The sequence below is a fragment of the Pseudomonas sp. CVAP#3 genome (assembly GCF_018986375.1).
Taxonomy (GTDB): domain Bacteria; phylum Pseudomonadota; class Gammaproteobacteria; order Pseudomonadales; family Pseudomonadaceae; genus Aquipseudomonas; species Aquipseudomonas helvetica.
On the sequence record NZ_JAHMSC010000004.1, the window covers coordinates 402,340 to 458,754 of the forward strand.

A 56,415-nucleotide genomic window follows, 5' to 3' on the forward strand; every position below is an offset into this window, starting at 1 on the left:
GCTCAGGTAAACGCCGCCATCGACGCCGCTCGTGCTGCATTCCCGGCCTGGTCGACCTCAGGCATTCAGGCACGCAGCGATGCGCTGGATAAAGTCGGCATCGAAATCCTCGCGCGTCGCGAAGAACTCGGCACCTTGCTGGCACGGGAGGAGGGCAAGACCCTGCCTGAAGCCATCGGCGAAGTGTCTCGCGCCGGCAACATCTTCAAGTTCTTCGCGGGCGAATGCCTGCGCTTGTCCGGTGATTACCTGCCGTCAGTGCGTCCTGGCGTCAACGTCGAAGTCACCCGCGAAGCCCTTGGCGTGGTGGGTTTGATCACGCCGTGGAACTTCCCGATTGCGATTCCCGCGTGGAAAATCGCCCCAGCGTTGGCCTACGGCAACTGCGTGGTGCTAAAGCCGGCGGAACTGGTGCCCGGTTGCGCCTGGACCCTGGCTGAAATCATTTCCCGTGCCGGCTTTCCGGCCGGGGTGTTCAACCTGGTGATGGGCAGCGGTCGAGTGATCGGCGACGCCATGGTCAACAGCCCGAAAGTCGATGGCATCAGCTTCACCGGTTCGGTGGGCGTAGGCCGGCAGATCGCGGTCAACTGTGTGTCGCGTCAGGCCAAGGTTCAGTTGGAAATGGGCGGCAAGAACCCGCAGGTCATTCTCGACGATGCCGACCTCAAGCAGGCTGTCGAGCTGTCGGTGCAGAGTGCGTTTTACTCCACTGGCCAGCGTTGCACGGCCTCGAGCCGCTTGATCGTCACCGCCGGGATTCACGACAAATTCGTTGAGGCCATGGCTGAGCGGATGAAGTCGATCAAGGTCGGGCATGCCCTGAAAAGCGGCACTGATATCGGCCCGGTGGTTTCCCAGGCACAACTGGAACAGGACCTGAAGTACATCGACATCGGCCAGAGCGAAGGTGCGCGACTGGTCAGCGGCGGTGGCTTGGTGACCTGCGACACCGAAGGCTATTACCTTGCGCCAACGCTGTTTGCCGACAGTGAGGCTGCCATGCGTATCAGCCGCGAAGAGATCTTCGGCCCGGTGGCGAACATCGTTCGGGTGGCCGATTACGACGCAGCGCTGGCGATGGCCAATGACACCGAGTTCGGTTTGTCGGCGGGCATCGCCACCACGTCGCTGAAGTACGCCAACCACTTCAAGCGCCACTCCCAGGCGGGGATGGTGATGGTCAATCTGCCGACCGCCGGCGTCGATTACCACGTGCCCTTTGGTGGCCGAAAAGGTTCATCCTATGGATCGCGGGAGCAAGGTCGCTACGCGCAGGAGTTCTACACCGTGGTGAAGACTTCCTATATCGGTTCGTAACACGCAACACCGCTCTCTGTGGAAGCGAGCAAGCTCGCTCCCACAGAAAGCAAAAAATAAAATGATTACCCGCAAAAAAAATAATTAGTGGGAGTACATCTACATGCAAGCGACCAAGCCGACCCACGTCCGCTATTTAATCCTGCTCATGCTGTTTCTGGTGACCACGATCAACTACGCCGACCGTGCCACCATCGCCATTGCCGGCTCCAGCCTGCAAAAAGACCTGGGCATCGACGCCGTCACCCTTGGCTACATTTTCTCTGCATTCGGTTGGGCCTACGTCGCCGGTCAGATCCCCGGCGGCTGGCTGCTCGACCGCTTCGGTTCGAAAAAAGTCTATGCCCTGAGCATCTTCACCTGGTCGCTGTTCACCGTGCTGCAAGGCTATGTCGGTGAGTTTGGTGTCTCCACCGCCATCGTCGCGCTGTTCATGTTGCGCTTTCTGGTGGGCCTGGCCGAAGCGCCATCCTTCCCCGGTAATGCACGCATCGTTGCGGCCTGGTTTCCAACCGCCGAACGCGGCACCGCCTCGGCGATCTTCAACTCGGCGCAATACTTCGCCACAGTGATCTTCGCGCCGCTGATGGGCTGGATCGTCTACAGCTTTGGCTGGCAGCACGTGTTTATGGTGATGGGCGGGATCGGCATCGTGTTCTCGCTGATCTGGTTGAAAATTATCCACAGCCCGCGCCAGCACCCGATGATCAACGAGGCCGAGTTCAAGCATATTGCTGACAACGGCGGTCTGGTCGACATGGATCAGGACCAGGGCAAACGCAGCGACGGGCCGAAGTGGGATTACGTGCGCCAACTGCTGAGCAACCGCATGATGCTGGGTGTGTACCTGGGCCAGTACTGCATCAATGGCATCACCTATTTCTTCCTGACCTGGTTCCCGGTGTACCTGGTGCAGGAGCGCGGCATGACCATTCTCAAGGCCGGTTTCATTGCCTCGCTGCCGGCCATCTGCGGGTTTATCGGTGGGGTGCTGGGCGGGCTCATTTCCGATTATCTGCTGCGCAAGGGCCACTCGCTGACCTTCGCCCGCAAGGCGCCGATCATCGGTGGGTTGTTGCTGTCGACCAGTATCGTGGCCTGTAACTACGTGGACATCGAATGGATCGTCGTGGGCTTCATGGCCCTGGCCTTCTTCGGCAAAGGCGTGGGCGCATTGGGTTGGGCGGTGGTTTCCGACACGTCGCCAAAACAGATCGCAGGCTTGAGTGGCGGGCTGTTCAACATGTTCGGCAACATCGCCTCGATCACCACACCAATCGTAATTGGCTACATCATCAGTACCACCGGCTCCTTCAAATGGGCGCTGGTGTTTGTCGGCTGCAACGCGCTGGTCGCGGTGTTCAGCTACCTGGTGATCGTCGGGCCGATCAAACGCGTGGTACTCAAAGAGCCACCCGCCAATGGCTCCGAACTGACTAACAAATTGTCTCAAGCGCATTCCTGAGGAGCGGCGTCATGCAGTTGATTGAACATTCCGACTCGCCGCGCTACATCCGGCTGCACGAGCGCGACAATGTGGTGATCGTGGTCAATGACCAGGGCGTACCGGCCGGCACTGAATTCCCGGACGGCTTGGTGACGTTGGAGTTCGTGCCGCAGAGCCACAAGGTGACGCTGGAGGATATCCCCGAGGGCGGCCAGGTGATCCGTTACGGCCAGACCATCGGTTACGCTTTGCAGCCGATCCCGCGTGGCAGTTGGGTCAAGGAAGATCAACTGCGCATGCCCACCGCACCGCCGCTGGACAGCCTGCCGCTGTCCACCGAGGTGCCGGCCGCACAAGCGCCACTGGAAGGTTTCACCTTCGAGGGTTATCGCAATGCTGACGGCACCGTCGGTACGCGCAACATTCTCGGGATCACCACCACCGTGCAATGCGTGACCGGGGTGCTCGACCATGCGGTCAAGCGCATCAAGGACGAGTTGCTGCCCAAGTACCCGCACGTCGATGACGTGATCGCGTTGACCCACAGTTACGGCTGCGGCGTGGCCATTACCGCCACCGACGCCTACATCCCGATCCGCACCGTGCGCAACCTGGCGCGCAACCCGAACCTGGGGGGCGAAGCGTTGGTGATCAGTCTGGGCTGCGAGAAGTTGCAGGCCGGGCAGGTGATGCACGAGAACGACAGCTCGGTGGACCTCAGCGAGCCGTGGTTGTATCGCTTGCAGGACTCCAGTCACGGTTTCGGCGAGATGATCGAGCAAATCATGGCGCTGGCCGAAGTCCGTCTGAAGAAACTCGACCTGCGTCGCCGCGAAACCGTACCGGCGTCCGAGTTGATCCTCGGCATGCAGTGCGGTGGCAGTGATGCATTCTCCGGGATCACCGCCAACCCGGCCTTGGGTTATGCCTCGGACCTGTTGCTCCGGGCCGGGGCGACGGTGATGTTTTCCGAAGTCACTGAAGTGCGCGATGCGATCTACCTGCTGACTTCGCGGGCAGAAACCAGGGAGGTCGCCCAGGAACTGGTGCGTGAAATGGACTGGTACGACCGTTACCTGGCCAAGGGCGAAGCGGATCGCAGCGCCAACACCACGCCGGGTAACAAGAAGGGCGGGTTGTCGAACATTGTCGAGAAATCCCTGGGCTCGATCGTCAAGTCCGGCAACAGCGCGATCAACGGCGTGCTCGGCCCGGGCGAACGGTTCAAGCGCAAAGGGCTGATTTTCTGCGCAACCCCAGCCAGTGATTTTGTCTGCGGCACTTTGCAACTGGCGGCCGGGATGAACCTGCACGTGTTCACCACTGGGCGCGGCACGCCTTATGGCCTGGCGATGGCGCCGGTGGTCAAGGTCTCGACCCGAACCGAGCTGGCCCAGCGTTGGCCGGATCTGATCGACATTGATGCGGGGCGGATTGCCACGGGGCGTGCATCCATCGAGGAGTTGGGCTGGGAGTTGTTCCACTTCTACCTGGACGTGGCCAGCGGCAGGAAGCAGACGTGGGCGGAGCAGCACAAACTGCACAACGACATTACCTTGTTCAACCCGGCGCCTATTACCTGAGACCGAGTCGCCTCAATCGCGGGCAAGCCTTGCTCCTACAATATTTTTGCCGGGCACAAAACGCGTGCACGCTACAAAACCTGTAGGAGCAAGGCTTGCCCGCGATGGCGGTCTAACAGACGCCAGCGTCCCCAGTGGCTTATCATTAGCCCCCTAACGACGCCCCTCAAGGTTCACCCGGCATGCTGGCAATTTTTCTCGAAACGCTGACCATCACCGCGCCAGTCTTTGCCATGTTGTTCTTGGGCGTTCTGCTCAAGCGCATCAACTGGATCAACGACGACTTTATCCACACCGCCTCGGCATTGGTGTTCAACGTCACCATGCCGGCACTGCTGTTTCTCGGGATCGTGCACGCCGACCTGCACGCGGCCTTGAAGCCGGCGCTGCTGATCTATTTCGCCCTGGCGACCCTGGCGTGTTTCGCCATTGCCTGGGGCTGGGCGATCTGGCGTTGCCCGCGCGAGGATCGCGGGATCTACACCCAAGGCGCGTTTCGCGGCAATAACGGGGTCATCGGCCTGGCGCTGGCGGCGAGCATGTACGGCGACTACGGGATTTCCCTCGGGGCGATTCTCGCCGCGCTGGTGATCCTGTTTTACAACACGCTGTCGACCATTGTGCTGGCGGTGTACAGCCCGGTGATCAAGTCCGATCCATGGAGCATCTGCAAAAGCGTGCTCAGCAATCCGTTGATCATCAGTGTGATATCCGCCGCGCCGTTCGCCTATTTCAAAATCGGCTTGCCTGGCTGGCTGGAAACGTCCGGCAACTACCTGGCGCAGATGACCTTGCCGCTGGCGTTGATCTGCATTGGCGGCACGCTGTCGCTGGCGGCGTTGCGCAAGAGCGGTGACCTGGCGTTGAGTTCAAGTCTGGTGAAGATGATCGGCTTGCCGATTTTGGCCACGCTGGGGGCCTGGCTCTGGGGTTTTCGCGGTCCCGAGTTGGGGATTTTGTTCCTGTACTTCGGCAGTCCGACGGCCGCCGCCAGTTTTGTCATGGCCCGGGCGGCCAATGGCAACCATGAACTGGCGGCGGCGATCATCGTCATCACCACGTTGATGGCGGCGGTCACCACCAACCTCGGGATCTTTGTGTTGCAGTGGGGCGGGTGGATTTAGCCGGCTTGCTGATACGCGTCGATCACTTCCTGTGCCGCACGAAACGCTTCCATCGCTGCTGGCACGCCGGCGTAGACCGCGCAGTGCATCAGCGTTTCGCGGATCTCGTCGACCGTGCAGCCGTTGTTCAGCGCGCCACGCACGTGGCCTTTGAGTTCTTGCGGGCACTTGAGCGAGGTCAGGGCCGCGAGGGTGATCAGGCTGCGGGTCTTCAATTCCAGACCACCGCGGTTCCATACCGCGCCCCAGGCGTGTTCGTTGACGAACTCCTGAAACGGTCGGGTCAGCTCGGTGGCATTGCCCATGGAACGGTCAACGAAGGCATCGCCCATGACCTGGCGACGTACTTCAATGCCGGTCGGTTTGCTGGAGCCGGGTTTGTCGGTCATGGCGATTCCCTCTTGTTGTGTTGGCGGTGCCAGGCGCGCAGTGACGTAAACAGCAAAAACGCCACCAGCGCCGGCAGGACGAAAAACAGCATCAGGTGTTCAAGCTTGCCGGCCAGTGGCATGCCCGTGGTAAACGACACGACATGCAGCCCATACGCCAGGTACAAGGCCAGAAACAGTAGGCCTTCGGCGCGGGTGATTCGATAGCCTGAATAGAACATAGGTAAACACAGCACGCTGACCGCCAGCAGCACCGGCAAGTCGAAATCCAGTGCATTGGGCGATACCGACAGCGGTGTCGGCGCGATCAATGCGGTGACGCCCAGCACGCCCAGCAGGTTGAACAGATTGCTGCCGATCACGTTGCCCACGGCGATGTCGCGCTGACCACGCAAGGCGGCGATCAGCGAGGTGGCCAGTTCCGGCAGCGACGTGCTGACGGCAATGATGGTCAAACCGATAATGCGTTCTGACAGGCCGAGGTCGGTCGCCACCTCGACCGCTGCGCTGAGCAACAGATGCCCGGCAAACACCAGCAACGCCAGCCCCGTAAGCATCAGCAGCAGGCTGCTCAACCACGGCGCGCCGGATGTGTTGTCGCCGTCCGCCGGAGTGGTGTGCGGGCGCACCGAGTGCCGTGACTGATGCAGCAACAACCCGAGGTACAGCACCAGCGCGGCTAACAGAATCGTGCCGTCGAGCGGTGTCAGTCGTTCATTCCAGGCGAGAGCGAACACCAGCAGGCTGGCGCCGATCATCACCGGGATATCCAGGCGCACCAATTGCCGGGAGACCCGCAACGGGATGATCAGCGCCGAGAGTCCGAGGGTGACCAGGATGTTGAAGATGTTGCTGCCAATCACGCTACCGACGGCGATGTCGGTGTTTTGCATCAGGGTCGCTTGCAGGCTGATCGCCATTTGCGGCGCGCTGCTGCCGAGGGCTACGACGCTCAGGCCGATGATCAGCGGTCGCACCTTCAAGCGTGCGGCCAGGCGCACGGCGGCGCGGACCAGTAACTCGGCGCCGGCGATCAGCAGTACCAGGCCACTGAACAGTTGCAGCACGCTGAGCAGTGGTAAATCGGCAAGTCCGAAAATGGCCTGGGCTCCGTCTGTCAGTTGTCGAGGGATTGCACGCGAACCTGCGCAGTGCCACTGCCCAGCATGCCTAACCGCTGGGCCGCTTCGCGAGACAGATCGATCAGGCGCCCACGGGTGTGCGGTCCGCGATCGTTGATACGCACGACACAGGATTTATCGTTATTGAGGTTGGTGACCTTCACCCGGGTACCAAAGGGTAATTGGCGATGGGCAGCGGTCATGGAATTGGCGTTGAAACGCTCGCCACTGGCGGTGCGCTTACCCTGGTGTTTGGCGCCGTAGTACGAGGCCACGCCGGTCTTGTCGTAGCCGTGTGGATCGATGACATCCGTGCTGGCGCAACCGGCCAGCAGAGAGAGCAGGGCGCATGCGCCAAGTAGACGTTTCATAAACGGTGTCCCCAAAACAAATGTGGGAGCGAGCCTGTTGTGGCGAGCGGGCTTGCCCGCGCTGGGTTGCGAAGCAGCCCCAAAACCTGGATTCCGGTTGTATCTGATAAACCGCGCCACCAAGTTTTGGGACTGCTGTGCAGTCCAACGGGGGCAAGCCCCCTCGCCACAACAAGCCCGCTCCCACAGGGATTTGAGCCAGTTTTGACTGCTGGCTCCATTGCAATCAGCCTTCGAGCTTGCTTTTCAGCAGTTCGTTGACTTGTTGCGGGTTGGCTTTGCCTTTGGAGGCTTTCATCGCCTGGCCGACGAAGAAGCCGAACATCTTGCCGCGTTTGGCTTCGTCTGCCGCGCGGTACTGTTCAACCTGTTCGGCATTGGCTGCGAGCATTTCATCGAGTACGGCCGAGATTGCGCCGCTGTCGGTGACCTGCTTCAAGCCGCGCTTGTCGATGATCTCGTCGGCGCTGCCTTCGCCGTTGGCCATGGCTTCGAACACGGTCTTGGCGATTTTGCCGGAGATGGTGTTGTCCTTGATGCGCAACAGCATGCCGCCCAACTGCTCGGCCGAGACCGGTGCTTCGTCGATTTCCAGGCCTTGCTTGTTCAGCAGGCTGCCCAGTTCGACCATGACCCAGTTGGCCGCCAGTTTGGCGTCACCGGCGATACTCACGACTTTTTCGAAGTAGTCCGCTTGCTCGCGGCTCGAGGCCAATACGCTGGCATCGTAGACCGACAGGCCGAACTGCTCCTGGAAGCGCTCGCGTTTTTGCGGTGGCAGTTCCGGCAGGGTGGCGCGGATGTCATCGAGGAACGAGTCTTCGATGACCACTGGCAACAGGTCTGGATCGGGGAAGTAACGGTAGTCGTTGGCTTCCTCTTTGCTGCGCATGGCGCGGGTTTCGTCTTTGTTCGGGTCGTACAGGCGAGTCTGCTGGATCACCTTGCCGCCGTCTTCGATGAGTTCGATCTGACGACGCACTTCGGTGTTGATCGCTTTCTCGATGAAACGGAACGAGTTGACGTTCTTGATCTCGCAGCGCGTGCCGAACTCGACCTGGCCTTTTGGACGGATCGACACGTTGCAGTCGCAACGCAGCGAACCTTCGGCCATGTTGCCGTCGCAGATGCCCAGATAACGCACCAGCGCGTGGATCGCCTTGACGTAGGCCACGGCTTCCTTGGCGCTGCGCATGTCCGGCTCGGAAACGATCTCGAGCAACGGCGTGCCGGCACGGTTCAGGTCGATGCCGGTGGCGCCGTTGAATTCTTCATGCAGGCTTTTACCGGCGTCTTCTTCCAGGTGCGCGCGAGTGATGCCGACGCGTTTGACTGTGCCGTCTTCCAGCGGAATGTCCAGGTGGCCCTTGCCGACGATCGGCAATTCCATCTGGCTGATCTGGTAGCCCTTCGGCAGGTCCGGATAGAAGTAGTTTTTGCGGGCAAACACGTTGTGCTGGCCGATTTCGGCGTCAATCGCCAGGCCGAACATCACCGCCATGCGCACCGCTTCCTGGTTCAGCACCGGCAGTACGCCGGGCATGCCCAGGTCTACCAGGCTGGCCTGGGTATTGGGCTCAGAGCCAAACGTGGTGGCGCTGCCGGAGAATATCTTCGATTGGGTGGCGAGCTGGGTATGAATCTCCAGCCCGATCACGACTTCCCATTGCATGTGTTTCTCCTCAGAAGCCTGTCGGGGTGCGGGTGTGCCAGTCGGTGTTCAACTGATACTGGTGCGCAACGTTGAGCAAGCGGCCTTCCTGGAAATACGGGGCGAGCAATTGCACGCCAACCGGCAGACCATCGACGAAACCGGCTGGCATCGACAGGCCCGGCAGGCCCGCGAGGTTGGCGGTGATGGTGTAGACGTCTTCAAGGTACGCAGCGACCGGGTCGCTGTTCTTGGCGCCGAGTTTCCAGGCCGGGTTCGGCGTGGTTGGGCCGAGGATGATGTCGACTTCATTAAAAGCAGCCATGAAATCGTTTTTCACCAGGCGACGGATTTTTTGCGCCTTCAAGTAGTAGGCGTCGTAGTAACCGGCCGACAGTGCGTAGGCACCGACCATGATCCGGCGCTGCACTTCCGGGCCGAAACCTTCGCCGCGCGAACGCTTGTACAGGTCGGTCAGGTCTTTCGGGTTTTCGCAGCGATAGCCGAAACGCACGCCGTCGAAACGCGACAGGTTGGAGGAGGCTTCGGCCGGGGCGATCACGTAGTACGCAGGAATCGCGTGCTGCATGTTCGGCAGGCTGATTTCCTTGACCACCGCGCCGAGCTTTTCCAGCTCCTTGACGCTGTTGTGGATCAACTCGGCGATACGCGGGTCGAGACCTGCGCTGAAGTATTCCTTCGGCACGCCGATGCGCAGGCCTTGCAGCGAACCGTTGAGGCCGGCGCTGTAGTCCGGCACGGGTTCGTCGATGCTGGTGGAGTCTTTCGGGTCGAAACCGGCCATTCCTTGCAGCAGGATCGCGCAGTCTTCAGCGGTGCGCGCCAATGGGCCACCCTGATCGAGGCTGGACGCGTAAGCGATCATGCCCCAGCGCGAAACACGACCGTACGTCGGTTTCAGGCCGGTGAGGTTGGTAAAGGCGGCCGGCTGTCGGATAGAACCGCCGGTGTCGGTGGCCGTCGCTGCTGGCAACAGGCGAGCGGCAACGGCCGCCGCCGAACCGCCGGACGAACCGCCGGGTACGTGCTCCAGGTTCCACGGGTTTTTCACCGCGCCGTAGTAGCTCGACTCGTTGGCCGAACCCATGGCGAATTCGTCCATGTTGGTCTTGCCCAGGGTCACGGCCCCGGCAGCGGCCAGCTTGGCGACCACGGTGGCGTCATACGGCGCCTTGAAGTTGTCGAGCATCTTCGAGCCGCAGCTGGTGCGGATGCCCTGGGTGCAGAACAGGTCTTTATGAGCGATCGGCGCGCCGAGCAGGGCGCCGCTCTCACCATTGGCCCGGCGTACGTCAGCGGATTTCGCCTGCTGGAGCGCCAGGTCTTCGGTGAGGCTGATGAAGCTGTTGAGCTGAGGGTCGAGCTGGGCGATACGCGCCAGCAGCACTTTGGTCAGCTCTTCGGAAGAAAACTTTTTATCGGCGAGTCCGCGGGCGATCTCGGCCAGAGTCAATTGATGCATTGCAGGCTCTTTCCCTTTAGTCGATGACTTTCGGAACCAGATACAGGCCGTTTTCGACCGCTGGTGCGATGGACTGATAGGCCTCGCGGTGATTAGACTCGGTCACGACGTCTGCACGCAGGCGCTGACTGGCTTCCAGCGGGTGGGCCAGAGGCTCGATACCGTCGGTATTGACAGCCTGCATTTCGTCGACCAGCCCGAGAATGCTGTTCAGGGCCGAAGTGATGTGTGGAAGATCGGCATCATTAAGGCCAAGGCAGGCCAGATGAGCGATTTTTTCCACGTCGGAGCGTTCAAGCGCCATGGGATTCTCCAGTGGAAAACAGAACGGACGCTGTCCGTGTGTTAGATTGTCGGAACACTACCGCATTTCTACGGTCATAAGGCCGCGATTGTGGGGGTTGGTGCACAGAAAAGCGGCCAATTTAACATATTGGCGCCTTGCCCAAAATCCCTGTCGTTGTTAGAGTTTGCCGCACTTTTTTACCCACGCGTTGCCTAGGGTCCCTTTCCCATGTTCAAGAAACTGCGTGGCATGTTTTCCAGCGATCTTTCCATTGACCTGGGCACTGCCAACACCCTTATTTACGTGCGCGAGCGCGGTATCGTCCTGAATGAACCATCGGTTGTGGCCATTCGGACCCACGGTAATCAGAAAAGTGTCGTTGCTGTCGGCACCGAGGCCAAGCGCATGCTCGGCCGTACACCGGGCAACATTGCTGCCATTCGTCCGATGAAGGACGGCGTTATTGCCGACTTCAGCGTCTGCGAAAAGATGCTGCAGTATTTTATCAACAAGGTTCACGAAAACAGCTTTTTGCAGCCTAGCCCTCGTGTGCTGATCTGCGTTCCATGCAAATCCACTCAGGTCGAGCGTCGTGCCATCCGTGAATCGGCCCTGGGTGCCGGTGCCCGTGAAGTGTTCCTGATCGAAGAGCCAATGGCTGCTGCGATCGGTGCCGGCCTGCCGGTTGAAGAAGCGCGCGGTTCGATGGTCGTCGATATCGGTGGTGGTACCACTGAAATCGCGCTGATCTCCCTGAACGGTGTGGTTTACGCCGAATCCGTACGGGTTGGCGGCGACCGCTTCGACGAAGCGATCATCACTTACGTGCGTCGCAACTACGGCAGCCTGATCGGCGAGTCCACCGCCGAGCGCATCAAACAGGAAATCGGTACTGCCTACCCGGGCGGTGAAGTTCGCGAAGTCGATGTTCGCGGCCGTAACCTGGCTGAAGGCGTTCCACGCGCATTCACCCTGAACTCCAATGAAGTGCTGGAAGCTCTGCAAGAGTCCCTGGCAACCATCGTTCAGGCCGTGAAAAGCGCACTGGAGCAATCGCCGCCGGAACTGGCATCGGATATCGCCGAGCGTGGCCTGGTACTGACCGGTGGTGGCGCCTTGCTGCGTGACCTCGACAAGTTGCTGGCCCAGGAAACCGGTCTGCCGGTGATCGTCGCCGAAGACCCGCTGACCTGCGTTGCTCGCGGCGGTGGCCGTGCATTGGAAATGATGGATAAACACACCATGGACCTGCTCTCCAGCGAGTAATTTCGCCGGAGGCTTCTATGCTGTTCGCGCGCAGGCAGCACTTTGCAGTGCTGCCTGTTGGCGTTTATCTTCTGTCAGTCTGCATCCAGGCCGGTTTGATGGCGTATGAATAAAGAGAACATTTGCCTGGGAGGAGCGGCTTATTAAACCGCTTTTCGCCAAAGGCCCCTCAATGGGCGTGCGCTTTCTGGTGCTGGCCGTGCTATCGGTCGCGCTGATGGTGGTCGATGCCCGCTTTGAAGTGCTCAAGCCTGCGCGCAGTCAGATGTCGCTGGTCTTGATGGACGCCTATTGGATCACCGACCTGCCGGAGCGGTTGTGGCAGGGTGTGAGCAGTCAATTTGGCAGCCGTACCGAACTGGTCGCCGAAAACGAAAAACTCAAGACTGAAAACCTGCTGCTGCAGGGGCGCATGCAAAAGCTTGCGGCCTTGACCGAGCAGAACGTTCGGCTGCGCGAGTTGCTCAACTCGTCCGCACTGGTTAACGAGAAGGTCGAAGTGGCCGAGTTGATCGGCGTCGATCCCAACCCCTTCACCCATCGCATCATCATCAACAAAGGTGAGCGCGACGGCGTGGTACTCGGCCAGCCGGTGCTCGATGCCCGTGGGCTGATGGGGCAGGTGGTCGAGCTGATGCCTTACACCTCGCGGGTGTTGTTGCTGACTGACACCACCCACAGCATTCCCGTGCAAGTGAACCGTAACGGTTTGCGGGCGATTGCCAGCGGCACCGGTAACCCGGAGCGTCTGGAGTTGCGTCACGTGGCGGACACGGCTGACATTAAAGAAGGCGACTTGCTGGTGAGTTCCGGTCTTGGCCAGCGTTTCCCGGCCGGTTACCCGGTGGCGACCGTCAAGGAAGTGATTCACGATTCCGGCCAGCCGTTCGCCATCGTGCGTGCAGTGCCGACCGCAGCGCTTAACCGCAGTCGATACATGTTGCTGGTGTTCAGCGATAGCCGCACCCCGGAAGAGCGCGCCAACGAAGCTGCTCAGGCCCAGGACGCAGATCAGCATCCCGGCGGTGCGGCATTTGTGCCTGCCACCGTGCCAAAACCTGCCGCCGCAGTTGCCCCGGCGCCAGCCGCCACGGCAGTTGCTCCAGCAACCGCAACACCCGCGGCGGCCAAGCCAGCGAGCAAACCTTCGACCCCGGCCAAGCCTGCTACGCATTCCGCAGCAGTCAAACCGGCAGCGGTCGCCAAGCCGGCGGCGGCCAAACCGCCTGCCGCGGCGCCTGAAGCCACCACTCAGGGTAGAGAATAATGGCCAGTACCCGCTCCCGTAATGGCTGGATGATCTGGCTGACATTTGTCATCGGCTTGTTGCTCAGTATCGTACCGTTCCCGCATGTCGAAATTTTACGTCCGATGTTCCTCGCGCTACCGTTGGCGTATTGGGCATTGGAAGTGCCGCAGAAAGTCGGGATGCTTACGGCCTGGTGTCTGGGCATGGCGCAAGACGTGCTGTTCGGAACCTTGCTGGGACACAACGCACTGATTCTGACCCTGATCACCTTTTTGATCATGACGCTGCGACCGCGTTTGCGGATGTTTCCGATGTGGCAGCAAAGCCTGGTGATCCTGGTGATCCTGGGGCTCGCACAACTGCTGCAATTGTGGCTCAGCGCCTTGACCGGTAACCGTCAGACGCTGGCCGTACTTTTGCCTGCACTGATCAGCGCCTTGCTCTGGCCCTGGGTCAGTTTTGGATTGCGTGGGTTAAGCCGCCGCTACAAAATCAATTAATTCGGTCAGGCATTAGCCCGCACCTCGACAGGGAGATGTCTTGATGAATCCGCTATACCTCGCCTCAGGCTCGCCGCGTCGGCGTGAACTGCTCACGCAGATCGGCGTGCCGTTCACCGCCGTCAGCGCGGACATCGATGAAACCCCTCTGACTAACGAGTCCCCGGCGGCCTATGTCGAGCGTCTGGCGCGCGCCAAGGCCGAAGCCGGTCGTGCGCTGCTGGCGCTCAACCAGCCGGGTGCGCCCGTTTGTGTGTTGGGTGCCGATACGGCTGTGGTGCTCGATGGGCAGATACTTGGCAAACCGCTCGACGAGGCCGAAGGGCTGAGCATGCTGATGAACCTGTCGGGGCGTGAACATGAAGTGCTGACCGCCATCGCCGTGCTTGATGGCCAGTATTGCGAATCACGCGTGGTGCGTAGTCTGGTGCGTTTTCGCTTCATCAGTCATAAAGAGGCAGCGGCCTACTGGGCCAGCGGCGAGCCACAGGACAAGGCTGGCGGCTATGGCATTCAGGGTCTTGGCGCGGTGTTTGTCGCGGCACTCAACGGCAGTTATTCCGCCGTGGTTGGTCTGCCGCTGTGCGAAACCGCGGAACTGCTCGGCCATTTCGGCATACCCTGTTGGCAAAACCTTGTCGCGCGCCAAGCGCCGTACTGATTTGATGCGGCCATAATCGTGAATATGCCTGAACGAGACCCTGCCATGAGTGAAGAGATTCTGATCAACATCACGCCGATGGAATCGCGCGTGGCGGTGGTCGAAAACGGTGTCCTGCAAGAGGTTCATGTCGAGCGCACCCAGCGTCGCGGGATTGTCGGCAACATTTATAAAGGCAAGGTCGTTCGCGTTCTGCCAGGCATGCAGGCGGCATTCGTCGATATCGGTCTGGATCGGGCAGCCTTTATCCACGCCTCGGAAATCTCCCTGCGTGAAGGCCCGGCGGTGGAAAGCATCAGCGCACTGGTGCATGAAGGCCAGAGCCTGGTGGTGCAGGTCACCAAGGATCCGATCGGCTCCAAGGGCGCGCGCCTGACGACCCAACTGTCGATTCCCTCGCGCTATCTGGTGTACATGCCGCGCACGGCTCACGTCGGTATTTCGTTGAAAATCGAGGATGAAACCGAGCGCGAGCGCCTCAAGCAGGTGGTCACCGATTGTGTCGCGAAGGAAGGCATCAAGGAGGCCGGTGGTTTTATTCTGCGCACCGCGGCTGAAGGCGCCGGTGCCGATGAGATCCTGATGGACATTCGCTACCTGCGCCGCCTCTGGGATCAGATTGGCACGCAGATCAAGACTGTCAGTGCGCCGAACGTAATTTACGAAGACCTCGGCCTGGCCCTGCGTACCTTGCGCGATCTGGTCAGCCCGAAGATTGAGAAAATCCGTATCGACTCGCGGGAAACCTTCCAGAAAACCACGCAGTTCGTTGCCGAGCTGATGCCGGAGATCGCCGACCGCCTGGAGCATTACCCGGGCGAGCGACCGATTTTCGATCTGTATGGTGTCGAGGATGAAATTCAAAAGGCCCTGGAGCGCAAAGTGCCGCTCAAGTCCGGTGGCTATCTGGTGGTCGATCCGGCAGAAGCCATGAGCACCATCGATGTAAACACGGGTGCTTTTGTCGGGCACCGCAATCTTGAAGAAACCATCTTCAAAACCAACCTGGAAGCGGCCACCGCGATTGCCCGGCAACTGCGCCTGCGCAATCTGGGCGGGATCATCATCATCGACTTCATCGACATGGAAGATGAGGAACATCAGCGCCAGGTGCTGCGTACGCTTGAGAAACAGCTGGAGCGCGATCACGCCAAGACCAACATCATCGGGATCACCGAGTTGGGCCTGGTGCAGATGACGCGCAAGCGCACGCGCGAAAGCCTCGAGCAAGTGCTCTGCGAACCGTGCAGCAGTTGCCAGGGCCGTGGCAAGCTCAAGACCCCGGAAACCGTGTGTTATGAAATCTTCCGGGAGATCCTGCGTGAAGCTCGCGCCTATCAGGCTGAAGGCTATCGTGTACTGGCTAACCAGAAAGTGGTTGACCGGTTGCTTGACGAAGAGTCGGGTAATGTCGCGGAACTTGAAGGTTTTATCGGGCGAACCATTCGTTTTCAGGTAGAAACCATGTACTCCCAGGAACAATACGACGTGGTGCTGCTCTGATCCGCTGTGTTTCATTACTAACGGCCGGCCTCAGCTTGCTGCACGATTTCGCCATGGGAGCCCACTGACATGGATCGTCTGATCCGCATTTTGACCACATTGACCCGCTGGGGGCTGGGGCTTTGTGCGTTATTGCTGGTGCTGGCGGCGCTTTACGGCAGTCTCGGTCGTGAGTTCATTCCACTGGTGGCCGAGTATCGCGCGGATGTCGAAGCCAAGGCTCGTGAAGCGCTGGGCATGCCCTTGCACATCGGCAGCCTGGAAGGCCGCTGGAGTGGCATGGCGCCTATTTTGCTGGCGCATGACGTGGTGGTCGGCGAGGGTGCCAATGCCTTGCACCTGGATCAGGTGCGGGTGGTGCCGAATGTCTGGGCCAGCTTGCTGGCGCGTGCGGTGCGGATCGGACACCTGGAACTCAACGGTCTGAAGATCAGCCTCAAGCAAGACCCGCAAGGGCAATGGGCGCTCGAAGGCTTGCCGGTGCAGGAGAATCAGCCGCTGGACCCCGAGCAACTGCTCAACCGCATGCAGATGGTGGAGCAATTGTCGGTGCTCGACAGCCAGATCACCTTGCTGCCGATCGACCACGCGCCGCTGACCCTGACCTATGTCGGCCTGAATCTTAAAACCGGTATCAGCCAGCAGCGTCTCGATGCCCGGTTGACTTTGCCTGACGGCCAGCCGCTGGCCATGAGCCTGAGCAGCCGGACTCAAGCCAGCCAGTGGAAAGAGGCAGAAATCGATGCCTACTTGAGCTTGCCGCAGAGTGATTGGTCGAAATGGTTGCCTGAAAGTCTGACCGGTAAATGGAATTTTTCCGAGATCAAGGCCGGTGGCGAGCTTTGGGTTAACTGGAGCAAGGGGGCCCTGCAGCGTGCTGCGATTCGTCTCAATGCACCGCAACTCAACGGTGCCTACGCCGAGCGCAAGCCGATCCAGATCAACAATCTGGCGCTCAATGGGTATTTCCAGCGCAATACCGAAGGTTTTCAGGTTTCGTTCGATTCCCTGGCCATGACCTTGGAGGACATCCACTGGGAAACCCGTCTGCAACTTCAGCAGACAGCGACCACTGAAACGACCTCCGAGCTCTGGCACCTGCAAGCCGATCGCGTCGACCTCACGCCGATCACACCCTTGCTCAATGCCCTGGGGCCACTGCCCAAGGACTTTGCCACGGTGGTCGAGCGGCTGAAGGTCACCGGTGCGTTGCGCAACGTGCTGATCGATGTCCGGCCCGAGGCGACCGATGACAGCAAATTCAGTTTTGCCGCCAATCTGGAGCGTGTCGGGTTTGATGCTTATCACGGTGCTCCGGCGGCGCGTAACGTTTCCGGGAGCATCAGCGGTGACCTCGGCAAGGGCGAGCTGCGCATGGACAGCAAGGATTTTTCCCTGCACCTGGACCCGATCTTTGCCAAGCCATGGCAGTACATCCAGGCGAATGCCCGGCTGACCTGGAAACTCGATCAACAAGGTTTCACCCTGATTGCGCCGTACCTGAAGGTGCTGGGCGAAGAGGGCAAGATTGCCGGCGATTTCCTGATTCGCCTGCATTTCGATCACACCCAGGAAGACTACATGGACCTGCGAGTCGGTCTGCTGGAAGGTGATGGACGCTACACCGCCAAGTACCTGCCCGCGGTCTTGAGCCCCGCGCTGGATGAATGGTTGCGCACGGCGATTCTCAAAGGCGCGGTGGATGAAGGTTTCTTCCAGTACCAGGGTTCGCTGAACCACGATGCGGTCGCCGCGGCGCGCAGCATCAGCCTGTTTTTCAAAGTGCATGACGCCGAACTGGCCTTCCAGCCGGGTTGGCCGCATGTCGGCAAGGTCAGCGGCGATGTGTTCATCGAGGACAGTGGGGTGCGCATTCTGGCCAGCAAGGGCCAGTTGCTCGACACTCAGGTTCACGATATTTACGTCAACATCCCCCATGCGCCCGCCGGACAGAACCCGCACCTGTTCCTCGATGGCACTTTCGACGGTGGTCTGGGTGATGGCCTGAAGATTCTTCAGGACGCACCGATCGGCACCGGTTCGACCTTCGCCGGTTGGCAGGGCGAGGGTGAATTGCAGGGCAGCCTGAAACTGGATATCCCCTTGGCCAAGGGCGAAGAGCCGAAGATTGTGGTCGACTTCAAAACCGCCAAGTCGCGTCTGAAGTTGAGTGATCCTGTGCTGGAGCTGACGCAGCTCAAAGGTGATTTCCGTTTTGACAGTGCCAAGGGGCTCAGTGGCCAGAACATTACGGCACAGGCCTTTGAACGACCGATCAGTGCACAGATCTATGCCGATGGCAGCCCCGGCAAGTTCAACACCCGGGTTACTGCCAGCGGCCAGGTGGCGGTGAAAAAACTCACCGATTGGCTGAACGTCACTCAGCCGTTGCCGGTTTCCGGGACGATCCCTTATCAGTTGCAGCTCAACCTCGACGGCCCCGATAGCCGATTGATGGTCAGTTCCAGCCTCAAGGGCGTAGTCGTCGACTTGCCGGCACCGTTCGGCATGCCCGCCGCGCAAGGCCGCAACACGGTGTTCCGCATGACCCTGCAAGGGCCGGAACGGCGTTACTGGCTCGACTATGGTGATCTGGCGGACTTCACTTACGCGGCGCCCAGCGGCAATTTTGCCGATGGCCGTGGCGAGTTGTTCCTGGGTAACGGCAACGCACTGTTGCCGGGCGATAAAGGCCTGCGTATACGGGGCGTGCTGTCGGAGCTGGATGTCGAACCGTGGAAAGCCCTGATTGATCGGTACGCCGGGCAGGATCCGGGCGGCAACGCCAAGCAATTGCTCAGTGGCGCAGACTTCAAGGTCGACAAGCTCACGGGGTTTGGTACCACGCTGGATCAGGCCCGCCTGCAACTGGATCGCAAGCCGACAGCCTGGGCATTGCAACTCGATAGCCAGCAGGCCAAAGGCACTGTCGGGATTCCCGACGCCAAGTCCGCGCCGATTGCGATCAACCTGCAATACGTGCGTTTGCCGGCGCCTGATCCGAAAGTGCAGGCCGACGAGAATGCACCGGACCCGCTGGCGTCGGTCGACCCAACGAAAATTCCTGCACTGGATATCAGTATTGACCAGTTGTTTCAGGGCCCGGACCTGGTAGGTGCCTGGTCGCTGAAGGTCCGCCCGATCGTCAAGGGCATTGCCTTCAACAGCATGAATCTGGGCCTCAAAGGCATACAGTTGCAGGGCGCAGGTGGCTGGGAAGGTGTGCCGGGATCCACCAGCAGTTGGTACAAGGGACGCATTGAGGGCAAGAACCTCGGTGACGTGCTCAAGGGCTGGGGGTTCGCACCGACAGTGACCAGCGAAGAGTTCCATATGGACATCGACGGCCGTTGGCCTGGCTCGCCGGCCTGGGTCGGACCCAAGCGTTACTCCGGTAGCCTGGATGCGACGCTGCGCAAAGGTCAGTTCGTCGAAGTCGAAGGTGGCGCGCAGGCGTTGCGGGTGTTTGGCCTGCTCAATTTCAACTCGATCGGCCGTCGCTTGCGCCTGGACTTCTCCGACCTGTTCGGTAAAGGCCTGAGTTATGACCGGGTCAAGGGCCTGCTGGTGGCCAGCAACGGTGTTTACGTCACTCGTGAGCCGATCATCATGACTGGCCCGTCGAGCAACCTGGAACTCAACGGTACGCTGGACCTGGTGGGTGACAGGGTCGATGCGAATCTGTTGGTGACCTTGCCATTGACCAACAACCTGCCGATTGCTGCGCTGATCGTCGGTGCGCCTGCGGTAGGCGGTGCACTGTTTCTGATCGACAAATTGATCGGTGATCGCGTAGCGCGCTTTGCCAGCGTCAAATACACCATTAAAGGCCCGTGGAAAGAGCCGAAAATCGCTTACGACAAACCTTTTTGAGGTCTTTTTTGAAAAGCCACGGTTCGTCCTATGGAGTAGCATGGCCGCATACCTGATACGGAGTGCGCCATGTCTCTTGCGGTGATTCAAATGGTCAGCCAGAGCGATGTGCCAGCCAACCTGATCCAGGCTCGGCATCTGCTCGAGCAAGCTGCAGCGGGCGGTGCGCGACTGGCGGTGTTGCCGGAAAACTTTGCGGCCATGGGCCGTCGCGACATCGCCGACATCGGTCGCGCCGAAGCCTTGGGCGAAGGCCCGATCCTGCCCTGGTTGAAACAGACCGCTCGCGACCTCAAGTTATGGATAGTGGCCGGCACCTTGCCGTTGCCGCCGGTGGATCAACCGCTGGCGAAGTCCAATGCCTGCTCGTTACTGATCGATGAGCACGGCGACACGGTGGCGCGCTACGACAAGCTGCATTTGTTCGATGTCGATGTGGCGGACAATCGCGGGCGCTACCGTGAATCCGATGACTATGCTCATGGCAGTAATGTGGTGGTTGCCGATACGCCGGTCGGTCGGGTTGGCCTGACGGTTTGCTACGACTTGCGCTTTCCGGAGCTGTACAGCGAATTGCGCGCCGCCGGGGCAGAACTGATTACTGCACCGTCAGCGTTTACGGCGGTGACGGGCGCGGCCCATTGGGAAGTGTTGATTCGCGCGCGGGCCATCGAAACCCAGTGTTACGTGCTGGCCGCTGCTCAGGGTGGAACTCATCCGGGACCGCGTGAAACCTTTGGCCATGCAGCGATTGTTGACCCGTGGGGGCGTGTGCTGGCGGAACAGGATCAAGGCGAGGCCGTGCTGCTGGCCGAACGCGATAGCAGCGAACAGGCGTCCATCCGGGCGCGGATGCCGGTGTCCAGTCACCGGCGCTTTTTCTCGCAGGGCGCACAGCGACCTGCCTCAGAACGTGGAATTAAGGCGTAAACCTATGAGCGAGTTGTTGTCCTCAGTCAGTGAACATCTGTTAGCGCCTGGCGGCGTGACGATCGAGAACCTGCAAAGCGTGTTGGGTGACCTGGCCGGCCCGGGCATCGATGCGGCCGACCTGTATTTCCAGGGACAGATCTCCGAGTCCTGGGCGCTTGAAGACGGTATCGTCAAGGAAGGCAGCTTCAACCTGGATCAGGGTGTCGGCGTGCGTGCGCAATCGGGTGAAAAAACCGGTTTTGCCTACAGCAATGCGATCACCCTGGAAGCCCTGGGTCTGGCTGCCCGTGCCGCTCGTTCGATCTCCCGTGCCGGGCAAAACGGTACGGTGCAGGCGTTCAGTACCCAGGACGTTGCCCGTTTGTACGGCCCCGATAACCCTTTGGAAGTGATGACCCGCGCCGAGAAAGTCGAGCTGCTCAAGCGTATCGACGTGGCCACTCGCGCGCTCGATCCGCGTATCCAGCAAGTCACCGTGAGCATGGCTGGTGTCTGGGAGCGGATTTTGGTGGCCTCCACCGACGGTGGTCTGGCGGCGGATGTTCGACCGCTGGTGCGCTTCAATGTCAGTGTGATCGTCGAGCAGAACGGTCGCCGCGAACGCGGTGGTCATGGCGGCGGCGGGCGTACCGATTACCGCTATTTCCTCGCTGAAGACCGTGCCATGGGCTACGCCCGTGAGGCATTGCGTCAGGCGCTGGTCAATCTGGAAGCCATTCCGGCGCCGGCTGGCACCTTGCCGGTGGTTCTGGGCTCGGGTTGGTCCGGCGTGTTGCTGCACGAAGCGGTTGGCCACGGCCTGGAAGGCGATTTCAACCGTAAAGGCAGTTCGGCCTACAGCGGCCGCATGGGTGAAATGGTTGCGTCCAAACTCTGCACCATCGTCGATGACGGCACACTGGCCGGTCGCCGTGGATCGCTGAGTATCGATGACGAAGGCACTCCGACCGAGTGCACCACACTGATCGAAAACGGCGTGCTCAAGGGCTATATGCAGGACAAGCTCAACGCTCGCCTGATGGGCTTGGCGCGCACCGGCAACGGTCGCCGCGAATCTTACGCGCACCTGCCGATGCCGCGCATGACCAACACGTACATGCTCGGCGGCGAAAGCGATCCGGCAGAAATCATTGCTTCGGTGAAGAAGGGTATCTACTGCGCCAACCTGGGCGGTGGTCAGGTCGACATCACCAGCGGCAAGTTCGTGTTCTCCACCAGTGAGGCGTACTTGATCGAGGACGGCAAGATTACTGCGCCGGTCAAAGGCGCAACATTGATCGGTAACGGTCCGGAAGCCATGAGCCGGGTGTCGATGGTCGGTAACGATCTGGCGCTGGACAGCGGGGTAGGGACGTGCGGCAAGGATGGTCAGTCGGTGCCGGTGGGTGTCGGCCAGCCAACCTTGAAAATCGACGCGATTACCGTGGGTGGCACGGGCGCGTAAGGGATGGAGCCTGGGGTGCGCGGCATGGCCGAACACCCCGGTCGAAGACTAACGCAAACCGCGTTGAGTCTCGTCCAGCTCACGGATGTACTTGAAGATTTTTCGGCTGGAGGCAGGAGGCTTGCTTTGGGCGAGCTCGTGCTGGGCCTGACGGATCATGGAGCGCAGTTGCTGGCGATCCGCTTCCGGGTAGTCGACGACGAACTTTTCCAGTACGGCATCGTCGCCGGCGATCAAGCGATCGCGCCAGCGTTCCAGACCATGGAAACGTTCGTTGTATTGGCGAGTGGAGGCATCGAGTTGGTCAAGCAGCGACAAAATGGCGCTGGTGTCCTGATCGCGCATCAGCTTGCCGATGAACTGCAGGTGCCGTTTACGCGCGATGTTCGCGGTGTGCTTGGGCGCGTCGGCCAGAGCCCGGCGCAAGGCGTCGGTCAACGGCAGTTTTGCCAGCAAGTCAGGCTTGAGTGTTGTAAGGCGCTCGCCAAGGTCAACCAGAGCATGCAGCTCGCGTTTGACCTGGGTTTTGCTTTTTTCTCCCCCGTCGAGGGAGTCGTCGTAAGAATCAACCATGGTGGCAGTCCGCAAAGAAACGCCGCCATGATAACCAGTCGGGGGCCGCTTGTCCGGCCCGGTCGCTCGATGACCTTAACCGAAAGCAGAATTTGAGTGGAGAACAGCATGAGTGCAGTTGAAAGCGTCGGCCCACAAGCGTTGCCGGCACTGCAAGAGCAAGTCGAGCAGATCATTGCCGAAGCCAGGCGTCAGGGCGCCAGCGCCTGCGAAGTGGCTGTGTCTCTGGAGCAAGGCCTGTCGACCACGGTGCGTCAGCGGGAAGTTGAAACCGTTGAGTTCAACCGTGATCAGGGTTTTGGCATTACCTTGTATGTTGGCCAGCGCAAAGGCTCGGCCAGCACCTCGGCCAGTGGCCCCGAGGCTATTCGCGAAACCGTCGCCGCCGCCTTGGCCATCGCCAAGCACACCTCCGAAGACGAACACTCGGGCCTGGCCGACGCCGCGCTGATGGCCAAGGACTTGCCGGACTTCGACCTGTTCCATGAATGGGACATCACCCCTGAGCAAGCGATCGAGCGGGCGCTGGCCTGTGAAGCGGCGGCATTCGCCACCGACAGCCGGATCAAGAACGCCGATGGCACCACCTTGAGCACTCACCAGGGCTGCCGCGTCTATGGCAACAGCCATGGTTTTGTCGGTGGTTATGCGTCGACGCGTCACAGCCTGAGCTGCGTGATGATCGCCGAAGCTGACGGTCAGATGCAGCGCGATTACTGGTATGACGTTAATCGCCAGGGCAATCTGCTGGCCGATCCGGTGAGCATCGGTCAACGTGCGGCGCAACGTGCAGCCAGCCGCTTGGGCGCGCGTCCGGTACCGACCTGCGAAGTGCCGGTGCTGTTTTCCGCGGAACTGGCGGGCGGTTTGTTCGGCAGTTTCCTCGGCGCAATTTCGGGTGGCAATCTGTACCGCAAGTCGTCGTTCCTCGAAGGTGCACTGGGCCAGAAACTGTTCCCTGAATGGCTGACTATCGATGAGCGTCCGCATCTGATGCGCGCCTTGGGCAGTTCGGCATTCGATGGTGATGGTCTGGCGACGTACGCTAAACCGTTCGTCGAGAAGGGTGAGTTGGTGTCTTATGTGCTCGGTACGTATTCCGGACGCAAACTTGGCATGCCAAGCACCGCCAACGCCGGTGGCGTGCACAATCTGTTCGTTACCCACGGTGATGAGGACCAGGCGGCGTTGCTACGGCGCATGGGGCGTGGCTTGCTGGTGACCGAATTGATGGGGCAGGGTTTGAACATGGTCACCGGTGACTACTCTCGCGGCGCGGCGGGTTTCTGGGTCGAGAACGGTGAAATCCAGTTTGCGGTCCAGGAAGTGACTATTGCCGGCAACATGCGCGACATGTTCAAGCAGATCATTGCCGTGGGTAATGACCTGGAACTGCGCAGCAACATTCGCACCGGTTCTGTGTTGATCGAGCGGATGACGGTAGCAGGTAGCTAAACCCTTACCGTTATGCAAAAAAGCGCGCCACCCGTTGGGTGGCGCGCTTTTTTATTGCCCAACGCAAATCCTGTGGCGAGGGAGCTTGCTCCCGCTGGGTTGCGAAGCGACCCTAAAATCAGCCATCGCGAGTATTCAGATGGAACGCGATTGCCGGATTACGACCGCTTCGCGATCGAGCGGGGGGCAAGCCCCCTCGCCACACAAGCCCCTTCGCCAGAAGGTTCTGCGCTTACTCGCCTTCGCCGAAATAGTTGTTGATCAGCGCCTTCAACGCATCCAGCGCATCCTGAGCTTGATCACCTTCTGCGTGGAGGTGGATCGTCGTTCCCTTGCCGGCGGCCAGCATCATCATGGACATGATGCTCTTGCCATCGACCATCTTGTTCTGGTCGGGGGTGCGGCCCACTCTGATCTCGCAGGGAAACTCCGCGGCTTTGCCCACGAACTTGGCGGAAGCGCGGGCATGCAGGCCCAGTTTGTTGATGATTTCTATTTCCAGAGCGGGCATCGCGGTGTGAATCCTTTAGCTAAGGTCGCGGTGGCGAACCTGGACGTTCTTCAGGGATTGTTGCAGGACCTGACCCAGGCGTTCGGTCAGGTAGACGGAGCGATGATGCCCGCCGGTGCAGCCAATGGCGATGGTGACGTAAGCGCGGTTGCTGGCGGCAAAGCGCGGTAGCCATTTGAGCAGGTAAGTGGAGATGTCCTGGAACATCTCTTCGACATCCGGTTGAGCTGCCAGGTACTCGGCAACCGGCTGGTCCAGCCCGGACTGACCACGCAGTTCCGGCTTCCAGTATGGGTTCGGCAAGCAACGTACGTCGAACACCAGATCGGCATCCACCGGCATGCCCCGCTTGAAGCCGAAGGATTCCACCAGAAACGCAGTGCCCGGCTCTGGCTGGTTCAAGAGGCGCAACTTGATGGTATCGCGCAGCTGATACAGGTTCAGATTGGTGGTGTTGACCTTGAGGTCCGCCAGGTCGGCAATCGGCCCCAGCAGATTGGTTTCGTCATCGATGGCTTCGGCCAGCGAGCGGTTGGCGCTGCTCAGCGGGTGGCGGCGACGGGTTTCCGAGAAACGCTTGAGCAAGGTTTCTTCGTCGGCGTCCAGGTACAGCACATCGCATTGAATGTGCCGGCTGCGCACTTCCTCCAGGAGTTCCGGGAAGCGTGACAGGTGGCTCGGCAGGTTGCGCGCATCGATGGAAACCGCAACCAGCGGTTGCGCCAGTTCGGTGTGAATCAGTGCGCGCTCGGCCAGTTCCGGTAACAGGCCGGCAGGCAGGTTGTCGATGCAGTAGTAACCGTTGTCCTCCAGTACATCGAGGGCGGTACTTTTACCTGAGCCAGAACGGCCGCTGACGATGATCAAGCGCATGATTAGTGACCGTTCTGCTCGTCGAGGACAACCTGATACAAGGCTTCATTACTTTTTGCGCTGCGCAGGCGATCACGGACTTCTTTACGATCGAGCATGCTGGCGATCTGGCGCAGCAGTTCCAGGTGCGCATCGGTAGCGGCTTGCGGGACCAGCAGAACGAATAGCAGGTCGACCGGAGCGCCGTCGATGGCGTCGAAATCTATAGGGGCGTCCAGGTGCATCAAGGCACTGATGGGCGACTCGCAACCTTTGAGGCGGCAGTGGGGGATGGCGATGCCGTTGCCAAAACCGGTCGAACCGAGTTTCTCGCGGGCAATCAGGCTCTCGAAGACATCTTGCATCTCCAGATCCGGCACTTCGCGGGCGATCAGGTTGGCAATTTGTTCAAGGGCGCGTTTTTTACTGCCGCCCGGCACGTTCACCAAAGAACGGCCGGGGGTCAGGATGTTTTCAAGTCGGATCATGGGTTGGGAGTATTAACGACCGGTTGCGCCTTGGAGCTGGCCCTGGGTCTTTTCCTTATGCTTTTTGAGTTGGCGATCCAGTTTGTCGGTCAGGGCGTCGATCGCGGCATACATGTCGTTATGCTCAGCGTTGGCGACCACTTCCCCACCGGGGATATGCAGCGTGGCTTCGATTTTCTGCAGCAGCTTCTCGACGGTCAACGTGACTTGCACATTGGTGATCTTGTCGAAATGCCGTTCTAATCGTTCGAGTTTTTCGCCGATGTAGATGCGCAGGGGTTCGGTCACTTCCAGTTGGTGTCCACTGATGTTGACTTGCATACAGCTTCTCCTTCGTTGCCAGTGCATAAGGCGGCAGGCTGGTTTGCCTGCCACTAGAGCGTGTCCGAAAAGTTTTCGAACACACCCTGGAACGCTATGGCGTAGCCCGTCACATCAACCGCTTGCGTTCGCTCGAAGGCGCGATCCCCAGGGATTCGCGGTACTTGGCGACGGTGCGGCGGGCCACCTGAATGCCTTGTGCCTCCAGTAAACCAGCGATCTTGCTGTCACTCAACGGCTTTTTCTGATTTTCCGCTGCAACCAGTTTTTTGATGATCGCGCGGATCGCTGTGGACGAGCATTCGCCGCCTTCAGAGGTGCTGACATGGCTGGAGAAAAAGTATTTCAGTTCATAAATACCGCGTGGGGTATGCATGAATTTTTGCGTGGTCACCCGTGAAATCGTCGACTCGTGCATGCCGACCGCTTCAGCGATGTCATGCAGGACCAAAGGCTTCATGGCCTCATCGCCGTACTCAAGGAAGCCGCGCTGGTGCTCGACGATCTGGGTAGCGACTTTCATCAGGGTTTCGTTGCGGCTTTGCAGGCTCTTGATGAACCAGCGCGCTTCCTGCAACTGATTGCGCATGAAGGTGTTGTCAGCGCTGGTGTCGGCGCGACGGACGAAGCCGGCGTATTGCGGGTTGACGCGCAGACGCGGAACCGACTCCTGGTTCAACTCCACCAGCCAGCGCTCGTTGTCTTTGCGCACGATGACGTCGGGAACGACGTACTCGGCTTCGCTGGACTCGATTTGCGAGCCCGGACGCGGATTCAGGCTTTGCACCAGTTCGATGACCTGGCGTAGCTCATCTTCCTTGAGCTTCATGCGGCGCATCAGTTGGCTGTAGTCGCGGCTGCCCAGCAGGTCGATGTAATCGATGACGAGGCGCTTGGCCTCGGCCAGCCAAGGGGTCTTGGCGGACAATTGACGCAGTTGCAGGAGCAGGCATTCGCTGAGGTTGCGTGCGCCGATACCGGCCGGCTCGAATTGCTGGATGCGATGCAGGACGGCTTCGATTTCGTCGAGCTCGATGTCCAGTTCCGGATCGAAGGCTTCGAGGATTTCCTCGAGGGTTTCGTCCAGATAGCCCTGATTGTTGATGCAGTCGATCAGGGTTACCGCGATCAGCCGATCGGTGTCGGACATCGGCGCCAGGTTCAATTGCCAGAGCAGATGGCTCTGCAGGCTTTCGCCGGCGGAAGTGCGAGTGGTGAAATCCCATTCGTCGTCATCGTTGCTCGGCAGGCTGCTGGCGCTGGTCTGGTAAACGTCTTCCCAGGCGGTGTCGACCGGCAGTTCGTTAGGAATGCGCTCGTTCCAGTCGCCTTCCTCGAGGTTATCCACCGTAGGGGCGGTTTCCTGGTAGGAGGGTTCCTGGATGTCGGTGTTGGGTTTCTGCTCGATGTTGTCCGCCATCGGGTCGGCGTTATCGAAGTCGTCGCCTTCTTCCTGGCGTTCGAGCATTGGATTGGACTCCAGTGCCTCCTGGATTTCCTGTTGCAGGTCCAGGGTCGACAATTGGAGCAGGCGGATGGCCTGTTGCAGCTGCGGTGTCATCGTCAGCTGCTGGCCCATTCTCAAGACTAGCGATGGTTTCATGGCAGGGGCTTAACACCTTATTCGCCGGCGCACATGCGCCATCCACTACAGGGCGCCGGAGCGCCAAACATAAGCAAATTATATGCCTGAAACTGAAGTGTTTGCCTAGAGCGCTGTAACAATAAATACGTATAGTTTTATTGGGGCAAGCGCTCCGGCGACTGACCAGACACCTCAGTGCTTACAGGCGGAACTCATGGCCCAGATACACTTCCTTGACCAGGTCGTTGGCCAGGATGGTTTCGGCGTCGCCTTCGGCGATCAGTTGACCGTCGTTGACGATGTAGGCGGTTTCGCAGATGTCCAGGGTTTCACGAACGTTGTGGTCCGTGATCAGCACGCCGATACCCTTGGCCTTGAGGTGATGAATGATCTGCTTGATGTCGCCCACCGAAATCGGGTCCACGCCGGCGAAAGGTTCGTCGAGCAGGATGAATTTCGGTGCCGTGGCCAGGGCGCGAGCGATTTCCACACGGCGACGTTCGCCACCGGAAAGGCTCATGCCGAGGTTGTCGCGGATGTGATTGATGTGGAATTCCTGCAACAGGCTTTCCAGCTCTTTACGACGACCGGCCTTGTCGAGTTCCTTGCGGGTCTCGAGGATGGCCATGATGTTGTCGGCGACCGAGAGTTTGCGGAAGATCGACGCTTCTTGCGGCAGATAGCCGATACCCGCTTGTGCACGACCGTGCATTGGCTGGTGGCTGACGTCCAGGTCGTCGATCAGTACGCGCCCCTGATCGGCCTGGACCAGGCCTACGATCATGTAGAAGCAGGTGGTCTTGCCGGCGCCGTTAGGGCCAAGCAGGCCGACGATCTGGCCGCTGTCGATCGACAGGCTGACGTCACGCACGACCTGGCGGCTCTTGTAGCTCTTGGCCAGATGCTGAGCTTTCAGAGTTGCCATTACTGGGCCTTCTGCTCGTCGGTTTTCTTTTTCGGCTGGATAACCATATCGACCCGTGGGCGCGGCGCAGTAACCGAGGCACCGGTGGCACGGCCTGCATTAGCAACCTGCTTGACGGTGTCGTAGACGATTTTCTCGCCTTCGGTGGTGTTGCCTTCGTTGATCACTTTGGCGCGGTCAATCAGTACGATGCGGTTTTGCGCGGCATGGTACTGGATAGTCACCCCATAGCCCTTGACCGGCTGCGGATCGCCAACCTTCTGCAGTTGCTCGAAATACGCCAGGTTGCCCACCGAGGTCACGACATCGATGTCGCCGGCCTTGGTGCGGGTGATGGTCACGGTGTTGCCTTTGATGATCATCGAGCCCTGGGTAATGACCACGTCACCTTTGTAGGTGGCCACGCCATTCTTGTCGTCCAGCTGAGCGTCGTCAGCCTGAATGCGAATGGGTTGCTGGCTATCGTTCGGCAGAGCCCAGGCGCTCACGCTTCCCAGTGCTGCGCCCAGACTGAGCAAAATAGGGAGAGTTTTAACGAGCCTCATACTGTCCTCTTACGTTCGATAGCAGGTGTATCCTGCTTTCTTTCAAATACGCTTTCATTCCGTTACCAGTCGATACACCACCAGCGCCGTCGATTCTAACGGCTTGCTCGGTCTGCGCATATTGCTGTTGCGGGAATACAGTCATACGACTACTGGTAATCAGCATCGGGCGGTTCTGCTCGTCCGTGCGTGCGATACGTACCGAGTCGATCAATTCAACTTCAGTGCCGCCTGAATTGACCTCGCCACGCTCGCTCTGGACGTGCCAGGGGTACGCGGTGCCCCGATACATGTTCAGGTCGGGGTTGGTCAGCAGGGTGATGTCGGTCGCTTTGACGTGCTCGACCTTGTCGGAGGTCAGGTCATACTGCAATTTACCATCGGGCAGGTACTGCACGCTGTGGGCGTTGATGGCGTAGTAGTCGATCTGGCTCTCGTCGACGTGCGCTACCGGCTTGTCGAGAAAACGTTCCGGGCTGATGTTCCAGTAGCCAACGGCCGCGAGCAACGCGGCAATGACCCCGAAAAACACTATGTTGCGAATTTTCTTGCTCAGCATAAGTGGCTCACAGGTACGCGGCATTAGCCGCTTCAAGGTTGCCCTGGGCACGCAGGATCAGCTCACAGAACTCGCGAGCGGCACCTTCGCCGCCACGGGCCTGAGTGATGCCGTGAGCGTTTTCGCGGACGAAGCTGGCCGCGTTGGCCACTGCCATGCCCAGGCCAACACGGCGAATCACCGGCAGATCCGGCAGGTCGTCGCCCAGGTAGGCAACCTGTTCATAGCTTAGGCCCAGTTGCGCCAGAAGCTCGTCGAGCACTACCAGTTTGTCCTCGCGGCCCTGATACAAGTGAGGAATACCAAGGTTTTTGGCGCGTCGCTCGACCACCGGGGTCTTGCGTCCGCTGATGATGGCGGTCGTCACGCCGGAGGCCATCAGCATTTTGATGCCCTGGCCGTCGAGAGTGTTGAAGGTCTTGAATTCGCTGCCGTCTTCGAGAAAGTACAGGCGGCCGTCGGTCAGCACGCCATCGACGTCGAAGACCGCGAGCTTGATGTTTTTGCCGCGTTGCAGCAGGTCCGTGCTCATTACATTACTCCCGCGCGCAGCAAATCGTGCATGTTCAAGGCGCCCACCGGACGGTCCTCGTTGTCGACCACCACCAGTGCGTTGATTTTGTGGTCTTCCATGATTTTCAGGGCTTCAGCGGCGAGCATTTCGGCGCGCGCAGTCTTGCCATGAGGCGTCATGACGTCGTCAATGGTGGCTTGATGGATGTCGATGGTCCGGTCCAGAGTGCGGCGCAGGTCGCCGTCCGTGAAAATGCCGGCGAGTTTGCCGTCAGCTTCCAGTACCACGGTCATGCCCAGGCCCTTGCGGGTCATTTCCATCAACGCGTCTTTGAGCAGTGTGCCGCGCACGACTTGCGGCAGCTCATGGCCCGCGTGCATGACGTTTTCGACTTTCAGCAACAACCGGCGACCCAAAGCGCCGCCCGGGTGTGAGAACGCGAAATCTTCGGCAGTGAAGCCGCGGGCTTCCAGCAAGGCAACGGCCAGTGCATCACCCATGACCAGCGCCGCCGTGGTGGAGGAGGTCGGTGCCAGGTTCAGCGGGCACGCTTCGTGCTCGACATGAACATTGAGGTTCACTTCGGCAGCCTTGGCCAACGGCGATTCAGGATTGCCGGTCAGGCTGATCAGCTTGATGCCCAGACGCTTGATCAGCGGCAGCAACGTGACGATTTCGTTGGTGGAGCCGGAGTTCGACAGTGCGAGGATGATGTCATCGCGAGTGATCATGCCCATGTCGCCGTGACTGGCTTCGGCCGGGTGTACGAAAAAAGCCGTGGTGCCGGTGCTGGCGAGGGTGGCGGCAATCTTGTTACCGATGTGCCCGGATTTGCCCATGCCGACCACGACCACGCGGCCTTTGCTGGCCAGAATCATCTCGCAAGCGCGTACGAAATCTGCGTCGATGTGGGCCAGCAAGCCTTCTACGGCTTCAAGCTCGAGGCGGATGGTGCGTTGTGCTGATTGAATCAGGTCGCTGGATTGGCTCATGTCAGAAATCGTATAGCCTGAGAAAAGGCGGCGATTATAGCGGTAATGAGCAAATCCCTCACGTTAGTTCGTCGTGCTTTATTCAGGCGCCCCCCGCAAATGCTGAAACTTGTGTCTATTTGCCTGTCTTGATGCTGAACGCCGCGGGCTTCGGCCTTGGGCGCTTTGCATTAGCGGTGATATAGTTCGTCGCCAGTTCGGCCTGCCCAGGATGTTGTGTGCTCTCGGCAGGGAGCCCGGCGTCCGAGTGAGAGGCTTGCATCGCAAGGAGTTTAGATGAGTGCCGATAACGCCTACGCGGTCGAGCTGAAGGGAGTGTCCTTCAAGCGCGGCGCGCGCAGCATTTTCAATAATGTCGATATTCGCATTCCGCGCGGTAAGGTCACCGGCATCATGGGACCTTCCGGTTGCGGAAAAACCACATTGCTGCGCCTGATGGGCGCACAGTTGCGCCCTTCAAGTGGCGAAGTGTGGGTCAACGGGCAAAATTTGCCCACGCTGTCTCGTAGCGACCTGTTCGATGCGCGCAAGCATATGGGCGTGCTGTTTCAGAGCGGCGCGCTGTTCACGGACCTCGATGTTTTCGAAAACATCGCCTTTCCGCTGCGTGTTCACACCAAACTTCCGGATGAAATGATCCGTGACATCGTCCTGCTCAAATTGCAGGCGGTGGGGTTGCGCGGTGCTATCGACCTGATGCCCGATGAGTTGTCCGGCGGCATGAAGCGCCGTGTCGCGCTGGCACGGGCCATTGCTCTCGATCCGCAAATTCTGATGTACGACGAGCCTTTTGTCGGGCAGGACCCAATCGCCATGGGCGTTCTGGTGCGCCTGATCCGTCTGCTTAACGACGCCTTGGGCATCACCAGCATCGTGGTTTCCCATGATCTGGCCGAAACCGCGAGTATTGCCGACTACCTGTATGTTGTAGGCGATGGGCAGGTGTTGGGGCAGGGGACTCCCGATGAACTGATGAATTCCGATAATCCGCGGATTCACCAATTCATGAAGGGTGATCCAGACGGGCCGGTACCGTTCCACTTTCCAGCGACGGATTACCGCGCAGATCTTCTGGGGAAGCGCTGATGCGCAAGATTTCACTAATAGAGAGAGTTCGTCGATTCGGCCAGACCGGCATCGACAGCGTCGCGGTGCTCGGTCGTTCATCGCTGTTCCTGTTTCACGTGCTGTTGGGGCGTGGTGGCGTCAGTGGCGCATTTGGCTTGCTGGTCAAGCAGTTGCACTCGGTTGGCGTGATGTCCCTGGTGATCATCGTGGTCTCCGGGATATTCATCGGCATGGTGCTGGCGCTGCAGGGCTTCAACATTTTGTCCAGCTACGGTTCGGAGCAGGCGGTCGGGCAGATGGTTGCGCTGACGCTGTTGCGTGAACTGGGGCCGGTGGTGACCGCATTGCTGTTCGCCGGGCGTGCCGGTTCTGCGTTGACCGCCGAGATCGGCAACATGAAGTCCACCGAGCAGTTGTCCAGTCTGGAAATGATTGGCGTCGACCCGCTCAAGTACATCATTGCCCCTCGTCTGTGGGCCGGCTTCATTTCCCTTCCAGTGCTGGCGATGATTTTCAGTGTGGTCGGTATCTGGGGCGGTTCCTGGGTGGCTGTCGACTGGTTGGGTGTGTATGAGGGCTCCTACTGGTCGAACATGCAAAACAGCGTGACGTTCGACGGTGACGTATTCAATGGCATCATTAAAAGCATTGTCTTTGCCTTTGTCGTGACCTGGATCGCCGTATATCAAGGCTATGACTGTGAGCCCACTTCGGAAGGGATCAGTCGTGCCACCACCAAAACCGTGGTGTATGCCTCATTGGCCATCCTCGGCCTGGACTTTATTTTGACTGCCTTGATGTTTGGAGATTTCTGATGCAAAACCGCACCCTGGAAATCGGTGTCGGCCTTTTCTTGCTGGCTGGCATCCTGGCTTTAGTGTTGCTTGCCCTGCGGGTCAGTGGACTGTCCCCTGTTTCGAGCACCGACAGCTATAAACTTTATGCGTACTTCGACAATATCGCCGGTTTGACGGTCAGATCAAAAGTGACCATGGCCGGTGTGACCATCGGCAAGGTCACGGCAATCGATCTGGATCGCGACAGCTTCACCGGACGAGTGACCATGCAGTTGGAAAAGCGGGTAGATAATCTGCCGACCGACTCCACTGCATCTATCCTCACCGCTGGCCTGTTGGGTGAGAAATACATCGGTATCAGCGTGGGCGGGGAACAGGCCCTGCTCAAGGATGGCGGGACCATCCATGACACGCAGTCGTCGCTGGTGCTCGAAGACCTGATCGGTAAATTCCTGCTCAATACCGTTAGCAAAGACGCCAAATAAGGAGTTTTTTTCATGATCTCAACCTTGCGACGTGGTCTGTTGGTATTACTGGCGGTCTTGCCGTTCATGGGTAACGCCGTGGCTGCGCAGTCCGCGCACGATATCGTGCAGGACACCACCAATCGGTTGCTCGCCGATCTATCGGCCAATAAAGCGAAGTACAAGCAGGATCCGAACGGTTTCTACGATGCCTTGAACACCATCGTCGGGCCCGTGGTGGATGCCGAGGGCATCTCCAAGAGCATCATGACGGTCAAGTACTCGCGCAATGCCACACCTGCGCAAATGAAAACCTTTGAAGATAACTTCAAGCGCGGGCTCTTCCAGTTCTATGGCAATGCTTTGCTTGAGTACAACAATCAGGGCATTACCGTTGATGCGGCCAAGGATGAATCGGGAGACCGTACCAGCGTTGGCATGACGGTCAAAGGCAGCAATGGCGCGATCTATCCTGTGTCCTACACACTCGAAAAGATCAATGGCGAGTGGAAGCTGCGTAACGTGATCATCAACGGCATCAACATCGGCAAGCTGTTCCGTGATCAGTTCAGCGACGCGATGCAACGCAATGGCAATAACCTGGACGCGACCATCAATGGTTGGGCCGGTGAAGTCGCCAAAGCCAAGGAAAAGACCGACGCAGAAACGACTCAGAAGAAGCCCGCCCAATGAGTGAGTCGGCTGTCAGCATGGGCGAGGCCGGTGAGCTGATGCTCAGCGGCGTACTCGATTACCGTACCGGGCCGGCCCTGCGCAAGCAGGGCCGGGCCTTGATCAAGTCGAGCACGGCGTCAGCCCTGGTAGTTGATTGCTCGGGTGTGCAAAAGTCCAGCAGCGTCGGTTTGTCGTTGTTGCTGTGTTTCATGCGTGACGCGCAAGCGGCGGGCAAGGCGCTGAGCATCCGTGCCTTGCCTGACGACATGCGTGAGATCGCTCAGGTCAGCGAATTGACCGAGCTGTTGGCACACCCCTAACTATCATCTATAAAGAAGCCCCCCGTCAGAGTCCTGCTATGCGGGGTTCGCAGGCGCGGGGCTTTTTTGTATGATGTCCGACCCGCGCGCACAGGGCGCCGATTGAGGTTGAGCATGCAGGCCAACGAAGTGAAGAGCTTTCTTGAAGGAAAGCTGTCCGAGACTCTTTTATCAGTACAGGTAGAAGTTGAGGGCGAAGGCTGCAACTTTCAGCTGAACGTGATTAGCGATGAACTGGCGGCATTGAGCCCGGTCAAGCGTCAGCAGCAGATCTATGCCCATTTGAACCCATGGATCACCGATGGCAGCATCCATGCGGTCACTATGAAATTTTTCAGCAGCGCGGCCTGGGCCGAGCGCACCTGAGCCCAAGGGCGTCGAGATTCTTATGGATAAACTGATTATTACCGGCGGTGTTCGTCTTGATGGCGAAATCCGCATTTCCGGGGCAAAGAACTCTGCCCTGCCGATTCTGGCTGCAACGCTGCTGTGCGATGGCCCGGTTACCGTCGCCAACCTGCCGCACCTGCACGACATCACCACCATGATCGAGCTGTTCGGTCGCATGGGCATTGAGCCGGTGATCGACGAAAAACTCAGCGTCGAAATCGACCCGCGGACCATCAAGACCCTGATCGCTCCGTACGAACTGGTTAAAACCATGCGTGCGTCGATTCTGGTTCTGGGCCCGATGGTCGCGCGTTTCGGTGAAGCTGAAGTCGCACTGCCTGGCGGTTGCGCCATCGGTTCGCGTCCGGTCGACCTGCACATCCGTGGCCTTGAAGCCATGGGCGCAACCATTGACGTGGAAGGCGGTTATATCAAGGCGAAGGCGCCAGAAGGCGGCCTGCGCGGTGCACACTTCTTCTTCGATACCGTCAGTGTGACCGGTACCGAGAACATCATGATGGCAGCCGCTCTGGCCAAGGGCCGCAGCGTTCTGGCTAACGCCGCTCGCGAGCCTGAAGTCGTCGACCTGGCGAACTTCCTGAACGCCATGGGCGCGAAGGTTTCCGGTGCTGGCACCGACACCATCACCATCGACGGCGTCGAACGTCTGCACACCACCACTTACAAAGTGATGCCGGACCGTATCGAAACCGGTACTTACCTGGTGGCTGCTGCCGTGACTGGCGGCCGCGTGAAGGTCAAGGACACCGATCCGACCATCCTTGAAGCCGTTCTGGAAAAACTCAAGGAAGCGGGTGCCGAAATCACTACCGGCGAAGACTGGATCGAGCTGAACATGCACGGCAAGCGGCCGAAAGCCGTCAACGTGCGTACCGCTCCGTACCCGGCGTTCCCGACCGACATGCAAGCGCAGTTCATCTCCCTCAACGCGATTGCCGAAGGCACGGGCGCTGTGATCGAGACGATCTTCGAAAACCGCTTCATGCACGTCTACGAGCTGCACCGCATGGGCGCTCACATCCAGGTCGAAGGTAATACCGCGATCGTCACCGGCATCGAAAAGCTCAAGGGCGCGCCAGTCATGGCCACCGACCTGCGGGCTTCGGCCAGCCTGGTGATTTCGGCGCTGATCGCCGAAGGCGACACGCTGATCGATCGCATCTACCACATCGACCGTGGTTACGAGTGCATCGAAGAGAAACTGCAGATGCTCGGCGCGAAAATCCGCCGCGTACCGGGCTAGTTTCTGCTTCATGGGCGCAGGGACGTGCCCGTTGATTTGTTAAGATCGAGCCCGTTACGGCTCGATGTGTGTCCGGCGCCATTTGCGACCGGGCATGAGTACCTTGATAAGGACTGACGTTTCCCATGTTGACCATCGCACTGTCCAAGGGCCGCATCCTTGACGACACCCTGCCGCTTCTGGCTGAAGCGGGCATCGTGCCGACCGAGAATCCGGACAAGAGCCGCAAGCTGATCATCCCCACGACCCAGGCCGACGTGCGCTTGCTGATCGTGCGCGCCACCGATGTGCCGACCTACGTCGAGCATGGTGCTGCTGACCTGGGCGTCGCCGGTAAAGATGTGCTGATGGAATACGGCGGCCAGGGCCTGTACGAGCCACTGGACCTGCAAATTGCCCAGTGCAAGCTGATGACCGCGGGCAAAGTCGGCGCGGTCGAGCCCAAGGGCCGTCTGCGCATCGCTACCAAGTTCGTTAACGTCGCCAAGCGTTATTACGCCGAGCAGGGTCGTCAGGTCGACATCATCAAGCTATATGGCTCGATGGAGCTGGCACCGCTGATCGGTCTGGCGGACAAGATCATCGACGTGGTCGATACCGGCAACACGCTGCGGGCCAACGGCCTGGAGCCACAGGATTTCATTGCTGCCATCAGCTCCCGGCTGATCGTCAACAAAGCTTCGATGAAAATGCAGCACGCCCGTATCCAGGCGTTGATCGACACCCTGCGCAAGGCAGTGGAGTCTCGACACCGCGGCTGATTCACCTGCGCGACGCTCCGTCGCGCCCGTCTATCCGCCTCATAGCCAGAATTCTCAGGTGCCCAAGCGGATGGAGTGCTAGCTTCGGGTGCCTGAGTTTTTGCCAATCCTATGAGGCTCTCGCTATGACCGCACCGACTGCAATTCGCCGACTCAACGCTGCTGACCCGGATTTCGCGCATCATCTGGATCATCTGCTGAGCTGGGAAAGTGTGTCTGACGACTCGGTCAATCAGCGGGTGCTGGACATCATCAAGGCTGTGCGTGAACGCGGCGACGCGGCGCTGGTTGAATTCACCCAGAAGTTCGACGGCCTGCAAGTGGCGTCGATGGCCGACCTGATCCTGCCGCGCGAGCGCCTGGAACTGGCACTGACCCGGATCACCGTGCCTCAGCGCGAAGCGCTGGAAAAAGCCGCGGCGCGGGTGCGCAGCTACCATGAAAAACAGAAGCAGGACTCCTGGAGCTACACCGAAGCCGACGGCACGGTGCTGGGCCAGAAGGTCACGCCGCTGGATCGCGCCGGTCTGTACGTCCCGGGCGGCAAAGCGTCTTACCCGTCTTCGGTGTTGATGAATGCGATTCCGGCCAAGGTGGCCGGTGTGACCGAGGTGGTTATGGTCGTACCGACGCCACGCGGTGAGGTCAACGAGTTGGTGCTGGCCGCAGCGTGTATCGCTGGCGTCGACCGGGTGTTCACCATCGGCGGCGCGCAAGCCGTTGCCGCGCTGGCCTATGGCACCGAAAGCGTGCCGAAGGTCGACAAGGTCGTCGGCCCGGGCAACATCTATGTCGCCACCGCCAAGCGCCACGTGTTCGGCCAGGTCGGTATCGACATGATTGCCGGCCCTTCGGAAATTCTCGTGGTGTGCGACGGCCAGACCGATCCTGACTGGATCGCCATGGACCTGTTCTCCCAGGCCGAGCACGACGAAGACGCCCAGGCGATTCTGGTCAGCCCCGACGCCGGGTTCCTCGACCAGGTGGCGGCAAGCATCGCCAAACTGCTGCCGACCATGGAGCGCGCCGAAATCATCAACACCTCGATCAATGGCCGTGGCGCGCTGATTCAGGTTCGCGACATGCAGCAAGCCATCGACGTGGCCAACCGCATTGCGCCGGAACACCTGGAACTGTCGGTGGCCGATCCGCAAGCCTGGTTGCCGCAGATCCGCCACGCCGGTGCGATCTTCATGGGCCGCCACACGTCCGAGGCCTTGGGCGATTACTGTGCCGGTCCCAACCACGTGCTGCCGACTTCCGGCACCGCGCGTTTCTCCTCGCCGCTGGGTGTGTATGACTTCCAGAAACGTTCGTCGATCATCTTCTGCTCCGAGCAGGGTGCCTCCGAGCTGGGCAAGACCGCGTCCGTGCTGGCCCGTGGCGAGTCGCTGACCGCTCACGCCCGCAGCGCCGAATACCGCATCGTTGACGACAAGCAGGGGAACTGAACATGAGCAAATTCTGGAGCCCGTTCGTCAAGAACCTGGTGCCGTACGTACCGGGCGAGCAGCCGAAACTGGCGAAGCTGGTCAAGCTCAACACCAACGAAAACCCTTACGGCCCATCGCCCAAAGCACTGGCGGCGATGCAGACCGAACTGAACGACAACCTGCGTCTGTACCCGGACCCCAACAGTGACCTGCTCAAGCAGGCAGTGGCTGAGTATTACGGTGTACAGGGCAATCAGGTGTTCCTCGGCAATGGTTCGGATGAAGTGCTGGCGCATATCTTTCACGGTTTGCTGCAACACGATAAACCGCTGCTGTTCCCGGACATCAGCTACAGCTTTTATCCGGTGTATTGCGGCTTGTACGGCATTCCATTCGATGCGGTGCCGCTGGACGAGCAGTTCCAGATTCGTGTTGCGGATTATGCCAAGCCGAACGGCGGGATCATTTTCCCCAACCCGAACGCCCCGACCGGTTGCCTGTTGGCGCTGGACGCCGTCGAGCAAATTCTCAAGGCCAGCCCTGATTCGGTGGTGGTGGTCGACGAAGCCTATGTCGATTTCGGCGGTGAAACCGCAATCAGCCTGGTCGACCGTTACCCGAACCTGCTGGTGACTCAGACCCTCTCCAAGTCGCGTTCGCTGGCCGGTTTGCGCGTGGGCCTGGCGGTAGGGCATCCGGACCTGATCGAGGCGTTGGAGCGGATCAAGAACAGCTTCAACTCCTATCCTCTGGATCGCCTGGCGATTGTCGGTGCGGCAGCGGCGTTTGCCGATCGTGCATACTTCGACAAGACCTGCCAGCTGGTGATCGAGAGTCGCGAGTGGGTGGTCAAGCAATTGCAGGAGAAGGGCTTTGAGGTGTTGCCGTCGGCGGCGAACTTCATCTTCGCCCGTCACCCGCAGCATGACGCAGCAGGTCTGGCAGCGAAGTTGCGCGAGCAAGGCGTGATCGTCCGGCACTTCAAGCAGGAACGGATTGCCCAGTTCCTGCGCATCACCATCGGTGCACCAGAGCAGAACCAGGCGTTGATCGACGGCCTCGGCGACTTGTAACCCCCTTGATCCTGTGGCGAGGGAGCTTGCTCCCGCTCGACTGCGAAGCAGTCGTAAATCCAGCACCTGCGACCTGTCGTTCAGAACGCAGTAGCTGATTTAAGGGCCGCTTCGCGACCCAGCGGGAGCAAGCTCCCTCGCCACAAGGATGTGCAAGTCTTACTCGTGATGCGGTTCACCGAGGAACGTCAATGAGCTGAACACTCCCCGCGTTGCCACATCCGGATTGTCCTTCAAAGGGATTTCCACCTGCGCGGCAATCACATTCAACCCTTCATTGCGCACCAGCACCTGCGCCCGGCCTTCGGCATCGGTTTCCGTGCTCAAGGTGTTCGGTGCATTGCGATAGTCGCCAATCAACTTGATCCCCGCCGCCGGTTTGCCATCGAGCAACACCTGCACCGGCAAAGATTTACCGGGACCAACGGTCAGCGGATCGACTTCCGGCAAAATCAGCAGTTTGATCTGATCAAGTGCAGGTAGCTTCGCTCCTGGCTGATAAATCGCCAGGCTGTACTTGAACGTCTGGGTCGACTCGATGGCGCCCGGCACTTTGCTGCGCCCCTGATTGATCCATTTTTTGTCGGCGGTCTGCGACCACATGCCATTGTCCAGCGCCACGGCCAGCACCGCTGGTGACTTGAGCGGTTGCAGGCGCGCGTGATCGGCCAGGCGTTCTACGGTGACCGGGATCATTTTGCCGCCGATGTCATAGGCCCAGGCGCCGCTGATTTTCTGCGCCTTGAAGGCATTGTCTTCGGCGCCGTGGCCGTAGATGACTTCGATGTTGCCGCGACGTTGTTCGGTCCATAGGCCATGGGCCGAGACCTGGCCGGTAAACAGCAGGCCGAGCAGCAGGCTGAGTCCTAGGGGGTTGAGGTGTGGCATGGTGACTTCCTTTTACAGGTTGAGTGTCAGGCTGACGGTGAAATTGCGCGGCTCGCCGGGGTTGACCCAGTAGTTGCTGTAGGAGCGCTCGAAGTATTTCTCGTCGAAAAGGTTGTTCAGGTTCAGCCCCAACGTGACGTTTTCACTGGCCTTGTAATGGGCCAGCAAGTCGACGGTGTGGTAGGCCGGCAGTTCGAAGTCGCTGCCGGCTTCGCCCGAGCGATCGCCGACATAGGTGTAGGCCGCGCCGACATCCGAGCCACGCAGCAGACCTTCCTGAAATTCATAAACGCCCAGCAAACTGCCGCTGTGCCTGGCCACGCCGAGAATCCGGCTGCCGGTCGGAATGGCTTTGTCGCCTTGGGTAACCTCGGCGTCGATGTACGCAAACGCACCGATCACTCGCACAGCGTCAGTGAGTTGCCCGCTCACTTGCAGATCGAAACCCTGGCTGCGGGCCTTGCCCATGGCGCGGTTGCTATCGGTGGCGGGGTCGAGGGCGAGGACGTTTTCTTTTTCGATATGAAAGGCGGCGAGAGTGCTGCTCAGGCGTTCATCTAACAGCTCGCTCTTGATCCCGACCTCGTAGCCAACGCCTTTTTCCGGATCGAAGGATTTGCCTGTGGCATCCAGGCCGTTGTTGGGTTTGAACGAGGTCGAGGCGTTGGCGAACAGTCCATGCTGTGGCGTCAGTTGATAGAGCAGGCCGGCGCGTTGGGTCAGAGCGTCGTGGTTCTGTCGGCTGCGGTTGTTCAGCGTGTGATCGTCGATGGTTTGCTCGAAGTGTTCGAAGCGTGCCCCGAGCATGCCGCGCAAGCGGTCGCTGAAAACGATCTGGTCCTGGAGGTTCAGTGCCTGACTTTCGACCTGCTCGAAAAAGTCCGGGCCCGAGCGCTTGCCATCGGGTTTGGGCTGACCGTAAACCGGGTCGTAGATATCGATCGCGTAAGGGCCGCCAGCGATAGTGGTGACCCGTTCGTTCTTGCGGAAGTTTTCGTACTCGCTGCCAATCAGCAGTTCGTGTTGCCAGCTGCCGATGTCGAACAAACCGCGCAGTTCGAGCTGGGTGATGCTGTCGTGCCAACGGTTGTCGCGCTCACGGTAACGGCGGTTGACCGTGTGTTGATCGGCGTTCAACGGGCGGGCTTCCGAGGCAAAGCCCCAGAGTTTGCCTTCTTTGTAATGGCTGGCCAGGCGCAGTTTCCAGGCGTCGTTGAGGTGGTGTTCGAGGGTCGCCTGCAACAGATTGTTGTGGTTGTCGATGTTGCCGTCGTCAGGTTCACCGAGGAAGGTCGAGGGCGAGACACCGCTCCAGCTGTTGTTCGGCGCGACGATGCCTCGGTCGAAGGTCGAGCTGTGCCGGACAATCTCGCTTTCCAGCAGCAGGCTGGTGTCCGGGTTGAGTTGCCAACTGAGCGACGGTGCAACGAACACCCGCTGGCTGTCGACGTGATCACGGAAGCTGTGGTTGTCTTCGATTGCCAGATTGACCCGCGACAACACATTGCCTTGCGGGTCGAGCGGGGTGTTGACGTCCAGCGCGGTGCGATAACGATCCCAACTGCCGGCGCTGGTCTGCAAGGTGCTGAAGGCTTCGGGTTGCGGCTTTTTGGTGACGATGTTCACCGTACCGCCAGGGTCGCCGCGCCCGTAAAGACTGGCGGCGGGGCCCTTGAGCACTTCGATGCGCTCGACGTTCGCGGCGTCCGGGGTGCTTGGATAGCCACGGTTGGCGCTGAAGCCGTCCTTGTAGAACTCCGAGGTGGTGAAGCCGCGCACGCTGTACTCATACAGCGTCAGGCCGCCGAAGTTGTTCTGTTTCGATACGCCACCGGCAAACTCCAGAGCGCGCTCGACATTGTGGCTGCCCAGGTCCTTGAGCACGCTGGCAGGAATCACGCTGATGGATTGCGGGATATCGCGGATTGCCGTGTCGGTTTTGGTCGCGCTGGACGACCGCGTGGCGCGATAGCCGTTCACCGGGCCGGTAGCAGACTCGTAATCGGAGGTGACACTGATGGTGTCCAGTTCAAGCGGTTGTGGGTCTTCGGCGAACACCGGATCCCCCAGCAGGCCGAAGGCCAGGCCTGCAAGGGGAGCAAATTTACGAGACGGCATGAGGTCGTTCCAATAGCGATATTGAAACAATATAACATGCCTAATGAGAATATATGCTTATAGGGTGTGTCTGCATCAGCAGCGGTATTGGGTGTTGCCGAAGGCGTTAAAAGACCACAGCCGCCGGCAACTCCTATGGGCTTACTCTTCTTCTTTGACCGGGGCGGGTGGCGGACGCAAGCCGATTTCCGCAGTCAGCTTGAGCTCCTTGCCGTTGCGCATGACCTGAACGGTGACCTTGTCAGTCGGTTTGATCCGCGCCACCTGGTTCATTGAACGGCGGCCATCGCCGGCTGGTTCGCCATCAATGCTGAGGATCACATCGCCCAATTGCAGACCGGCTTTTTGTGCCGGGCCGTCGCGGAAAATCCCCGCAACGACAATTCCCGGACGCCCGGACAGGCCATACGATTCCGCCAGTTCCTGACTCAATGGCTGCACTTCAATCCCCAACCAGCCGCGAATCACCTGACCGTGTTCGATGATAGATTTCATGACTTCCATCGCCAGCTTGATCGGAATCGCGAAACCAATGCCTTGTGAGCCGCCGGACTTGGAGAAAATCGCGGTATTGATCCCGGTGAGGTTGCCGTTGGCGTCTACCAGCGCACCGCCGGAGTTGCCCGGGTTAATCGCGGCGTCGGTCTGGATGAAGTCTTCGTAGTTGTTCAGGCCCAACTGATTGCGCCCGGTGGCGCTGATGATGCCCATGGTCACGGTCTGGCCGACGCCAAACGGGTTGCCGATGGCCAGCGCGACATCGCCGACGCGGATGTTTTCCGAGCGGCCGACGGTAATCGACGGCAGGTTCTTCAAATCGATTTTCAGCACCGCGAGGTCGGTTTCCGGGTCGCTGCCGATCACGCGAGCCAGGGTTTCACGACCATCCTTGAGCGCGACGACGATCTGGTCGGCGCCGGCGGTCACGTGGTTATTGGTCAGCAAATAACCTTCAGGGCTCATGATCACCCCGGAACCGAGGCTCGACTCCATGCGCTTCTGCTTGGGCGCGTTGTCGCCGAAGAACCGCCGGAATTGCGGGTCTTCAAACAACGGATGGCTGGTTTTGTTGACCACTTTGGTGGTGTAGAGGTTGACCACTGCCGGTGCGGCAATGACCACGGCATCGGCGTAAGACACCGGCCCCTGTTGGGTCTGAGTGGTTTGTGGGGCTTGTTGCAGGTTCACATCCAGGCTTGGCAGCCCGACCCATTGCGGATAGCGCTGGATGATCAATAACGCGATAAGCACGCCGGCCAGCAGCGGCCAGCCGAAAAAACGCAGACCCTTGAACATTGAACAAATCCTGGGAGGTTACGGAGGGCCGCCTGTGGCCCATAATGTCGCGCATTATACGAGGCCGCGCGCGCCTCTGAACGGGATATTTAGGAGTCTTTTATGGCCGTCGCCCTGAGCACCCTGGTAGAAGAAGCGGATCGTTACCTTGCCAGTTCGCGGATTGCCGACTATTGCCCCAATGGCCTGCAAGTCGAAGGTCGGCCGCAGGTCATGCGTATCGTCAGCGGCGTCACGGCCAGCCAGGCGTTGCTCGATGCCGCGGTCGAAGCCAAGGCCGATCTGGTGCTGGTACACCACGGCTACTTCTGGAAAGGCGAAAACCCCTGCATCACCGGTATGAAGCAGCGTAGGCTCAAAACCCTGCTCAAGCACGATATCAGCCTCCTGGCTTATCACTTGCCGCTGGATTTGCACCCGGAAGTGGGCAACAACGTGCAATTGGCTCGCCAACTGGACATTACTGTCGAAGGCCCGCTGGACCCGGAAAACCTCAAAGTGGTCGGGCTGGTCGGCTCGTTGGCCGAACCTATGACCGCGCGCGACTTTGCCCGTCATGTGCAAGAGGTCATGGGCCGCGAGCCGTTGCTGATCGAGGGCAGCAAAATGGTCCGGCGCGTCGGCTGGTGCACGGGTGGTGGCCAGGGCTATATCGATCAGGCGGTGCAGGCCGGTGTCGACCTGTACCTGAGCGGTGAAGCGTCCGAGCAAACCTTCCATAGCGCCCGGGAAAACGACATCAGCTTCATCGCCGCCGGTCATCACGCCACCGAACGCTTCGGTGTACAGGCGCTGGGGGATTATCTGGCTCGACGGTTTGCCCTTGAACACATTTTCATCGATTGCCCGAATCCGATTTGATAACCGAAAATCAACGGAGGGAGCGGGCCTGCGGCGCCCGAACGAGCAGGTATATTCATATGCTCTTTCGATCTAGTCGGTGTCCTGATTAGAAGAGGTCGCTGTGCTAGCATTCGCCGCTCGAACACGGCCCGCTGGCCGTTCATAAGAAAGCTTTCGTGAGTAGCCATGGTCGACAAACTGACGCATCTGAAACAGCTGGAGGCGGAAAGCATCCACATCATCCGCGAGGTGGCCGCCGAGTTCGACAACCCGGTGATGCTGTACTCCATCGGTAAAGACTCCGCCGTGATGCTGCATCTGGCACGCAAGGCGTTCTTCCCGGGCAAGCTGCCGTTTCCGGTGATGCACGTCGACACCCAATGGAAATTTCAGGAGATGTACAGCTTCCGCGACAAGATGGTCGCAGAGCTGGGCCTTGACCTGATTACCTACGTCAACCCGGAAGGCGTGGCTCAAGGGATCAACCCCTTCACCCACGGCAGTGCCAAGCACACCGACATCATGAAGACCGAAGGCCTGAAACAGGCTTTGGACAAGTACGGCTTCGACGCAGCCTTCGGTGGCGCGCGCCGCGATGAAGAGAAATCCCGCGCCAAAGAGCGCGTGTACTCGTTCCGCGACAGCAAGCACCGCTGGGACCCGAAAAACCAGCGCCCGGAGCTGTGGAACGTCTACAACGGCAAGGTCAACAAAGGCGAATCGATCCGCGTATTCCCGCTGTCGAACTGGACCGAGCTGGACATCTGGCAGTACATCTACCTTGAAGGCATCCCGATCGTTCCGTTGTACTTCGCCGCCGAGCGCGAGGTCATCGAGAAGAACGGCACGCTGATCATGATCGACGACGAGCGCATCCTCGAGCACCTGAGCGAAGAAGACAAAGCCCGCATCGTCAAAAAGAAAGTGCGTTTCCGTACCCTTGGCTGCTACCCGTTGACGGGCGCGGTGGAGTCCGAGGCCGAAAGCCTCACGGACATCATTCAGGAAATGCTCCTGACGCGAACTTCCGAGCGCCAGGGCCGGGTCATCGATCACGATGGCGCTGGCTCGATGGAAGACAAAAAACGTCAAGGCTATTTCTAAGGGGCTGTCATGTCGCACCAATCTGATTTGATCAGCGAGGACATCCTCGCCTACCTGGGCCAGCACGAACGTAAAGAGCTGCTGCGCTTTCTGACTTGCGGTAACGTCGACGACGGCAAGAGCACCCTGATCGGGCGTCTGTTGCACGACTCCAAGATGATCTACGAAGATCATCTGGAAGCCATTACCCGCGACTCGAAAAAAGTCGGCACCACCGGTGACGACATCGACCTTGCGTTGCTGGTCGACGGCCTGCAGGCCGAGCGTGAACAAGGCATCACCATCGATGTCGCGTACCGCTATTTCTCCACCGCCAAGCGCAAATTCATCATTGCCGACACCCCTGGCCATGAGCAGTACACCCGCAACATGGCCACCGGTGCATCCACCTGTGACCTGGCGATCATCCTGGTCGACGCCCGTTACGGCGTGCAGACCCAGACCCGTCGCCACAGCTTCATTGCCTCGTTGCTGGGCATCAAGCACATCGTCGTCGCCATCAACAAGATGGACCTGAAGGACTTCGATCAGGGCGTGTTCGAGTCGATCAAGGCCGACTACCTGAAGTTCGCTGAAGGCTTGAAGATGAAGCCTACCAGCATGCACTTCGTGCCGATGTCGGCGCTGAAGGGCGACAACGTGGTGAACAAATCCGAGCGCTCGCCGTGGTACACCGGCCAGTCGCTGATGGAAATCCTTGAAACCGTGGAAGTGGCGGGCGACCGTAACTTCACCGACCTGCGTTTCCCGGTGCAGTACGTCAACCGGCCGAACCTGAACTTCCGCGGTTTCGCCGGCACCCTGGCCAGCGGCATCGTGAAGAAGGGCGACGAAGTCGTGGTGCTGCCGTCGGGCAAAAGCAGCCGCGTGAAATCCATCGTCACCTTCGAAGGTGAACTGGAACACGCAGGTCCGGGTCAGGCCGTAACGCTGACCATGGAAGACGAGATCGACATCTCCCGCGGCGACCTGCTGGTGCATGCCGACAACGTGCCGCCGGTCACCGACAGCTTCGAAGCGATGCTGGTATGGATGGCTGAAGAGCCGATGCTGCCGGGCAAGAAATACGACATCAAACGCGCCACCAGTTACGTGCCGGGCTCGATCGCCAGCATCGTCAACAAGGTCGACGTGAACACTCTGGAAGAAGGCCCGGCCAGTGCCTTGCAGCTGAACGAGATCGGTAAGGTCAAGATCAGCCTCGACGCGCCGATTGCCCTCGACGGTTATGAAAGCAACCGCACCACCGGTTCGTTCATCATCATCGACCGCTTGACCAACGGCACCGTCGGCGCCGGCATGATCGTCGCCCAGCCTTTGGCGCATGGCAGCTCCACGCACCATGGAAAATTGGCCCATGTAGCCACCGAAGAGCGTGCCCAGCGCTTCGGCCAGCAACCGGCTACCGTGCTGTTCAGCGGCCTCTCGGGCGCGGGCAAAAGCACCTTGGCCTATGCGGTTGAACGCAAGCTGTTCGACATGGGCCGTGCGGTGTTTGTGCTCGATGGGCAGAACCTGCGTCATGACCTGAACAAAGGTCTGCCGCAGGATCGTGCCGGGCGTACCGAGAACTGGCGTCGTGCGGCTCACGTCGCACGTCAGTTCAACGAAGCCGGTTTGCTGACCCTGGCGGCGTTTGTCGCACCGGACGCCGAAGGCCGCGAGCAGGCCAAGGCGCTGATCGGTGGCGACCGCTTGCTGACCGTTTATGTGCAGGCGTCGCCGATGGTCTGCGCCGCACGTGATCCGCAAGGGTTGTATGCCGCCGGTGGTGACAACATCCCGGGCGATTCCTTCCCGTACGACGTGCCGCTGGACGCCGACCTTGTGGTCGACACCCAGACGCTGTCGCTGGAAGAAAGCGTCAAGCAAGTGCTGGACCTGCTGCGTAAGCGCGGCGCGATCTAAGCTTCACGCGCACTAAAAAGCCCGCAACCGAGTGATCGGTTGCGGGCTTTTTGTTGATCCGCTTTTGTGGCGAGGGAGCTTGCTCCCGCTGGAGCGCGAAGCGGTCCTGAAATCAGCGAACGCATTCTTTCTGTAAGAGTGCGTCGGCTGGTTTTGCGGCCGCTGCGCGACCGAGCGGGAGCAAGCTCCCTCGCCACAGGAAGTCAGCGTTTTCCGGGATACTCGCGATGCATCTGCTCAAGCAGCGCATCCTTGTCTTCCCACAACTGGTTGATCCAGCCCTGGAACTCCAGGCGGTAAACACCATCCTGGTCGTAGTTCTTGCCGATGAACTGCGGCGGGATCTTCAGTTCCTGAAAGTGCACCACCACGTCTTTCACGTTGCCACACAGCAGGTCCCAATAACCGGGGCGCCCGGCCGGGTAGTGAATGGTCACGTTGACGATGGCTTCCAGTTGCTCACCCATGGCGTCCAGCACAAACGCGATACCGCCCGCCTTGGGCTTGAGCAGGTAGCGCAACGGCGATTGCTGCTGTGCATGCTTGCCTTCGGTAAAGCGCGTGCCTTCGACGAAGTTGAAAATCCCCACCGGGTTATGGCGGAACTTGTCGCAGGTCTTGCGGGTGGTTTCCAGGTCTTTGCCTTTCTTCTCCGGGTGCTTTTCCAGATAGGCCTTGGAGTAACGCTTCATGAATGGGAAGCCCAGCGCCCACCAGGCCAAGCCAATCACCGGCACCCAGATCAGTTCCTGTTTGAGGAAGAACTTCAGCGGTCGAATCCGGCGATTGAGCACGTACTGCAACACCATGATGTCGACCCAGCTCTGGTGGTTGCTGGTGATCAGGTACGAGTGTTGATAGTCCAGGCCTTCGAGCCCGCTGAGCGTCCAGCGCGTGTGCCCGAGCAAATCCATCCAGGCCTTGTTGTTGCTGATCCAGGCTTCATGGATGTGGCTCATCAGCCAATCGGTGAAGCGCTGTGCGATGGGGAAGGGCAGTAGCAATTTGAAGATTGCCACGACAAACAGCGGTGTGCAGCAGACGATCGTGTTCAGCGCCAACAACAGCGAGGCGATCACGCCTCGCAAGGGGGCAGGTAGAGAATCCAGCATTTAAACATCCATAGGTCGGTTGGCGGCTTGAATCGCAGTCAGGGCAATGGTGTAGACGATGTCGTCGACCTGAGCGCCGCGCGGCAAATCATTTACCGGTTTGCGCAGGCCTTGCAGCATCGGTCCGAGGCTGACGCAGTCGGCGCTGCGTTGCACGGCTTTGTGAGTGGTGTTGCCGGTGTTCAGGTCGGGGAAAATGAACACGGTTGCCCGACCGGCTACCTGACTGTTCGGCGCCAGTTGCCGGGCCACGTCTTCGTTGGCCGCGGCGTCGTACTGCAACGGCCCGTCGATCAGCAGCGCGTTCTGCGCTTCGTGGGCGAGCAAAGTGGCTTCGCGGACTTTCTCGACTTCTTCGCCGCTGGCCGATTCGCCGCTGGAGTAGCTGAGCATCGCCACTCGTGGCGTGATCCCGAAGGCGGCGGCAGAGTCAGCACTTTGCAGGGCGATCTCGGCCAGTTCACTGGCGCTCGGGTGCGGGTTCATGATGCAGTCGCCGTAGACCAGCACTTCCTCCGGGAACAGCATGAAAAACACCGACGACACCAACGTGCAGCCGGGTGCGGTCTTGATCAGTTGCAATGCCGGGCGAATGGTATTGGCGGTGGAGTGGATGACCCCGGACACCAGTCCGTCGACTTCATCCAGCGCGAGCATCATGGTGCCGATCACCACGGTGTCTTCCAGCTGTTGCTCGGCCATTGGCGCGTTGAGGCTTTTGGTCTTGCGCAACGCGACCATCGGCTCGACATACCGCTGACGGATCAGGTCCGGGTCGAGAATCTCCAGGCCCTCAGGCAACTCGATGCCCTGTGCGCGCGCGACTGCTTGCACGTCTTCGGGTTTGGCCAGCAACACGCAGCGAGCAATGCCGCGTGCCTGGCAGATCGCCGCCGCCTGTACCGTCAAAGGTTCGCTGCCTTCTGGCAGGACGATGCGCTTGTTGGCAGCCTGGGCGCGCTGGATCAGTTGATAGCGGAACACCGCTGGCGACAGGCGCATTTCACGCGGCGTGCCGCAGCGCTGGTGTAGCCAGTTGGCGTCGAGGTGGCTGGCGACGAAATCGGTGATGATCTCCGCACGCTCGCGGTCGTCGATCGGGATTTCCTTGTTCAAACCGTTCAACTGGTTGGCGGTTTCGTAGGAGCCAGTGCTCACCGACAACACCGGCAGACCGGCCTGCAAGGCGCCTCGGCAGAGGTCCATGATCCGTGGGTCGGGCAGGGTGCCGCTGGTCAGCAGCAGCCCGGCCAGCGGCACGCCGTTGATCGCGGCGAGGCTGACGGCGAGGATGATGTCGTCGCGATCGCCGGGGGTTACCACCAGCACGCCGGGCTTGAGCAGTTCGACCGTGTTGCGCATGGTGCGGGCGCAAATGATGATCTTGCTCATGCGCCGGGTTTCATAGTCGCCGGCATTGAGCACCTGAGCGCCCATCAAGTCCGCGACGTCACGGGTGCGCGGGGCGTTCAGTTCCGGCTGGAACGGAATGCAGCCAAGCAGCCGGAAGTCGCCGCTGCGCAGCAAGGGCGAGTGTTCCTTCAGGCGCGCGGCGAAAGCCTCCATGCTTTCATCGGTTTTGACTTTGTTGAGAATCACGCCGAGCACTTTCGGGTCTTTTGGACCGCCAAACAATTGCGCTTGCAACTCGACCCGGCCAGACAATTCGGTGAGCACTTCGTTTTCCGGTGCCGAAACCAGAATCACCTCGGCATCCAGGCTTTTCGCCAAGTGCAGGTTGACCCGCGCGGCGTAGCTGGCGCTGCGGGTCGGGACCATGCCTTCGACGACCAGCACGTCTTTGCCGATGGCGGCTTGCTGGTACAGGGTGATGATTTCTTCCAGCAACTCATCCAGCTGACCGTCGCCGAGCATCCGCTCGACGTGAGCCAGGCCCAGCGGCTGCGGCGGCTTCAGGCCGTGGGTGCGGGCCACCAGTTCGGTGGAACGTTCAGGGCCGGTGTCGCCAGGGTGCGGCTGGGCAATCGGTTTGAAGAAACCGACTTTCAACCCGGCTCGCTCAAGGGTACGTACCAGCCCGAGGCTGATGGAGGTCAGACCCACACCAAAATCGGTGGGCGCGATAAAAAAAGTTTGCATGCGGATTCTCTGGAGGTGCATGGCAAGGGTGAACGCCTATGACTGGCCTTCTACCGATATTTCAGACGTCAAGGTTATCGCTAACCGAGCCCTGAGCGCACCAACCGCAATCAAAGGGTTGGCCTATTTTTTCAATACGCCTGGCGGGGTCCAGAACCCAGCTTCGTGATTGCCAGGGTGGCTGGTGGCGCAGATGCTGGGTATGGCCGCAGGAAAGCTCTACAACCCAGTGTCCATCCTCGTCCTGATGGAAGCCCTGGATCGTCGACCCTGCCGAAGCGACCCGTCCGTCAGGGTTCTGTTCGCTTTCGGGCGTTTGCTTCGCTAAACTGGGTCTTTCTATATTCTTATGCAAAAGGTCTCGCCCCATGCTGATCGCCGCCAATAAGGCTGTCTCCATCGACTATACCCTGACCAACGACGCTGGTGAGGTCATCGACAGCTCCGCCGGCGGCGCACCGCTGGTGTACCTGCAAGGCGCAGGTAACATCATCCCGGGCCTGGAAAAAGCCCTGGAAGGTAAAGCAGTCGGTGACGAACTCAACGTCGCCGTAGAACCTGAAGATGCCTACGGTGAATACGCTGCCGAACTGGTCAGCACCCTGAGCCGCAGCATGTTCGAAGGCGTCGACGAACTGGAAGTGGGCATGCAGTTCCACGCTTCCGCGCCAGACGGCCAGATGCAAATCGTCACCATCCGTGATCTGGACGGCGACGACGTGACCGTTGACGGCAACCACCCGTTGGCCGGTCAGCGTTTGAACTTCCAGGTCAAGATCATCGACATCCGTGACGCCAGCCAGGAAGAAATCGCTCATGGTCACGTCCATGGCGAAGGTGGCCATCACCACTGATTTTCTGCGCTAAGCTTCGAGAACTGGAGAGGCGCCCGAGGGGCGCCTTTTTAGTCCGCGGCTGTCCTTGGCGACATCGCCAAGAGGCTGTTTCGAGAAGAACACGGGAAATTTGGAGTTCGTCATGAGTGCTTTTCACGACCTTACATTGAAAGCTTTGGATGGCCAGGAGTTACCTCTGGCGCCCTTCAAAGGGCACGTCGTGCTGGTGGTCAACGTCGCCTCCAAGTGTGGTTTGACCCCGCAGTACGCTGCTCTGGAAAACCTCTACCAGCAATACAAGGGCAAAGGTTTCAGTGTGCTGGGTTTGCCGTGCAACCAGTTTGCCGGGCAAGAGCCAGGCACTGAAAACGAGATCAAAGAGTTCTGCAGCCTCAACTACGGCGTGACCTTCCCGCTATCCAGCAAGCTGGAAGTCAACGGTCACGACCGTCATCAGCTGTACCGGTTGTTGGCGGGCGAGGGCGCAGAATTCCCGGGTGACATCACCTGGAACTTCGAGAAATTTCTCCTCGGCAAAGATGGTCGCGTGCTGGCGCGTTTCTCGCCACGTACTGCGCCGGATGATCCGACGATCGTTCAGGCGATCGAAAAAGCCCTGGTCTGAACCTATCTCCCGCAGGAGTACGGCTTGCCGGCGATAGCAATCTCAAGAACGCCATCGCCGGCAAGCCGTGCTCCTACAGACCCCCCCCAACTGTCTTTTGAACCTTAATCACTGCAATCAATAGTGCTATCCACGGCTGCGCGCACTCCATATTATCGCCGTCATAAACCTCGCCTCTCCATGGAGTGCCGCATGCCCGTCAAAGCCTTGTTCAAACCGTTCAACCTAGGTGTCCTTGAGTTGCCGACCCGTGTGGTCATGGCGCCGATGACCCGGTCGTTTTCACCGGGCGGTGTGCCGAATTCGAAAGTCATCGAGTACTACCGCAGACGCGCCGCCGCAGGTGTGGGCTTGATCATCACCGAGGGCACCACGGTTGGCCACAAGGCTTCCAACGGTTACCCGAACGTCCCGCATTTTTACGGCGAAGCGGCGTTGGCCGGCTGGAAAAAAGTCGTTGATGCGGTCCACGCCGAAGGCGGCAAGATCGTTCCGCAGTTGTGGCACGTCGGCAGCGTACGGCGCATCGGCACCGAGCCGGATGCGAGCGTGCCGGGCTACGGGCCATCGGAAAAACTCAAGGACGGTCAGGTCGTGGTTCACGGCATGACCCAACAAGACATTCAGGACGTGATTGCGGCCTTCGCCCAGGCCGCCAAAGACGCGCAGAGCATCGGCATGGACGGTGTGGAGATTCACGGCGCCCACGGCTATCTGGTCGACCAGTTCTTCTGGGAAGGCAGCAACCAGCGCACCGACGAATACGGTGGCAGCCAGGCCAATCGCTCGCGCTTTGCCATTGAGCTGATCCAGGCCGTGCGTGCGGCGGTCGGTGCGAACTACCCGATCATCTTCCGTTACTCCCAGTGGAAGCAGCAGGACTACACCGCACGTCTGGTACAAACCCCGGAGGCGTTGGGCGAATTTCTCCAGCCGCTGTCCGATGCCGGCGTGGATATCTTCCATTGCTCGACGCGGCGTTTCTGGGAGCCGGAGTTCGGCGGCTCCGAGCTGAACCTCGCAGGCTGGACCCGCAAACTGACGGGCAAGCCGACCATTACTGTGGGCAGCGTGGGGCTGGACGGTGAGTTCTTGCAGTTCATGGTCAACACCGACAAAGTCGCGCAACCGGCCAGTCTGGAGAACCTGCTGGAACGTTTGAACAACGAAGAGTTCGACCTGGTGGCCGTGGGGCGCGCGTTGCTGGTCGACCCGGACTGGGCACAGAAAGTCCGCGAAGGTCGCGAGCAGGACATCCTGCCGTTCAGTCGTGAGGCGTTGATGACGCTGGTTTGATCGAATGGGGCATGGCCATCAAAGGCTGTGCCCCGATTTGCACCTCGCAAGCCCCGCGCAACTGTCCTTCAAATTGCTCGACGATTGCCCCCCAGCCCTGCCGACTGGCGTGCTGACGCGCGTTGAGTCGTATGCAGCGCAAGGTTTCTGCTTCTTCCAGCAACCAACGGGCGGTATCGCAAAACGCCTCTTCGTCCCCCGGCATCGCCAACACGCCGTTGTAACCATGGCGAATGTGTTGAGCCGCGGCGGCCTGATCGTAGGCCACCACACCCAATCCGGAGGCCAGGGCTTCCAGCACCACATTGCCGAAGGTTTCAGTCAGGCTCGGAAACAGAAACAGGTCCCCGGACGCGTAGTGACACGCCAGGGCTTCGCCGCGCTGCGAACCACAGAAGATCGCCTCGGGCAGTTCCTTTTCCAGCAGCGCACGCTGCGGGCCATCACCAATCACGATCAGCTTTATTCGTCGTTGTGGATAAGTAGACTGCAAGGCCTGGTAGCAACGTTTGAGCAGACCGAGGTTTTTTTCCTGAGCGAGCCGGCCGACATGAATCAGCGCGATGTCGTCGTTATCCAGCCCCCAGCTTTCACGCAGCGAAGCCAGGCGTTTGGCCGGGTGGAACAGTTGGCTGTCAACGCCACGGGATAGTAGCGCCAGGCGCTCGAAGTGCCGACGCTCCAACTCCATTCGCTGGCTGGCGCTGGGCACCAGGGTCAACTTGGTGCGGTTATGGAACCAGCGCAGGTAATGCGTCAGCAACCGGGTCAACAGCCCGAGGCCGTACTGGTTGGAGTACTGCTGGAAGTTGGTGTGAAACCCGCTCACCACTGAAATACCCAGCCGCCGTGCCGCGCGCAAGGCCGACAAACCCAGTGGTCCTTCGGTGGCGATGTAGAGCACGTCCGGGCGATGACGCTTCCAGCGCCTGAGCAACTTGTGCATCGACGACTGGCCCCATTGCAGCCCCGGATAGCCCGGCAGCGGCCAGCCGCGGCAGAGCAGCAGCTCATCATCACTGAGACGGGTTTGATCGCTGCCCTGGCGCGGTCGCACCAGTTCTACCAGGTGCCCGCGCGCGCGCAGACCCTCGCACAAGCGGCCAAGGGTATTGGCCACGCCGTTGATTTCCGGAGGGAAGGTTTCGGTGATCAGAGTGATATGCAGAGCTGTCGTCATGACCTCAGTGTCGGCTGAGGCCATGTCGCCATTGTGTCAGCGCGATGATGGATTTATGACGATGAGTGCGTTCGACTGCGCTGAGTCTCTAGCTGGCCACCGAGGTATCAAAGGCGTGGTGGGGCATAGCGAACCGAACGAGCGATCAGTGACAGGGATTTATAGTCTGGAGCGGCATTCGGTGAACCCCATGCGCGCTGCCCCAGTGGCAACATCCACTGAATCAGGTGCGACCAGACCTTTTCAGGTGACATGTGCGCCGCTTCGTCGGCCCATATCTGTATGCCTCCCCCCAGCACGGCGGGATGGGCTGGATCTATGACGGTATGCCCAGACCCCGCATCGTCCATGAAAATGTTGGGGCGCCAGTGATCATAAAGACCGTGGGGTGAGTGCAGGGGATGAAAAAGGTTTTCCCAGCCTGGCTTAATGACGAAATAAAAGTCACCGTGGGCATTTAGCACGCTGTACCCGTCATCGATCAACGCTTGCACATTCTTCTCGTTGCGCTTGCTGCCCCAGATACTCCAGCACTTGATTACAACGTTTTTATCCACAGAAATCTTTTGATCTTGTTCAACGACTGCATCGTTCCATATTCGCGCAACCTTGCCTTTTTGCTGCACAAAGCTCGCGACTTCGTTGACGAATTTCCTTACACCATCCCGTGAGTCTGCGTTGGACGGCCCGGAATCTTCCTGCGCGTACCGAGCCAGTTGTGGCGTGTTGTGCCGAGAGACCGGATCGAGGAAGTACTCGTCGGCCTCTAAATTGCAACGGGTGCAATTCGGAAACATATAGAGAAGGTCGCTGATAAGCGCCATGAGAAGTTCGCGAGCGGCCGGGATGCTGAAATCGAGCGCTTTTGGCACGATCGTGTTGTTCGAGAGCTTAAGCTGAAACTCCCGCCTGTTTTGTAGAATCCACTTCATATGCCCAGGCAATTCCATCCCCGGGACGACCTCAATGTGAAGGGCGGTTGCTGCATCGAGGATTTTCTTGAGGTCCTCTGCGCTCCAGGCATCGGGGCTGGCGGTGTCCGGCGCGGAAGGGAAGATGACCCGTACACCCTCATTGTCGGTGAGGTGCAAATACAGGGTGTTGAGCTGGTTCCAGGCCATCTCGTGCAGCAGGTCTATCATCCATTCAGGGCTGTAATACTTGCGGCCTACATCGATCAGCACCGAGCGTTCGGCATAAGCAGGTGCATCAATGACAAGCCCTAGGGCAAGACGGGGCGAAACGAGTGCCGCTTTATACAGGGTCGTTACTGCCAGGGCCATGGCTGCCAGGGTTTTCGCGGTGACGAGGATGGTGTTGGTGATATCGATTCGGTAGGC

Annotated in this window: 54 protein-coding genes (2 of these 54 cut by a window edge); 29 read left to right on the forward strand and 25 right to left on the reverse strand. The window is 59.6% G+C overall.

Features of this window, described 5'->3' with window-relative positions:
* The 4 genes from KRR23_RS10185 to KRR23_RS10200 form a co-directional block, all read left to right on the forward strand.
* A protein-coding gene (locus tag KRR23_RS10185; protein WP_216742396.1) for an aldehyde dehydrogenase family protein crosses the window boundary here: on the forward strand, window positions 1-1,320 show its 3' portion. The gene continues 126 nt to the left of window position 1, outside the view; only the last 1,320 of its 1,446 coding nucleotides appear in the window; its start codon lies beyond the left edge, outside the window; it ends in the stop codon at window positions 1,318-1,320.
* A gap of 103 nt (window positions 1,321-1,423) precedes the next feature.
* Window positions 1,424-2,785, forward strand: a complete 1,362-nt coding sequence (locus tag KRR23_RS10190; protein WP_216742397.1) for an MFS transporter — start codon at window positions 1,424-1,426, stop codon at window positions 2,783-2,785.
* 11 nt (window positions 2,786-2,796) lie between these two features.
* Window positions 2,797-4,350 carry a galactarate dehydratase gene (gene garD / locus KRR23_RS10195; RefSeq protein WP_216742398.1) on the forward strand — a complete coding sequence of 518 codons (1,554 nt, stop codon included), beginning with the start codon at window positions 2,797-2,799 and terminating at the stop codon, window positions 4,348-4,350.
* A gap of 182 nt (window positions 4,351-4,532) precedes the next feature.
* Window positions 4,533-5,474, forward strand: a complete 942-nt coding sequence (locus KRR23_RS10200) for an AEC family transporter (RefSeq protein ID WP_103315772.1) — start codon at window positions 4,533-4,535, stop codon at window positions 5,472-5,474.
* On the opposite strand, the gene KRR23_RS10205 is transcribed toward KRR23_RS10200, so the two are convergent.
* The 6 genes from KRR23_RS10205 to gatC all read right to left on the reverse strand — a co-directional run bounded on the left by KRR23_RS10205 (window position 5,471) and on the right by gatC (window position 10,793).
* Window positions 5,471-5,863, reverse strand: coding sequence for a carboxymuconolactone decarboxylase family protein (locus tag KRR23_RS10205; protein ID WP_216742399.1), 393 nt, complete (start codon window positions 5,861-5,863; stop codon window positions 5,471-5,473). The two genes, KRR23_RS10200 and KRR23_RS10205, sit on opposite strands and share 4 nt — an antisense overlap.
* Window positions 5,860-6,930, reverse strand: a complete 1,071-nt coding sequence (locus KRR23_RS10210) for a calcium/sodium antiporter (RefSeq protein WP_216742400.1) — start codon at window positions 6,928-6,930, stop codon at window positions 5,860-5,862. The genes KRR23_RS10205 and KRR23_RS10210 overlap by 4 nt, the downstream gene beginning before the upstream one ends.
* Before the next feature lie 50 nt (window positions 6,931-6,980).
* Window positions 6,981-7,355, reverse strand: coding sequence for a septal ring lytic transglycosylase RlpA family protein (locus tag KRR23_RS10215; protein ID WP_216742401.1), 375 nt, complete (start codon window positions 7,353-7,355; stop codon window positions 6,981-6,983).
* 226 nt (window positions 7,356-7,581) lie between these two features.
* Complete coding sequence (gene gatB, locus KRR23_RS10220) at window positions 7,582-9,027, reverse strand: Asp-tRNA(Asn)/Glu-tRNA(Gln) amidotransferase subunit GatB (protein WP_216742402.1); 1,446 nt, start codon at window positions 9,025-9,027, stop codon at window positions 7,582-7,584.
* Between the two features lie 10 nt (window positions 9,028-9,037).
* The gene (gene gatA / locus KRR23_RS10225) at window positions 9,038-10,489 is read right to left on the reverse strand and encodes an Asp-tRNA(Asn)/Glu-tRNA(Gln) amidotransferase subunit GatA (protein WP_216742403.1); all 1,452 of its coding nucleotides are present in this window, start codon (window positions 10,487-10,489) and stop codon (window positions 9,038-9,040) included.
* A gap of 16 nt (window positions 10,490-10,505) precedes the next feature.
* Entirely contained in the window at window positions 10,506-10,793 is a 288-nt protein-coding gene (gene gatC, locus KRR23_RS10230) for an Asp-tRNA(Asn)/Glu-tRNA(Gln) amidotransferase subunit GatC (protein WP_007915356.1), read from the reverse strand.
* Between the two features lie 210 nt (window positions 10,794-11,003).
* Here gatC and mreB point away from each other — a divergent pair, with 210 nt between their 5' ends.
* The 8 genes from mreB (at window position 11,004) to tldD (ending at window position 22,204) form a co-directional block, all read left to right on the forward strand.
* Window positions 11,004-12,041: a rod shape-determining protein MreB gene (gene mreB, locus KRR23_RS10235; RefSeq protein WP_002555108.1), complete on the forward strand. Its 1,038-nt coding sequence runs from the start codon at window positions 11,004-11,006 to the stop codon at window positions 12,039-12,041.
* 142 nt (window positions 12,042-12,183) lie between these two features.
* Window positions 12,184-13,308 carry a rod shape-determining protein MreC gene (gene mreC, locus KRR23_RS10240; RefSeq protein ID WP_367880647.1) on the forward strand — a complete coding sequence of 375 codons (1,125 nt, stop codon included), beginning with the start codon at window positions 12,184-12,186 and terminating at the stop codon, window positions 13,306-13,308.
* A complete protein-coding gene (mreD, locus tag KRR23_RS10245; protein ID WP_019691882.1) occupies window positions 13,308-13,790 on the forward strand; it encodes a rod shape-determining protein MreD in 483 nt (160 codons plus the stop codon). The genes mreC and mreD overlap by 1 nt, the downstream gene beginning before the upstream one ends.
* Before the next feature lie 43 nt (window positions 13,791-13,833).
* Window positions 13,834-14,451, forward strand: a complete 618-nt coding sequence (locus KRR23_RS10250) for a nucleoside triphosphate pyrophosphatase (RefSeq protein ID WP_216742405.1) — start codon at window positions 13,834-13,836, stop codon at window positions 14,449-14,451.
* 45 nt (window positions 14,452-14,496) lie between these two features.
* Window positions 14,497-15,954 carry a ribonuclease G gene (rng, locus tag KRR23_RS10255; protein WP_054594003.1) on the forward strand — a complete coding sequence of 486 codons (1,458 nt, stop codon included), beginning with the start codon at window positions 14,497-14,499 and terminating at the stop codon, window positions 15,952-15,954.
* Window positions 15,955-16,023: 69 nt separating this feature from the next.
* Window positions 16,024-19,827: a YhdP family protein gene (locus KRR23_RS10260; protein WP_216742406.1), complete on the forward strand. Its 3,804-nt coding sequence runs from the start codon at window positions 16,024-16,026 to the stop codon at window positions 19,825-19,827.
* A 69-nt stretch (window positions 19,828-19,896) separates the two neighbouring features.
* Complete coding sequence (locus KRR23_RS10265; protein WP_216742407.1) at window positions 19,897-20,757, forward strand: carbon-nitrogen hydrolase family protein; 861 nt, start codon at window positions 19,897-19,899, stop codon at window positions 20,755-20,757.
* Window positions 20,758-20,761: 4 nt separating this feature from the next.
* On the forward strand, window positions 20,762-22,204 hold the full coding sequence (gene tldD, locus KRR23_RS10270; RefSeq protein WP_216742408.1) for a metalloprotease TldD: 1,443 nt from the start codon (window positions 20,762-20,764) through the stop codon (window positions 22,202-22,204).
* A 48-nt stretch (window positions 22,205-22,252) separates the two neighbouring features.
* On the opposite strand, the gene yjgA is transcribed toward tldD, so the two are convergent.
* Window positions 22,253-22,777, reverse strand: coding sequence for a ribosome biogenesis factor YjgA (gene yjgA / locus KRR23_RS10275; protein WP_216742409.1), 525 nt, complete (start codon window positions 22,775-22,777; stop codon window positions 22,253-22,255).
* A gap of 108 nt (window positions 22,778-22,885) precedes the next feature.
* Between yjgA and pmbA the strand changes: the two genes are divergently transcribed.
* Window positions 22,886-24,232 (forward strand): metalloprotease PmbA, encoded by a 1,347-nt coding sequence (gene pmbA, locus KRR23_RS10280; RefSeq protein WP_216742410.1) that lies wholly within the window; start codon window positions 22,886-22,888, stop codon window positions 24,230-24,232.
* Between the two features lie 232 nt (window positions 24,233-24,464).
* On the opposite strand, the gene KRR23_RS10285 is transcribed toward pmbA, so the two are convergent.
* The 10 genes from KRR23_RS10285 to KRR23_RS10330 form a co-directional block, all read right to left on the reverse strand.
* A complete protein-coding gene (locus KRR23_RS10285) occupies window positions 24,465-24,743 on the reverse strand; it encodes an HPr family phosphocarrier protein (RefSeq protein WP_216742411.1) in 279 nt (92 codons plus the stop codon).
* A gap of 15 nt (window positions 24,744-24,758) precedes the next feature.
* Window positions 24,759-25,616 carry an RNase adapter RapZ gene (gene rapZ, locus KRR23_RS10290; protein ID WP_054593996.1) on the reverse strand — a complete coding sequence of 286 codons (858 nt, stop codon included), beginning with the start codon at window positions 25,614-25,616 and terminating at the stop codon, window positions 24,759-24,761.
* 2 nt (window positions 25,617-25,618) lie between these two features.
* On the reverse strand, window positions 25,619-26,083 hold the full coding sequence (ptsN, locus tag KRR23_RS10295) for a PTS IIA-like nitrogen regulatory protein PtsN (RefSeq protein WP_216742412.1): 465 nt from the start codon (window positions 26,081-26,083) through the stop codon (window positions 25,619-25,621).
* A 12-nt stretch (window positions 26,084-26,095) separates the two neighbouring features.
* Window positions 26,096-26,404, reverse strand: a complete 309-nt coding sequence (raiA, locus tag KRR23_RS10300; protein ID WP_123424276.1) for a ribosome-associated translation inhibitor RaiA — start codon at window positions 26,402-26,404, stop codon at window positions 26,096-26,098.
* A 109-nt stretch (window positions 26,405-26,513) separates the two neighbouring features.
* Complete coding sequence (locus KRR23_RS10305) at window positions 26,514-28,007, reverse strand: RNA polymerase factor sigma-54 (RefSeq protein WP_071551805.1); 1,494 nt, start codon at window positions 28,005-28,007, stop codon at window positions 26,514-26,516.
* 181 nt (window positions 28,008-28,188) lie between these two features.
* Window positions 28,189-28,914: an LPS export ABC transporter ATP-binding protein gene (gene lptB / locus KRR23_RS10310; RefSeq protein ID WP_123424278.1), complete on the reverse strand. Its 726-nt coding sequence runs from the start codon at window positions 28,912-28,914 to the stop codon at window positions 28,189-28,191.
* A complete protein-coding gene (lptA, locus tag KRR23_RS10315; protein ID WP_216742413.1) occupies window positions 28,914-29,459 on the reverse strand; it encodes a lipopolysaccharide transport periplasmic protein LptA in 546 nt (181 codons plus the stop codon). Before lptA ends, lptB begins: the two co-directional genes overlap by 1 nt.
* The gene (gene lptC / locus KRR23_RS10320) at window positions 29,446-30,018 is read right to left on the reverse strand and encodes an LPS export ABC transporter periplasmic protein LptC (RefSeq protein ID WP_216742414.1); all 573 of its coding nucleotides are present in this window, start codon (window positions 30,016-30,018) and stop codon (window positions 29,446-29,448) included. Before lptC ends, lptA begins: the two co-directional genes overlap by 14 nt.
* A 7-nt stretch (window positions 30,019-30,025) precedes the next feature.
* Entirely contained in the window at window positions 30,026-30,550 is a 525-nt protein-coding gene (locus tag KRR23_RS10325; protein WP_054593991.1) for an HAD family hydrolase, read from the reverse strand.
* Window positions 30,550-31,524 (reverse strand): KpsF/GutQ family sugar-phosphate isomerase, encoded by a 975-nt coding sequence (locus KRR23_RS10330; RefSeq protein ID WP_216742415.1) that lies wholly within the window; start codon window positions 31,522-31,524, stop codon window positions 30,550-30,552. Before KRR23_RS10330 ends, KRR23_RS10325 begins: the two co-directional genes overlap by 1 nt.
* 276 nt (window positions 31,525-31,800) lie before the next feature.
* Here KRR23_RS10330 and KRR23_RS10335 point away from each other — a divergent pair, with 276 nt between their 5' ends.
* The 10 genes from KRR23_RS10335 to hisC all read left to right on the forward strand — a co-directional run bounded on the left by KRR23_RS10335 (window position 31,801) and on the right by hisC (window position 39,769).
* A complete protein-coding gene (locus KRR23_RS10335; protein WP_054593989.1) occupies window positions 31,801-32,610 on the forward strand; it encodes an ATP-binding cassette domain-containing protein in 810 nt (269 codons plus the stop codon).
* Window positions 32,610-33,407, forward strand: coding sequence for a lipid asymmetry maintenance ABC transporter permease subunit MlaE (mlaE, locus tag KRR23_RS10340; RefSeq protein ID WP_216742416.1), 798 nt, complete (start codon window positions 32,610-32,612; stop codon window positions 33,405-33,407). Before KRR23_RS10335 ends, mlaE begins: the two co-directional genes overlap by 1 nt.
* Window positions 33,407-33,874: an outer membrane lipid asymmetry maintenance protein MlaD gene (mlaD, locus tag KRR23_RS10345; protein ID WP_054593987.1), complete on the forward strand. Its 468-nt coding sequence runs from the start codon at window positions 33,407-33,409 to the stop codon at window positions 33,872-33,874. The genes mlaE and mlaD overlap by 1 nt, the downstream gene beginning before the upstream one ends.
* A 12-nt stretch (window positions 33,875-33,886) precedes the next feature.
* Window positions 33,887-34,546, forward strand: a complete 660-nt coding sequence (locus KRR23_RS10350) for a phospholipid-binding protein MlaC (protein ID WP_054593986.1) — start codon at window positions 33,887-33,889, stop codon at window positions 34,544-34,546.
* Complete coding sequence (locus tag KRR23_RS10355) at window positions 34,543-34,848, forward strand: lipid asymmetry maintenance protein MlaB (RefSeq protein ID WP_216742417.1); 306 nt, start codon at window positions 34,543-34,545, stop codon at window positions 34,846-34,848. The genes KRR23_RS10350 and KRR23_RS10355 overlap by 4 nt, the downstream gene beginning before the upstream one ends.
* A 114-nt stretch (window positions 34,849-34,962) precedes the next feature.
* On the forward strand, window positions 34,963-35,214 hold the full coding sequence (locus KRR23_RS10360; protein ID WP_019691904.1) for a BolA family protein: 252 nt from the start codon (window positions 34,963-34,965) through the stop codon (window positions 35,212-35,214).
* Window positions 35,215-35,236: 22 nt separating this feature from the next.
* Window positions 35,237-36,502: a UDP-N-acetylglucosamine 1-carboxyvinyltransferase gene (murA, locus tag KRR23_RS10365; protein WP_123424287.1), complete on the forward strand. Its 1,266-nt coding sequence runs from the start codon at window positions 35,237-35,239 to the stop codon at window positions 36,500-36,502.
* 125 nt (window positions 36,503-36,627) lie between these two features.
* The gene (gene hisG / locus KRR23_RS10370; RefSeq protein ID WP_007941260.1) at window positions 36,628-37,263 is read left to right on the forward strand and encodes an ATP phosphoribosyltransferase; all 636 of its coding nucleotides are present in this window, start codon (window positions 36,628-36,630) and stop codon (window positions 37,261-37,263) included.
* A 125-nt stretch (window positions 37,264-37,388) separates the two neighbouring features.
* Window positions 37,389-38,714, forward strand: coding sequence for a histidinol dehydrogenase (gene hisD, locus KRR23_RS10375; RefSeq protein ID WP_054593983.1), 1,326 nt, complete (start codon window positions 37,389-37,391; stop codon window positions 38,712-38,714).
* A 2-nt stretch (window positions 38,715-38,716) separates the two neighbouring features.
* The gene (gene hisC, locus KRR23_RS10380) at window positions 38,717-39,769 is read left to right on the forward strand and encodes a histidinol-phosphate transaminase (protein ID WP_216742418.1); all 1,053 of its coding nucleotides are present in this window, start codon (window positions 38,717-38,719) and stop codon (window positions 39,767-39,769) included.
* A 159-nt stretch (window positions 39,770-39,928) separates the two neighbouring features.
* Here the strand turns inward: hisC and KRR23_RS10385 are convergent, their stop codons facing one another.
* The 3 genes from KRR23_RS10385 to algW form a co-directional block, all read right to left on the reverse strand.
* Window positions 39,929-40,657 (reverse strand): DUF4198 domain-containing protein, encoded by a 729-nt coding sequence (locus tag KRR23_RS10385; protein WP_216742419.1) that lies wholly within the window; start codon window positions 40,655-40,657, stop codon window positions 39,929-39,931.
* 12 nt (window positions 40,658-40,669) lie between these two features.
* The gene (locus tag KRR23_RS10390; RefSeq protein WP_216742420.1) at window positions 40,670-42,775 is read right to left on the reverse strand and encodes a TonB-dependent siderophore receptor; all 2,106 of its coding nucleotides are present in this window, start codon (window positions 42,773-42,775) and stop codon (window positions 40,670-40,672) included.
* A gap of 141 nt (window positions 42,776-42,916) precedes the next feature.
* Window positions 42,917-44,071 carry a Do family serine endopeptidase AlgW gene (algW, locus tag KRR23_RS10395; protein ID WP_216742421.1) on the reverse strand — a complete coding sequence of 385 codons (1,155 nt, stop codon included), beginning with the start codon at window positions 44,069-44,071 and terminating at the stop codon, window positions 42,917-42,919.
* Between the two features lie 102 nt (window positions 44,072-44,173).
* Between algW and KRR23_RS10400 the strand changes: the two genes are divergently transcribed.
* From KRR23_RS10400 to cysN, 3 genes are all read left to right on the forward strand, one after another.
* On the forward strand, window positions 44,174-44,932 hold the full coding sequence (locus KRR23_RS10400; RefSeq protein ID WP_123582635.1) for a Nif3-like dinuclear metal center hexameric protein: 759 nt from the start codon (window positions 44,174-44,176) through the stop codon (window positions 44,930-44,932).
* A gap of 168 nt (window positions 44,933-45,100) precedes the next feature.
* Entirely contained in the window at window positions 45,101-46,018 is a 918-nt protein-coding gene (gene cysD, locus KRR23_RS10405) for a sulfate adenylyltransferase subunit CysD (protein ID WP_216742422.1), read from the forward strand.
* 9 nt (window positions 46,019-46,027) lie between these two features.
* Window positions 46,028-47,926 (forward strand): sulfate adenylyltransferase subunit CysN, encoded by a 1,899-nt coding sequence (gene cysN / locus KRR23_RS10410; RefSeq protein ID WP_216742423.1) that lies wholly within the window; start codon window positions 46,028-46,030, stop codon window positions 47,924-47,926.
* 203 nt (window positions 47,927-48,129) lie between these two features.
* Here the strand turns inward: cysN and KRR23_RS10415 are convergent, their stop codons facing one another.
* From KRR23_RS10415 to KRR23_RS10425, 3 genes are all read right to left on the reverse strand, one after another.
* Complete coding sequence (locus KRR23_RS10415) at window positions 48,130-49,038, reverse strand: acyltransferase (protein ID WP_216742424.1); 909 nt, start codon at window positions 49,036-49,038, stop codon at window positions 48,130-48,132.
* Entirely contained in the window at window positions 49,039-51,138 is a 2,100-nt protein-coding gene (gene pta, locus KRR23_RS10420; protein ID WP_216742425.1) for a phosphate acetyltransferase, read from the reverse strand.
* 61 nt (window positions 51,139-51,199) lie between these two features.
* Complete coding sequence (locus tag KRR23_RS10425) at window positions 51,200-51,538, reverse strand: DUF3565 domain-containing protein (protein WP_216742426.1); 339 nt, start codon at window positions 51,536-51,538, stop codon at window positions 51,200-51,202.
* On the opposite strand from KRR23_RS10425, the gene KRR23_RS10430 reads away from it, so the two are divergent.
* From KRR23_RS10430 to KRR23_RS10440, 3 genes are all read left to right on the forward strand, one after another.
* On the forward strand, window positions 51,507-51,992 hold the full coding sequence (locus tag KRR23_RS10430; protein WP_216742427.1) for a peptidylprolyl isomerase: 486 nt from the start codon (window positions 51,507-51,509) through the stop codon (window positions 51,990-51,992). The two genes, KRR23_RS10425 and KRR23_RS10430, sit on opposite strands and share 32 nt — an antisense overlap.
* A 124-nt stretch (window positions 51,993-52,116) precedes the next feature.
* A complete protein-coding gene (locus tag KRR23_RS10435; protein ID WP_123582640.1) occupies window positions 52,117-52,599 on the forward strand; it encodes a glutathione peroxidase in 483 nt (160 codons plus the stop codon).
* Window positions 52,600-52,791: 192 nt separating this feature from the next.
* On the forward strand, window positions 52,792-53,895 hold the full coding sequence (locus KRR23_RS10440; RefSeq protein ID WP_216742428.1) for an NADH:flavin oxidoreductase: 1,104 nt from the start codon (window positions 52,792-52,794) through the stop codon (window positions 53,893-53,895).
* Here KRR23_RS10440 and KRR23_RS10445 read toward each other — a convergent pair.
* Together KRR23_RS10445 and KRR23_RS10450 are read right to left on the reverse strand one after the other, a co-directional pair.
* The gene (locus tag KRR23_RS10445) at window positions 53,864-55,075 is read right to left on the reverse strand and encodes a glycosyltransferase family 1 protein (RefSeq protein WP_216742429.1); all 1,212 of its coding nucleotides are present in this window, start codon (window positions 55,073-55,075) and stop codon (window positions 53,864-53,866) included. The two genes, KRR23_RS10440 and KRR23_RS10445, sit on opposite strands and share 32 nt — an antisense overlap.
* 107 nt (window positions 55,076-55,182) lie before the next feature.
* A protein-coding gene (locus KRR23_RS10450; protein ID WP_216742430.1) for a family 20 glycosylhydrolase crosses the window boundary here: on the reverse strand, window positions 55,183-56,415 show its 3' portion. It continues 366 nt past the right edge of the window; only the last 1,233 of its 1,599 coding nucleotides appear in the window; its start codon lies off the right edge, out of view; it ends in the stop codon at window positions 55,183-55,185.

Bases quoted from the DNA above. Each gene is read 5' to 3' on its own strand.
- KRR23_RS10190 (WP_216742397.1), top strand. From the start codon at position 1,424: ATGCAAGCGACCAAGCCGACCCACGTCCGCTATTTAATCCTGCTCATG.
- garD (WP_216742398.1), top strand. From the start codon at position 2,797: ATGCAGTTGATTGAACATTCCGACTCGCCGCGCTACATCCGGCTGCAC.
- KRR23_RS10200 (WP_103315772.1), top strand. From the start codon at position 4,533: ATGCTGGCAATTTTTCTCGAAACGCTGACCATCACCGCGCCAGTCTTT.
- KRR23_RS10205 (WP_216742399.1), bottom strand. From the start codon at position 5,863: ATGACCGACAAACCCGGCTCCAGCAAACCGACCGGCATTGAAGTACGT.
- KRR23_RS10215 (WP_216742401.1), bottom strand. From the start codon at position 7,355: ATGAAACGTCTACTTGGCGCATGCGCCCTGCTCTCTCTGCTGGCCGGT.
- gatB (WP_216742402.1), bottom strand. From the start codon at position 9,027: ATGCAATGGGAAGTCGTGATCGGGCTGGAGATTCATACCCAGCTCGCC.
- gatA (WP_216742403.1), bottom strand. From the start codon at position 10,489: ATGCATCAATTGACTCTGGCCGAGATCGCCCGCGGACTCGCCGATAAA.
- gatC (WP_007915356.1), bottom strand. From the start codon at position 10,793: ATGGCGCTTGAACGCTCCGACGTGGAAAAAATCGCTCATCTGGCCTGC.
- mreB (WP_002555108.1), top strand. From the start codon at position 11,004: ATGTTCAAGAAACTGCGTGGCATGTTTTCCAGCGATCTTTCCATTGAC.
- mreD (WP_019691882.1), top strand. From the start codon at position 13,308: ATGGCCAGTACCCGCTCCCGTAATGGCTGGATGATCTGGCTGACATTT.
- KRR23_RS10250 (WP_216742405.1), top strand. From the start codon at position 13,834: ATGAATCCGCTATACCTCGCCTCAGGCTCGCCGCGTCGGCGTGAACTG.
- rng (WP_054594003.1), top strand. From the start codon at position 14,497: ATGAGTGAAGAGATTCTGATCAACATCACGCCGATGGAATCGCGCGTG.
- KRR23_RS10260 (WP_216742406.1), top strand. From the start codon at position 16,024: ATGGATCGTCTGATCCGCATTTTGACCACATTGACCCGCTGGGGGCTG.
- KRR23_RS10265 (WP_216742407.1), top strand. From the start codon at position 19,897: ATGTCTCTTGCGGTGATTCAAATGGTCAGCCAGAGCGATGTGCCAGCC.
- tldD (WP_216742408.1), top strand. From the start codon at position 20,762: ATGAGCGAGTTGTTGTCCTCAGTCAGTGAACATCTGTTAGCGCCTGGC.
- yjgA (WP_216742409.1), bottom strand. From the start codon at position 22,777: ATGGTTGATTCTTACGACGACTCCCTCGACGGGGGAGAAAAAAGCAAA.
- pmbA (WP_216742410.1), top strand. From the start codon at position 22,886: ATGAGTGCAGTTGAAAGCGTCGGCCCACAAGCGTTGCCGGCACTGCAA.
- KRR23_RS10285 (WP_216742411.1), bottom strand. From the start codon at position 24,743: ATGCCCGCTCTGGAAATAGAAATCATCAACAAACTGGGCCTGCATGCC.
- rapZ (WP_054593996.1), bottom strand. From the start codon at position 25,616: ATGCGCTTGATCATCGTCAGCGGCCGTTCTGGCTCAGGTAAAAGTACC.
- ptsN (WP_216742412.1), bottom strand. From the start codon at position 26,083: ATGATCCGACTTGAAAACATCCTGACCCCCGGCCGTTCTTTGGTGAAC.
- raiA (WP_123424276.1), bottom strand. From the start codon at position 26,404: ATGCAAGTCAACATCAGTGGACACCAACTGGAAGTGACCGAACCCCTG.
- KRR23_RS10305 (WP_071551805.1), bottom strand. From the start codon at position 28,007: ATGAAACCATCGCTAGTCTTGAGAATGGGCCAGCAGCTGACGATGACA.
- lptB (WP_123424278.1), bottom strand. From the start codon at position 28,914: ATGGCAACTCTGAAAGCTCAGCATCTGGCCAAGAGCTACAAGAGCCGC.
- lptA (WP_216742413.1), bottom strand. From the start codon at position 29,459: ATGAGGCTCGTTAAAACTCTCCCTATTTTGCTCAGTCTGGGCGCAGCA.
- lptC (WP_216742414.1), bottom strand. From the start codon at position 30,018: ATGCTGAGCAAGAAAATTCGCAACATAGTGTTTTTCGGGGTCATTGCC.
- KRR23_RS10325 (WP_054593991.1), bottom strand. From the start codon at position 30,550: ATGAGCACGGACCTGCTGCAACGCGGCAAAAACATCAAGCTCGCGGTC.
- KRR23_RS10330 (WP_216742415.1), bottom strand. From the start codon at position 31,524: ATGAGCCAATCCAGCGACCTGATTCAATCAGCACAACGCACCATCCGC.
- KRR23_RS10335 (WP_054593989.1), top strand. From the start codon at position 31,801: ATGAGTGCCGATAACGCCTACGCGGTCGAGCTGAAGGGAGTGTCCTTC.
- mlaE (WP_216742416.1), top strand. From the start codon at position 32,610: ATGCGCAAGATTTCACTAATAGAGAGAGTTCGTCGATTCGGCCAGACC.
- mlaD (WP_054593987.1), top strand. From the start codon at position 33,407: ATGCAAAACCGCACCCTGGAAATCGGTGTCGGCCTTTTCTTGCTGGCT.
- KRR23_RS10350 (WP_054593986.1), top strand. From the start codon at position 33,887: ATGATCTCAACCTTGCGACGTGGTCTGTTGGTATTACTGGCGGTCTTG.
- KRR23_RS10355 (WP_216742417.1), top strand. From the start codon at position 34,543: ATGAGTGAGTCGGCTGTCAGCATGGGCGAGGCCGGTGAGCTGATGCTC.
- KRR23_RS10360 (WP_019691904.1), top strand. From the start codon at position 34,963: ATGCAGGCCAACGAAGTGAAGAGCTTTCTTGAAGGAAAGCTGTCCGAG.
- murA (WP_123424287.1), top strand. From the start codon at position 35,237: ATGGATAAACTGATTATTACCGGCGGTGTTCGTCTTGATGGCGAAATC.
- hisG (WP_007941260.1), top strand. From the start codon at position 36,628: ATGTTGACCATCGCACTGTCCAAGGGCCGCATCCTTGACGACACCCTG.
- hisD (WP_054593983.1), top strand. From the start codon at position 37,389: ATGACCGCACCGACTGCAATTCGCCGACTCAACGCTGCTGACCCGGAT.
- hisC (WP_216742418.1), top strand. From the start codon at position 38,717: ATGAGCAAATTCTGGAGCCCGTTCGTCAAGAACCTGGTGCCGTACGTA.
- KRR23_RS10385 (WP_216742419.1), bottom strand. From the start codon at position 40,657: ATGCCACACCTCAACCCCCTAGGACTCAGCCTGCTGCTCGGCCTGCTG.
- KRR23_RS10390 (WP_216742420.1), bottom strand. From the start codon at position 42,775: ATGCCGTCTCGTAAATTTGCTCCCCTTGCAGGCCTGGCCTTCGGCCTG.
- algW (WP_216742421.1), bottom strand. From the start codon at position 44,071: ATGTTCAAGGGTCTGCGTTTTTTCGGCTGGCCGCTGCTGGCCGGCGTG.
- KRR23_RS10400 (WP_123582635.1), top strand. From the start codon at position 44,174: ATGGCCGTCGCCCTGAGCACCCTGGTAGAAGAAGCGGATCGTTACCTT.
- cysD (WP_216742422.1), top strand. From the start codon at position 45,101: ATGGTCGACAAACTGACGCATCTGAAACAGCTGGAGGCGGAAAGCATC.
- cysN (WP_216742423.1), top strand. From the start codon at position 46,028: ATGTCGCACCAATCTGATTTGATCAGCGAGGACATCCTCGCCTACCTG.
- KRR23_RS10415 (WP_216742424.1), bottom strand. From the start codon at position 49,038: ATGCTGGATTCTCTACCTGCCCCCTTGCGAGGCGTGATCGCCTCGCTG.
- pta (WP_216742425.1), bottom strand. From the start codon at position 51,138: ATGCAAACTTTTTTTATCGCGCCCACCGATTTTGGTGTGGGTCTGACC.
- KRR23_RS10430 (WP_216742427.1), top strand. From the start codon at position 51,507: ATGCTGATCGCCGCCAATAAGGCTGTCTCCATCGACTATACCCTGACC.
- KRR23_RS10425 (WP_216742426.1), bottom strand. From the start codon at position 51,538: ATGGAGACAGCCTTATTGGCGGCGATCAGCATGGGGCGAGACCTTTTG.
- KRR23_RS10435 (WP_123582640.1), top strand. From the start codon at position 52,117: ATGAGTGCTTTTCACGACCTTACATTGAAAGCTTTGGATGGCCAGGAG.
- KRR23_RS10440 (WP_216742428.1), top strand. From the start codon at position 52,792: ATGCCCGTCAAAGCCTTGTTCAAACCGTTCAACCTAGGTGTCCTTGAG.
- KRR23_RS10445 (WP_216742429.1), bottom strand. From the start codon at position 55,075: ATGACGACAGCTCTGCATATCACTCTGATCACCGAAACCTTCCCTCCG.